We start from the raw sequence: 55,974 nt of genomic DNA, 5'->3' as shown, positions 1-55,974 counted from the left end.
GGAACTCGCCGAGCGGCTGGGAGTCACCACCAGGACGGTACGGCGCGATGTCGACAGGCTCCGTGAGCTGGGGTATTCGATCCACGCCTCGATGGGACCGGTCGGCGGTTACCGGCTTGGAGCCGGCGCCTCGCTGCCCCCGCTGTTGCTGGACGACGAGGAGGCGGTGGCGGTCACGGTCGGGCTGCACAGTGTGGCGGGGATCGAGGAGGCTTCGCTGCGCGCCCTGACCAAGGTCGAGCAGATGCTGCCCTCCCGGTTGCGGCACCGGGTCACCGCGCTGAGAAGCGCGGTGGTCGCGATGCCGTCCAAGGGCGGGCCCACCGTGCAGGCGGCGGTGCTCACCGAGATCTCGACCGCGATCCGAGCCGCCGAGGTGCTGCGTTTCGACTACGTCAGCCACCACGGGGCCGAGTCCCGCCGCGACGTCGAGCCACATCGTCTCGTCTGCTGGGGGCGGAAGTGGTACCTGGTCGGCTGGGACGTCGAACGGAAGGACTGGCGCACCTTCCGGGTCGACCGGATGTCCCTGCGAACGCCCAACGGTCCCCGGTTCGCCCACCGTGAACCGCCCGACGGTGACGTGGCGGCCTACCTGTGCAGAACGATGGGCTTCGAGATGTGGCCGCTCCGCGCCCGGTTGCGGGTGCACGCCCCCGCACCGGACATCGCCGGACGCGTCAGCGGAATCGTGACCCCTCTCGACGACCACACCTGCCTGCTGGAAATCGCCTCGGACTCGTTCGACCTCGTCGTGTTCACGGTGGGCATGCTCGACGTCGACTTCGAGGTCGAGTCACCCCCGGAACTCGCCCGGCACCTCCGCAAACTGTCCACCCGCCTCGCCAACGCGGCCGTGACACCACCACACCGCCGCGTGGACGACCGCTGAACGGACCGCGATGCTCCGTTCGGGTGCGCGGCCGGGGCGTCCCAATGATCTACAAGTCGTTCTCCAGTGTCGGCCTCTAGCCTCATCCACGGTGCTCCTGAGCCGCAGCGGCTCGGCGCGGTGCAGGCCCTCGAACGGGATGAGAAGGAGGCGGTGGACATGAGCATCGTGCCATTGTTTGGAATCGTGTTCGGAGCGGTGTTCGCCGGGATCGGCGTCCGTGTGCTCACTGTCGGGCAGCGGCTGCGGCGGCACGGGGTGCGGGTGCCGGGCATCGTCGTGGGACTGCGCTGGTCCAGCAGCAACGGCAACGACAGCGGCGTGTACTACCCCACGCTGCAGTTCCAGACGGTGCAGGGCTCCGTGGTGGAGACCGAGTCGGATCTGGGCTCCAACCCGCCGCCGGCCCGTCCGGGCCAGCAGGTCATGGTGGTCTACGACCCCGAGCGACCCCAGCGCGCCCGTCTGGACGGGGTGGGCGGCAAGGGCGTGCTCCACAGCGTGCTGTTCCTGACCGTCGGGGCGGTCATCCTGGTGGTCTCCCTGGTCGCCGCGGTCAGCTCCTGGTTGTGAGGACGGAGGGCGGACTCGCGCGGCTGCCAGGTCCCGTCCCCGCTCGTAAGCCGAAGGCCCGGCCGGGCCTTCGCCGTACGCAGGGGGTCAGCCGAGCTTGGCCCTGACGTAGATGGGCTTGTGGTCGGAGGAGGCGGCACTCTGCGCCACATGACACCGGGTCACGCTTCCCCTGGGAGCGAAGAGGTAGTCGAGCTTGCGCTTCGAGACGCCGCCGTCCTCGCGGACGTGCTTCTCGGTCCACCGTCCGTCGCGGTCGCCGTTCTGGTCACACTCGGCGTAGGCCGCGTAGACGGGCGCCAGGATGCGTCTCTTCACGGCGGTGCTCTGCCCGCTGTCCGGCGGGGCCAGGTTGAGGTCCCCGCCGAAGACGGCACGGTAGCCGGGCTTGGCCGCCACCGCCAGCAACTCCTCGACCTGCCTCTTCCGGAAGGGCGCGCCGGGCTCCCTGTCGTCGTAGGACAGGCCGGCGCTGAGGTGGGTGCCGCAGACGTTGACCCTCCTGGCCGGGATCGCGGCGCAGAGCGCCATGCGCTTGACGTACCACGGCGGGGAGGTCAGCCCGTGGTCCTGGAAGGTGGCCGCGTGGTCGGCGACCGCGACGGTGACGGCGATATCGCCCCGCGGGTGTCCCTGCCGGTCAGGGGCGCAGACCTTCGGCGAGCCGTCCTTCCAGGTGAGGATCGACGAGCGCACCGTCCAGGCGCGCCCGGTCTGCTGCTCCAGCAGGCTCTCCAGCGTGGCCGTCCCACCCGAGCAGAACTCCTGCAGGAAGATCACATCTGGCTTGATCGGCTGGGTGGTCGCGTACCAGCCGACCTTCGCGGCCACCTCCCGCATGCTCCTGCCGTAGAGGAAGCAACCGGCGTTGGTGCCCGCGCAGACGTTCCAGCTCATCACCGAGATCGCGGAGGACGATGTCCGGGCCTGGGCCTGTCCGCCGAGGAGAGGAACCGTCACGACCACCAGGGCGGCCGCCATCAGCTTCCTTGGGATCATGTCTGGTCATTGAAGCATGCCCGAACGGCTGGAGCCGGATTGATGGCCGAGACCGGTCTCGTCCTGTTCGACCCGCCACACCCTGAAATATGGCGAAAAATACATTCAAGGGCGCCGCAAGGCACCTGTAAGGCCCTCGGCTTATCACTGAAGGACACCGACGCCGAGGAGTCCCCCATGAGCAGCCTCCTACACCTCTCCCGCAAGCAGCCGCGACCCGATAACCCCGTGTCACGCCGCCGGCAGGCCGCCGTCGCCGTGACCGGCACCCTCCTGCTGAGCCTGACCGGCGCCGTTTCACTGGCACAGCCGGCAGCCGCCGCGTCCGCCCCGTTGAAAGGCGCCGGAGCCTGCGCGAACATCGACGTCGTCTACCGGCCCCAGTCCGCGTTCCCCGACACCAACCGGGGACGTTACGACTTCAGGGCGCAGGCGACCACCATCGAGACAGCGGTTCTGTGTCTCGTCAACGCCGAACGGACCGGCCTGAAGCCGCTGAAGAAATACCTCTCGCTGGGCAAGAACGGTGCCCCCACACTCGGCGCCGCCGCGGCCAGGCACGCCGCGGACGCCGTCAGACTGCGCTGGTGGGGAAAGGTGGAGCCGGGTAAGAACTGCCGCCCCGTGCAGGGCAACCCCGGCCAGTGCGACCCGCACATCAACCCGCAGACCGGCTCGACCCCGCTGAGCCGTGCCCAGGCGGTGGGCTACGGTCGCCGCTGCGCCTCGTTCTCCGTCGGCGAGAACACCTACGCGGGGTGGGGAACCTCTTCTGTCACGCCGCGGGCGGCTGTCACCTGGTGGATGAACAGCAAGCCACACCGCGACACCATCCTCAACCCGGCTTACACCGAGCTGTACACCAAAGCGGTCTGGGGAAGCGCGGATCCAGCCGCCGGGTCCATCACCCCGGCCGCGACCTACGTGCAGATGTTCGGACGCTGCGGCTGACGCCGCCGTCCTGCATGCCGAGCCACCCGGCGACTTCACCCCGCTGATGCCGGCGTGCTCGCGAGCATGCCGCTCATGATCAGTGGCAGACGTCCGGACAGGGCCACAGCTTCCCGGCTGTAATGCGGGCGATACTTTCCGCGATGTCGTGGCAGGGACACGCGAGAGACTCCAGCCGCAGGCCCCTCTGACGAGAGCAGCGCATGTCGAAATCAAAGAGGAAGAGTGCTGCTCGCCCGAATGTGCAACAAATCCGCCAGGATGCTCCGCCCGACGACCCGCCACCGAAAAGTCTGGGTGAAAAACTACTTTCCGGCCCTCGTTTCGGAGAGTACGGATCCGATGGTCTTTGGACGTTCACCCGGCATTCCATCTCACCTTTGGGCAACGCCTCACTCGCATACAAATACAACCATAAACCGGACTCGACGGAGTACCGAAGCAGTGAGGGGCAGGTGGTGTACACGATCTCGAACGGCTGGGGCCTGACCGCCGTCACCGACGAGGCATCCGGTGAGGCATTGAACTCGTTGCTGCCCCGGATACTGGCTCGCCTGGACGGAGCGGTTGGCACGAAGTTCCTGCGATGAGCCTGTCTCTTGGGGCGTCCGATGACGGCTCCGGTCGAAGAACAGGCCCTAGCTTGGGAGGTGTTCGAGGAGAGCGAACCGCTGGGCGAATGCGGACATCTCCTCGCGCTGCCGGTCGGATTCGGTGGCGGTGGCACTCACGACGATGCGGGTCACGCCTTGAGCGGCGAATTCCTCCACCTGATCGACGGTCATGTCGATCGGCCCCGATCGCGTGTACTCCAGCGTTTCCGGGTTGCGGCCGGCTTCGATGGCGGTCGATCGGGCGAGGTCCATCTGGATGGCGCGCTCGTTCGGATCGAGCGCGCCGCCAGGGAAGTAGCCGTCGCCGCGTCGTCCGGCGCGGCGTGCGGCCGCCCGGCTCGACCCGCCGATGTGGATCGGCAGGTGGGTGACCCCATAGGGCTTTGGGAACTGGCACAGGTCATCGAAGGTGAAGAACTCCCCGTCGAAGCTGACACCGTCCTGGCCGCCGGCCCAGAGCAGCCGCATCACGTCGATTGCCTCGTCGGCACGACGGCCGCGGGTGCTGAAGTCGACCCCCACCGCCCGAGCCTCACCGGGCAGGGCACCGAGCCCCGCGGTCAGCAACCGCATCCGCCCCTTGGACAGCACGTCGATGGTCGCCAGACGCTTGGCGAGGACCACCGGATGGTGGTACGGCAGCAGCAGCACACCCGTCCCGAGCAGGATCCGGTGGGTAGCCGCGGCGACGAAGCTCAAGCAATCGAGCGGATCGAAGTAAGGCAGCGACGGCGGGAGCTCGAAGCGGCCGACCATCGCACCGGGGTACAGCGCGATGTGCTCGGGAACATACAGCGACTCGAAGCCGCAGTCCTCGGCATGCTGGGCGTAGGCCACGATCTTGTCGGGGTCGATGCCGTGGTAGGGCGTGCTGTAGCTGATTCCGAACTTCATCATTACTCCTCCGGCCGGCCGACGCGATGAACGGCCGGTCGCCTGCCATGCCAGCTGGCGACCTCCGCCACCCGGTTGTCGCAGCCAAGCTAGAACCCTGTCACTGGCGTCAAGGCAACCCGCGCCCGGCCGCGACTGCGGAAAGCGGCCGATCCGGCCGTAGCGGACGACACCGCCCAGGAGCAGCCTGGGCTGTGGTGGTCGTGACCTCCGCTCGCGCCAGGATTGGCCCAATGGAACAGGCAAGAATTAGATCTTTGATGGGCCGCTGCGACTTCGTAGGATCATGCGGTCAGCCGCAAATGATCTACCGCTCGGGGTGAGCACACCGATGTCCTATCCGCCACCGCAGTACTTCGCCGATCATGGTGCCGCCAGCGCGGTCTACCGGCCTGCCGACACGCGGCCGGACCTCACGATCGGGGTCAAGTCCCAGGTCGGCTATCTCGCGACCGGAGCAACGACCGCGGGCCGGTTCGGTCTGTACCGCTGGGACATGGCGGCGATCCCGAACGGCCCCGGCACCCATTTCCACCGGACCATCTCCGAGTCGTTTTTCATCCTGGAGGGCACCGTCTCGCTGTACAACGGGGAACGGTGGCTGGACACCACACCAGGCGACTTCCTGTATGTGCCACCGGGCGGGGTGCACGCCTTCAGCAACAACTCGGGCGCACCCGCGTCGATGCTGGTGCTGTTCGCACCGGGAGCGCCCCGGGAGGCGTATTTCGAGGAACTCGCCGAGATCGTCGCCTCCGGCCGACAGCTCACGCAGCAGGAATGGACCGAGCTGTATGCCCGCCACGACCAGTACGACGCGCTGTGACGGGCCGCATGTGACCATCTGGCCGCCGAACGGGAGGATCCGCCTTTCCCGGGAGGTCTCGAAGCAGGGCTGACGCTGTTCACCAGGGTCTCGCCGTCGCGCAGGGCGGCGATCGATAGCGGGGCTCCGGGTCGAGGGGCTCGACGGCCGCCCGCCACACCTGGACGAACTCCTTCTCCGCAGGTTGGGAGAATGCCCGTCGCGCGTCTGCCCGCGTGCCCTCTGTCATCGTGGAGGCCTGTGCTCTTCAGGGAAGCCACTCCCGCAGTCCGGGGAGATGCCCGAGTTCCGACTCGATGCGCCGCCTGTCGTCGGTGCTGAGCTCCAGAGCGCGCAAGTCGGCGGCCCACGGATCGGTGGGCTCGCCGAGGATCACGGCCAGGTCGATGAGGTGGCACAGGGCGATGCCCCGCTCGACCACCGGAGCGTCCGCGCCGTGCCTGCGCAGCGCGGACTTGAGCGCACGGAAAGCCTGCAGATCATCGTTCTTGAACTCGCGCAGGATCCGGACGTTGTCGAGTGCCCTGGCCAGGCCCGTCAGCTCCTTCGAGCCGCCGTACTCCACTTCGACCGGCTCGTCGCGCTGGATGAATATGATCGAGTTCCCGGACGGATCCATCAGCGTGAACCGGGACGCGCCCGGCCGGTAGCGGGTGATCCGCGGAAGGCCGGAACTCAGCACCTTTCCGTAGACCCGGCGCATCGCCCCGACGAACGCCGCGTGGTACGGCGCCACGGCGTCGACCATGACCAGGCAACCTCCGGACTCCTCCCGGGCCGGATCCAGCCCCTTGGGCTCCGGGCCGAAGTGCAGTTGGAATCCGCTCAACCGCAGCGCCAGATAGACATAGGGCTTGCTCTGTTTGTAGGTGGCTTCGAACCCCAGCGCCTCATAGAACGCCAAGGTATTCTCCACCGACGCGCACGGCATCAACGGCACCGTCGTCTCGTTCGGCCGAAGCGCAGTCTCACTCACGTCATTTCGCCTTCCAGGTCGTCCGACGAGGCTTGCACCCTTCAGCGAAACCCGCATATGGATCGTTCCCGGCCGGTGTGCGCCAGTCCCGAAGCACGCCTGGGACACCACCTTCGAGGCTCATCGCGCGGCCCAGACCGGTGGAGCGCCGGGCCGGGTCACCGGCGGGAATCCCCAGCCTGGGAACGACCGGCAGGCCGGCGGCGCGGTCTCTATCGACGGCTCGTGATCGGGACGGGCGGGCACGTGGTCGGCATGCGGCGTCTCCTCTCAGCAGTCCGCCGCAGAGCAGCTCGCGGTCGTGCGGGGGGAGGTAAGGGCACCTGAAGCAAACCGTAAGCGCGGATTGGCAGAGTTCAGGCCGTAACCAGCGAGCACACGCCCCAGGAGGAAGTCATGCGCAAGGTCATCGCCTCGACCTACATCACCCTCGACGGTGTCATCGAGAACCCGGAGTGGACCACGCCGTTCTTCGACGAAGAGGCCACCGCGTACGCCGGCGAGCAGATGCGGGCCGCGGACGCTCTGCTGATGGGGCGCCGCACCTACGAGGGTTTCGCCACCGCGTGGCCGCAGGTGGAGGAGACCGAGGACAGCGGCGCCGCTGAGATGAACAGCATCCGCAAGTACGTCGCCTCGACCACCCTGACCGACCCGAAGTGGAACAACACCACGGTTCTGAAGGGCGATCTGGTCGAGGAGGTCACGAAGCTCAAGGCCCAGGACGGCAAGGACATCCTGATGTACGGGTACGGCCCGGTCGCGCACACCCTGCTCAAGGCCGGCCTGCTGGACGAGGCCCGGTTCTGGATCCACCCGGTGTTCGCCGGTGGGGACACGGTGACCACGCCGCTGGCCGACGTGAAGGCGACGCTGGCGCTGGCCGACACCAGGGTGCTGAAGAGCGGCGTGATCATCGCGTCATACCGCCGGGCGCAGTAGACCCCGATCAGACCAGAGCCCGGCCCTCGCCCGGACTCAGGTCGCGTCCGGCGGCGACCAGCGCGTCGAACCGCTCCCGGCCGAGCGCGGCGATCAGGCGGTCGGTGATCCGTTCCAGTTCGTCCCGCTCGGTGGGCGCGGCGGCGAACTCGGCGGCCCGCCGGGCGGCGGCCGCGGCGCCGAGCAATCGGGCGGCGACCTCCGGCACGGAGTAGGCGGCGGCCGATGCGATGCCTTCGAGCGCGCCGATCGCGTCCCGCGGGGCACCCATCGCCTGCGCCACGTCGAACGCCTCGACGTGCCGGGCCAGCCCGGTCGCCGGGTCGCCGCCCTGTTCTGCCGCGTACCCCAGCTCGACCAGCACCATCGGCAGGAAGAGCGCCGGCTGCGCGTCCCGGCGGGCCAGCTCCGCCAAGTGCTCGAGGTGAGTGGTGGCGACGTCCAGTCTGCCGTCACGGCGGGCGGCGAAGCCAAGGCTCAGCTCGGCGAACACCACGACGCCCACCGAGTCCTGCTCGCCCGCCAGCTTGTACGCCCGCTCCGCCAGCTCCCGGGCCTGCACGTAGTCGCGGGTCTGCACCGCGAGCCAGGCCAGCCAGGACAGTTTGCTGCTCACCTCGGGCCACAGCGACAACTCCTCGGCCCAGCCCAGGCCTTCGCGGTGCAGGGCGGCGGCCCGGTCGTACTCCCCGGTCAGCTCGGCCAGGCCACCCACCCAGTCGCTGGCCTGCAGCCTGCCCCAGCGGTCACCCAGCTCGGCGAAGATCTCCGCGCAGCGGGTGCCGTCCCGCCCGAGGGCGGCCAGGTCACCGTCGGCGTGCGCCAGTTTGGCCCGGCTGCTCAGCACGGCCGCCTCGGTCCACCGGTCGGCGGATTCTCCAGCGGCGGACAGCAGCTCGGCCGCCAGGGCCAGTTCGCTGCGGTCGATCAGCGCGGCGGCCACGAACCAGGTGCCGCGGCTGTCGTCGTACGCGGAGATGTCCGCGGTTTCCATCTGGTCGCCCTGCAGCAGCGCGAACCCTACCCGCCAGGCCGCGGCCCGGGCCTGTGCGGACATGTCGCCATCGAGCGTCAGAGCATGGCGGGCCTCGGTGAATCGGCCGCGCAGGAACCAGTACCAGGTCAGCGCGTTGGCAAGGCGCAGCCCGCCGCCGTGCGCGAGCGCCGACCGCAGGTTGGCGTTCTCGGTGTCCAGTCTGGACAACCACTCGGCCTGGGCGGGGCCGCGCAGCTCGGGGTCGGCGCGTTCGGCCAGGCCGGTGAAGTACGCGGCGTGCCGGGCGCGGACCACGGCCGCATCTCCTGGACGACCGGTCTCAAGACGGTCGAGGCAGAACGCGGCGACCGATTCGAGCAGCCGGTAGCGCGGGCCGGCCCCGGTGTCGTCCATGACCACCAGGGATCGGTCGACCAGCCGGGCCAGCACATCAAAATCGGCGTCGCAGACCGCCTCGGCCGCGTCCAGAGTGCAGCCGTCGCTGAACACCGCGAGCCGGGCCAGGATCTCGCGGTCCGCGTCGTCGAGCAGGTCCCAGCTCCAGCCGATCACCGCGGCCAGGGTGCGCTGCCGGGCCGGCATGTCCCGCTGCTGGGTGGCGAGCAGCTTGAACCGGTCGTCGAGGCGCTCCACCACGCCGGCGACGCCGAGCGCGCGGACCCGGGTCGCGGCCAGTTCCAGGGCCAGCGGCAGGCCGTCCAGGCGGCGGCAGAGCTGCGCGACGGCCGGCGCGGTGCGGTCGTCCAGCCGGAAGCCGCGCTGCTGGGCGGCGGCGCGGGCGGCGAACAGCCGGGCCGCGGCGGACCGGCGGACCGCGTCCGGGTCGCGGTCGTCATCCGGCACGGCCAGCGGCGGCACCTCCCACACCAGTTCGCCGGTGAGGCCGAGTGGTTCCCGGCTGGTCGCCAGCACGGTGACGCCGGGAGTGTCCCGCAGCAGCCGGGCCACCAGGCCGGCGGCCGGCTCGATGACATGTTCACAGTTGTCCAGCACGAGGAGCAGCCGCCGTTGCCGGACCGCGGCGAGCAGCCGGTCGGTGGCCGGGACGCTGGTGCCGGCCGTCTCGTGGATGTCCAGGGTGGCGAGGATCCGGTCGGCGACGCCGGGATCGCCGGGCGGGAGCGCGGCGAGTTCGACCAGGTGGACGCCGTCCGGGTACGCCTGTTCGCGGGCCGCCTCGGTGGCCAGCCGGGTCTTGCCGACGCCGCCGGGGCCGGTGAGCGTGACCAGTCGCCGCTCCGGGATCAGCGTGCGCAGTTCGGTGAGCGCCTCGGCCCGGCCGACCAGCTCGTCCAGGCGGGCCGGGATGCTGTTGCGGATCCGGGCCGCCCGGGGTGGTCCGGTCAGGCCGGCGTCCTGCGCCAGGATCCGCCGGCGCAGGGCGACCAGTTCCGGGCCGGGGTCAAGGCCGAGTTCGTCGGCGAGGCGGCCGCGCAGGTCGGCGTAACTCTCCAGGGCCTCGGTCTGGCGGCCGGCCGCGTACAGGGCGCGCAGGTGCAGGGCGCGCAGGCCCTCGCGGAGCGGGTGCCGGGCGACCAGGTCGGCCAGGTCGGCGGCGACCAGGTCGTGTTCGCCGCGGGCCAGGCGGGCGTCGGCGAGGCGTTCGAGCACGACGAGGCGCTGCTCGGCCAGCCGGATGGCCTCGGCGTGGACGTACTCCTCGTCGGCGAAGTCCGCGTACGGCTCGCCGCGCCACAGCCCGAGCGCCTCGGTCAGGTGGACCGGGTCCCCGGCCGCAGCCAGTTCGGCGAAGCGGTCCGCGTCGGCGGTCGCTCGCAGGAGGTAACCGGGCGGGCGGGACTCGACCAGGTCGCGGGCGCCGGATTCGGCGTCGTTGAGCGCCTTGCGGAGCTGGGAGACCCGGACCTGCAGGGCGCCGGCCGCGTTCGCCGGCGGGTCGTCACCCCAGAGGTCGTCGATCAGCCGGTCTGCCGAGACCACCCGGTTGCGATTGGCGAGCAGGTCGGCGAGGAGCGCGCGGACCTTGACGCCGGGCACGGTTACCGGCTCGCCGGTGTCGGTGGTGACGGCGAGCGGACCCAGGACGCCGAACCGCATGCGGGCCACCCTACAAGCCGTAAGCCGGCCGGAAGCCGACCGTAAGCGGGGCGGCGCACGGTGTGGGTGTCAGCGAGTTCGAGAAGGGATCATGGTCATGAGCTACGCACCCGTCAACGGCCTGGACATGTACTACGAGGAGCACGGCACCGGCGCCGGCCGGCCGGTCGTCCTGATCCACGGAGCGCTGTCCGGGATCGGCACGTCGTTCGGCACGATCCTGCCGTGCCTGGCGAAGACCCGCCGAGTGCTCGCGGTGGAACTGCAGGCGCACGGGCACACCGCGGACATCGACCGCGATCTGACCGTGGAGGACCTCGCCGCCGACGTGGTGGCGCTGCTCGACCACCTCGGTATCGAGCGGGCGGACGTGTTCGGCTGGAGTATGGGCGCGGCGGTCGGGCTGCGGCTCGGCACCGACCATGCCGACCGGGTCGGCCGGCTCGTCCTGGCGTCGGTGAGCTTCGACGAGGGCGGCCTGTACCCGGGCCTGCTGGACGGCATCCAGGACCTCCGGCCGGAGCACCTGCACGGCTCGGAGTTCCACGAGGAGTACGTGCGCACCGCCCCGGACCCGGCCGGTTTCGCCACCCTGGTGGCCAGGGTGAAACGGCTCGACGGCGACCTGCCGCAGTGGTCCGCCGACCGGATCCGGGCAGTCGCCGCGCCCGTGATGATCGTGCTGGGTGATTCGGACATCGTCCGGCCGGAGCACGCGGTGGAGATGTTCAAGCTGCTCGGCGGCGGGGTGCCGGGCGACCTGACCGGGCTGCCGCAGTGCCGGCTGGCGATCCTGCCGGGCACCACGCACACCTCGATCCCGCAGCGGGCCGAGTGGCTGGCCCCGATGATCGACGAGTTCCTGGACGCCTAGCGTTCCTTTAGAGGGCGGTTCGCGAGTTGACGTCCCTTTCGCCGCTGGGATTGGGTAAGACGAGCTGGTCGGAGACTCGTCGCCGGACTGCGGGGTTACGTTCGACGATCTCCACGTCGATTCCCAGACCGGCTCCATAGGCGACGACCATGTTCTTGAACCTCTGGTCGGCCGGCGCTTTCATCACCGTGCCGTCGGTCCGCGCGGCGACCCGGTCCAGCAGAGCCGTTCCCGCGGTGTTCTCGTGCGCTGATGCGGCGAGCACCACCGCCGCGACAACCAGTCCGAATATGTCCACGGCCAGACCGCGTTTGCGTCCCGGGACCTTCTTGGCCACGTCCTTGCCGGTCGTGGCGGCCGGGACGCCGGCCGCGGCATGGACGCTCTGGGTGTCCAGCACGACCAGGCTCGGATCGGCCTTTCGCCCTTTGCTCTCCCGGAGATACCAGCGCAGCAGGTCGTGGATCACCTGGTCGGTGCCGTCGTTGCGCCACTTGGCGAAGTAGTGGTACGTCGCGCTCTTGGGTGGCAGGTCATGCGGCAGGTACTTCCTTTTCACGGGCAGCAGTGGCGGCTTCTACCCATGACCGCGGTGGACGCAGAAGAGCTGGTCTTCGGTGCCGTAGGGTTCGCGGTAGGAGACGATGGCGGGGCCTTGGGCGCTCAGGTGGTCGGGCAGCCGGGTGTCGGGGCTCCAGTCGGCTGAGTTGAAGCTGGTCCACCACAGGCTCTGGTCGCCGGAGCCGCGGTGCACGCAGTACAGCCTGTTGTTGAAGACGGCCAGGGCAGGGCCCTCCGCACTCCGGTGGGCGGGCAGCCGGCGGGCGGTGCTCCAGCGCGTGCCGTCGAAACTGGTCCACCACAGGAAGTGGTCAGAGCCGCCGCCGCGGAACACGCAATACAGCACGCCGGCGTAGACGGCCAGAGCGGGGTTGGAGGCCGTGAAGTGGCTGCCGAACGGCTGGTCGTTGCTCCAGCTGGTGCCGTTGAAGCGGGTCCACCACATCTGATCGCTGTTGGCGTCCCGGTAAGCGCAGTACAGCATGCCGTTGAAGGTCGCCAGGGCCGGGCCTCGGCTGGACGCGCCGTTCATGCGGGTGTCGGGGCTCCAGCGGTTGCCGTCGAAGCGGGTCCACCACAGGCTCCTGTCGTTGCCGCCGCCGCGGTGCACGCAGTACAGGAAGTTGTTGTAAACGGCCAGGGCAGGGCCGTCGGCGCTGCGATGGGCGGGGAAGGCGACATTGTCGCTCCAGCCCTCATTGCTGCCGGGGTCGTAGGCGGTCCACCAGAGCGATTCGTCCCGGTCCCCGCGGTGCACGGCGTACAGCCGGCCGCGGAACTCCGCCAGCGCCGGATTGGACCTGGACAGGTGGCCGGGGAACCTCTCGTTCTCGCTCCAGTTGTGGGAGGTGTTCATGGCCGTCCACCACAGCGAGGTGTCCTGCCTGGGGGCCAGAGAGATGGGGAGGAGCATCCCCGGGGCGAACCAGGGCGACACCAGCCGACAACCGTGGTCCCTGCCGACGATCTGGATGATAAGAGAACGGATCTGGAAGGAGAGCTCGATCAACCGGCCGAGCGTCCTGGGACGGATGGCCCTGGCCACGATCTCCCCTACCATCTCCGAGATCTCGGCGGCGGCTTGGGCGGCTGCGGCGTTGAGGACGATCTCAAAGCCCCACCATCTCGCGTTGGCGTACACCGCCCTACCGTTGGCGTTCAGCTGCGTCTCTATCTGGCGAGCCCTGTCTTGGTCGGCTTGGGGGAGCCGGCTGGTCTGCTCCTCGGATTCCTTGCGGGCCTTGTCCAGATACTCCTGGGAGATCCGCTGCGCCTCCTCGTGGGAGACGGAGTACGGGATGGCCTGCCAAGCGGCGAGGGCGTCGGCCTCGGCTCTGGCTTGGTCCTGGCTGGTGCTTTCATCGGGCATGCGATCACGTCCCATTTCGTAGGAGGATCCGTCGCGAAGCTCGTCAGCGGCCTTGAGTATCCGGCCGTGCCCCACTACTGGCAAGGGCGTGCGGGTGGCCGCAAGCGGCCACGGGCACAACGGACCGTCTCGGGCCGGTTGGATACGTGGTCGCAGGCCACTGGGCCTCCGCCGTCCGGGCCGACGTCGGCAGCGGCTTCTAGACGCAGCGGCTTGCCTGTTCCGGGGTCGAGGAACAGCGGGACAGTCGTTGGCGGTGAGAAAGATCTTGTTTCTCGTTGTGGCGGTGAGCTGGTCGAATGCGAAAGGGCCAGGCGGTCAGAGCCCGCTGAAGTGAGGGCTCGGCTCCGGAAGACACCGCCCCGACGCCCTGTACGGCGTGGCCACCGTGCCCTCTAGGCGCTAGAGCACAGGTCAGGGCATGGATCGGCCTCTAGGGGTGCCTCTAGGTCTAGAGGGGCCGGCCTCTAGACCTAGAGGGTGTCTCAATCCCAGTCCGGCGGCTGCTTCATCGGGCCGTGCCCGTCAGCAGGGCCAGCCATGCCGGGTCGTGGCCGGTGGCGATGAAGTCGGCCAGCTTCTCGACGTCCAGGCCCTCGTCGTACAGGCCCGCGCTGATCTCCGGGTCGTCGCCGCAGACCTCGCAGCTCTCGACGTGCCCGACCATGGCGCGGATCTGGACGGCGGTGTAGCGGATGGTCACAGCGTCTCCCTCAGACGGCGGCGCGTTCGATGTCGTGCTCGGCCACCCCGAACTCCCGGCCGTCGTCGGTCAGGACCACGTACGGCAAGGGGGTCGGGTATTCGCGGACCTTCACGACCCGGCCGACCGCGCCGCGCGCGACGCTGAAGCGCACCGTGGCGTCCTCGCCCTCGTCGGCCAGGTCCTCGTCGGTGTAGGTCACCTGCTGTCCGACCGGGAGCCGCACGCGGTCGCCGGTCGCGAACGCGCGGGCCGGGCCGGGCCGGGCCGGAGAGCTTGGCCCACCGCTCGTGGGCGGACTGGCGGGTGATGCCGGCCGCGGTGCCGATGTCGGCCCAGGAGCGGCCGTCGCCGCGCGCCGCGCGCACCGCGGCGTTCAGGCGGGCCTCGGCGGCGGCGACCGCCTGGGCGGCCGCGCGGACCGCGGCCAGGGTCTCCGGGGTCAGGTGATCACGCCACACTGATGCACCCACGCGCCGGTGGCCGTGGTGCCGACCGAGAACCACCCGCCGGGGAACTCCGCGGCATCCCATCCCTCGTGCTCGCCGTCGTCGCTCTGGTAGCTCATCCGCTCCTCCGCGTGTCGGGGTTCCCTGACATCGGCAAGCGGAACACCGGAATCGGCGGGAAATCCCAACTCCCGGGAATCATTATTCCCGCAAATTACCAATCGGTAAGGCCGGGTTTTCCGGGGCGCGCATCGAGGTCTGGGCGGTAATGCCGGACCCGCCCGGCGCGGCCGCGCTGCGAAGCCGTTCGCCGTCGGCGAGCTGCTCGGCCCGGGCAGGCAGAAGGCGACGCAGAGGCCTCCAAGTCAGTCTCAAGCCTGATCTTCTACACCTACGGGTGTGACTACGCCCCCGCCGCGGCAGCGCCGATCGCTGTCTCGCCGCACCCTGCTCCTGGGCGGGCTCGGCGCCCTGGCAGCGGTCGGCGTACCGACCACGATCGCCCTCACCCGCACCCCCGCCCCCACACCGAGCGCCGCCAACCTCGCGCCGAGCGCCACCCTCACCGGCCACACCAGCTGGGTCTACTCGGTGGCCTTCAGCCCGGACGGCACAACCCTCGCCACCGGCGGCCGCTACAGCACGGTGCGGTTGTGGGACGTGGCCAGCCACAACACCGTCGCCACCCTCACCGGCCACACCGACGATGTCTCCTCGGTGGCCTTCAGCCCGGACGGCACAACCCTTGCCACCGGCAGCCTCGACGACACAGTGCGGTTGTGGGACGTGGCCAGCCGCAAAACCATCGCCACCCTCACCGGCCACACCGACGATGTCTCCTCGGTGGCCTTCAGCCCGGACGGCACAACCCTTGCCACCGGCAGCCTCGACGACACAGTGCGGTTGTGGGACGTGGCCAGCCGCAAAACCATCGCCACCCTCACCGGCCACACCGACAATGTCTCCCCGGTGGCCTTCAGCCCCGACGGCACAACCCTCGCCACCAGCAGCGCCGACATCAGCAGCTTCGAAGGCACGGTGCGGTTGTGGGACGTGGCCGGCCGCAACACCGTCGCCACCCTCACCGGCCACACCGGCTATGTCCACTCGGTGGCCTTCAGCCCGGACGGCACAACCCTCGCCACCGGCAGCCTCGACGACACGGTGCGGTTGTGGGACGTGGCCAGCCGCAACACCGTCGCCACCCTCACCGGCCACACCGGCTGGGTCTTCTCGGTGGCCTTCAGCCCGGACGGCAAAACCCTCGCCACCGGCAGCCTCGACGACACGGTGCGGTTGTGGGACGTGGCCGGCCACAACACCGTCGCCACCCTCACCGGCCACACCGACAGGGTCTACTCGGTGGCCTTCAGCCCGGACGGCAAAACCCTCGCCACCGGCAGCCTCGACAGCACGGTGCGGTTGTGGCCGACCCGCTGACCCAGTAGATCATCACCGCTTCAGCCCTACCGCCAAAATCCGATCCAATCCCCCCAGGAGGCCGGTCGGGGACCAGCTGATCCGCCGGAGGGTCACGGAACTGGACTTCTGTGTGTGACGCGCGGAGCTATCCGTCAGGGTTCCAGCGACGCTATTTGTCACGTCGCCATAGAGGATGACCGGTTCCGCGAGCTGGGTCTTGATGTTGGAGCCTGGTCACGGTGGTTGGCGCCACCGGCGCCGATCGGAACGAAAACGAGCCATCGACTCAGCTCGTCGGCTCGGGACGTGGCAGGCCTCCGGAGTCCGGCCGACGCGATCAAGGCCCCGGTCAAGAGCCGAGCTATGAACTCGTTTCGTGGCTGGCCATAGGCTGGCAATATGACCTCGCGGTTTCTCAGCCCCGGCGCCGCCTGCGCGTCGTAGTGGTGCCCCTGAGTCCGGCCACCGGCGGTACCACCGCCACGTCGATCCTCAACTGGCATCACCCGCGCGTCGCCGAGCTGGTAAGGAATAACCCCACAGTTGCCTGAGCTCTCCATCGTCGTAATAGCTCCAGGACCTGGGTGTTCTCCTTGTAGAGCACGTCGCTTTGGCGGTTGAAGGGGGCTCGGGATCGGTGAAGCCTCTTCCTCTTCGTTGAGGTTTTTGTGGTGGTGGTGAAGCCGAGGAGTCGTGTGCCGGCCCGGTCGGGGATGACTCGGTCCGGTGCTGGGCGCCGCCCTGGCAGAGGACGCCTGCTCACGCGGGGGTTGGCGCCGTACACCGGCTCAGGCGCCTCAACTGCTCGCCGGGCCGGGGCGGCCTCGCCTCGCCGGGCCCTGGGCGCCGCCCGGTGCCGCTCCGGGAACGGCTGACCGTAGACGGCCTTGGGTTCCGGCGAACCCAAGGGCGCACAACCTCCCAGACCACCCCAACAGCCTGGGCTCGAACCCTGGGTTCGCGGGAACTCTGGGGTTTCTCCTTATCGGACACGTCGATCTCAATTGCTTGGCGGTCGCCGCAGGTCCTGAGCTCGGGGCTGTACTTGTAGATGGTGGCGCGGCTGCGCCCAGCAGTCGGGCGCTCGAGGCGATGGTGGCGTCAGGTTGGGTGAGTTAACGGTGGCCGAGGCCGCTCGTCCCCCATTGGTCGTGATGGATGGCGGCGGCCAGCGGGCGCCGTCGCCGCCATCCGTGCCGTTCCAGATCAGGGGCCTCTTCGAGGTGGGTGACGGGACCGAGACACAGCCACGCGACCGGACGGATCTGAACGGGGATACCGAGCAGGTCCCGCACAAAAGGCTCACGGTAGAAAGACACCCAGCCGATGCCGAGCCGTTCGGCGGTCGCGGCCAGCCACAGGTTCTGGATGGCCAGGCACACCGAGTACAGGCCGGCGTCGGCGATGGCGTGGCGGCCGAGCACCGCGGGACCGCCCCTGTCCTGGTCATAGGTGACCACGACGGACAGCGTCGACTCGCGCACCCCGTCGATCTTGATCTGGGCGAACCGCCGGGCGGCCTCGCCATCGAGGGTGGCGGCGAAGGTCGCCCGCTCGTGCTGGACGTGGTCGTGGAAGGCGCCGCGGATCTCGGCGTCGCGCACCACGACGAAGTCCCACGGCTGGGACAGCCCGACGCTGGGGGCGGCGTGAGCCGCCGACAGCACGCGGTGCAGCACCTCGTCCGGCACGGGTCCGCCGGTGAACTGGCCTCGCACGTCGCGGCGGCGGTGAATGACATCGTAAAGCTGGCTGTTCATGGGCAGGCTCCCGCTGCGTCGTGCCCCTGGCGGGGCGATGGGCGCGAGGCCGGTCTTCGGACTCCCGGATCAACGCCTGACCGCCCGCCTTCCCAGCCCTTACGAGCCAGTGGCTGTGCTTCGCACGTGGACGGCGGCTTCCCGGTCACCGCGGCGGGCCCGTGCCGGAATCACACCGGCTTCCCGATTCTCCTCGCGACCGCAAGGCACCTCGCAACAGTTCGCCGAGAGTACGGTAGCTGATCACCTCACCGCTTGCGATTGTGGCCGGGTCCTTGAGGATCTTCCGCCACAGCGCCGAGGCGAAGGCGTCCACGTCGACCGACAGGACCACCGTGCCCGGCGTCCCGTCGGCCCCTTCGCGTTCCACCTCGATCCGCTCGGGGACGAACACCGCCCGGGCGTGGCGTTGGGCCTTCAGGTACTCCACCGCGTCCAGGACGGCGCGGTCGGCGTTGGTCGACTCCAGGTCGATCGATTCGACCAGCGTGAACAGCGCAGAGCGGTGCGAGCCGTAGTGCTGTTCCAGCAGCGGCAGGTAGTTGTTGCCGTGGTGGGCGGACACGGCCTGGTGCGCGGCGGCCAGGGCATCCAGGCCGCCGGCCTGTTCCAGCGCCTTCAGTACCAGCCGTCCCGCGCGCTCGGCCACGTCCTGCTCCCCGGCGGCGGGCTGCTGGTCCGCGGCTTCGGCGGCTGGCAGTCCGAAGGGCGCAGTCCCGCCAGGAACGAACGCCTCGCGGACGCCGTTCAGGACGTCGCCGAACACCCCCAGCAGCCGCTCGGACTCGGCGCGGTGGGTCTCCCGGAGCTTGTCGAGCTGGTCGCGGCCCTTGCGGTGAATCGCCGCGATCCGCTTGCAGAACATCGTCACCACGTCGTCCCGGACCCCGGTCCGCGCCGTGTGCAGCAGGCTCACGATCAGCACGAGCCGCTTGTCCTCGTCCAGCACCTTGCGCAGATCGGCGACATCGGTCACGCGCGCCTCGCCCGCGAAGTGCGCGATCTTTCCCGGCGGGACGCCCTCCAGCCACACCTCGGTAGGGCCGAGCGCGTCCAGGTCCCGCAGGAACGACAGGCGGCCCTTGAACTTGCCGAGCGACGCCGCCTGCGCGACGTCCTTCAACCCGTCGTACTCGCTGCGCCGCGTGACCGGGTCGACCACCAGCAGCCTGCCCAGCCGCGCCCGCGCCGCCGCGTCCACCCGACCGGACACCAGCGTGAAGAACCCGCGGTTGACCTCGGTGCGGATCTTCTTCACCAGCTCGTCCAGCGTGGTGTAGCCCGGCAGCTGTCCAGCGCACGGTCTCCATTCGCGGCACCATCATGGTCGTCGGCCAGAAGGTCCAGGTCGGCCGGGTGCACGCCCGCAAGATTTTGGACGTGACCGTCGATGACACCCACCTCACCATCCACGCCGACGGCGAGCCGATCCGCGTCGTCTCGCGAACCACCACCCAGGAGGTCACCCGGATCAAGTCCAAAGCGCATACTAAACAGCGAAAGACCAGCTAGGAGTGTCAAGCATCATCCGATGCCATTGCGTCAAGCATCAAGCGAGTCACGACACTCCAGGTCCGCGACAGGCTGCATGCCACCATTTACGCCTACGAGAGCGGCTTCATCTGGTCGCGTGAGCCCTAACGGGCGATCACCTGCACCTCGGGAAACCGTGAGGAACGCCTGTCGAGCAGGTCGCCTTTGCGCCGTAGATGCAGATCGAGGAAGGCCATGGTGTAGGCGCGGGTGACGGCCACGGAACGCGCCGCCGACAGTGTGCCGTTTACCGCTCGCAACTGCTCCTTTGACAGGCCGATCACCGGCGCCGCCTGCTCGTACAGCAGCGGCAGGTCGGTATAGGAATTGTGCTTGACGCCCTTGGTCTTCACGTGCAGCCGCCAGCCCTTCAGCCGGGACCAGAAGGCCTTCTGCCCGCGGATGGGCTTGTCGAAGATCTCGGCCTCCATGAGCATGTACGGCTTGGCCAATCCTTTGGCGGCCACCTTGCCGAGGGCGGGTCCGTCCAGGTTCAAAACCGCCTTGACCCGCCGATCCTCCAGCATCGTCGCGGCGGCCGTCGCTCCTCCCGCGGAATGGCCGAACATGCCGACCTTGCTCAGGTCGAACGCGCCACGCAGCCCCTCCGGCAGCTTCCGGCCTTCAACATCGGGGTTCTGCCCCTTGTTCAGCTCCTTGAGCCGGTCCAGCACGAATCGCGTGTCGGCCACCCGCACCTTGATCTCTTCGGCCTTCTCGTCCAGCCGGCTCACCGGGACCGGCTTCAGGACACGGCCGGTGACCGTGCCGTTGGGGAACTCCACCTCGCCGGCATCGCCCGGATGATCGATCGTGACCACCAGGTAGCCCCAGCTGGCCAGTTCTTCGACCGTGGCGGTGTTCATGGAACGGTCGGCGCCGTTGCCGGGTGAGAACAGTACGACGGGCAGCCCTCGGCCCGCCACAGGGGCCCCTTCGCGGCCATGGGTCAAAGGCAGGCTGACAGCCGCAGGCGAGAGGCTGCTGTTGCGATAGAAGGCCTCGGCGGCGCGAGGCGGCAGCCAAGGCGCAGCGGAGTGGCCGTCCGGACGACGGGCGGGGTACCACAGGCTGATCATCAGCTCACGCCGGTCATGTGCCTTGATTCACGGGTCGGCCCTGGAGCCGTCACGCAGGTGCAGCGCGACAGTACCGATCTCGCGTGGACCTGTCGGCTGGGGCAGGGCCACAGTGACGGGCTTTGACATGGCCTGTACGGCGGGCCCGGTGAGCAGAAGGCCGACCGCCACCGCAGAGGCCACGCCCCGTCTGAGCAATGCGCAATTCATAACGGCCACGCTAGGGAGGCTCGCTGTCCAGAAACTCCCCACCAGAGATGATTTTGGCACTCATACGAATGAAGGAAGCACCCCTCCGCCCGGAGGGGAGGTCAAGGCCCGCTTGAGCTTGGCATCACGGCATCCATCATGTCGCTGGAGCCGATGCGGTAAGCCGATACGAGCTGGGGCTGCTCATCGCCCGACGCGATGGACTCGACGCGGACCAACTGCCTTCAGGCCGGCTGAGCGGTGGGCGGGGTGTCGACGTTCCGGGCACCCGGACCTCTTTCTGCAGCAGAACCCTTGTGGCCTTACACGTGTAAGGGTAGAGTCGGCAACATCCTTACAGGTGTAAGAAAGGGCGGCTGGCCCGCGCCGACATATGGGAAAAGTGTTATGAATACAAGCAGGCAGGCAACCGCAATTGCGGGCGCGTTAGTCATCGTGGGCATGATCGCCGGCGTGCTGAGTGTTGTTCCCGCCCTCGAGGAACCACACTATCTCAATCTCATTTCTGCACATGAGAGCCAGGTCATCGTCGGCGCAGTTTCTCAGTTCATCATGATCCCCGCCTATGTCGGGTTTGCGCTGTTCCTGTATCCGGCATTGAGGATGGAGAATGAAGCGCTCAGTCTGGGTTTCCTTGGATTTAGACTGATCGCAGCGATGTTCCATTTCATAGGCATGATTTTCTTGCCTTTGTTTCTTGTGCTGGGTCAGGAGTTCGCCCAAGCCGGCGCTTCAGGCACATCCCACCTGGAGGCCTTGGGTGAGTTGCTGCGGACGGCGCGCGACTTGGTTAATCATGTCGCTTTGATCATCTCGCTGACCCTCGGAGATCTCCTATTTTTCGGTATTCTATATCGGTCGAGATTTGTCCCTCGCTGGTTGTCCGCGTGGGGACTCATCGGGGCCGGATTAGCTATGTTGGCGAGCTTCTTGGTGCTGTTCCGTATGGCTGATGTCGTCACGCCACTCTACCTAGCCATAAACGCGCCACTGGCCCTACAAAGCTTGGTCTTGGCCACGTTTTTGATCACAAGAGGCTTCGATACAAAGACATTGACTACGGGCCACCAGCACGACGGCCGGCGCGGCTGACGTGCACGCCGTCCCAACTTGTTGCGACGGCTGTGCGCGCCGAGAACTCGGTCATGTCATGCGACCTGCAGATACTCGTCTATGAGGCCGCCGAGTCGATCTCGTCTCAGCGGTCGCTGCGGAGGGCAGGGGAGTGCGGTCGAGCCTCGCGGCAACCTGACCTTCTGCTTTTCAGTCCTTGATGTGTCTGCGCGCACGCCCTGCGTGGCGCGAACGCCCGGGGTTCCTCGCTGGATATCGCTGAACACGCCGCCAGTCCCCGCTGCGAGCGTTTCCGGGGAGGGGCAAGGTGAGTCTCACGTAGCGGTGTCGGGGGCTCTACCTCCGGCGAGCTTCGAGCGCATCCAGAATCAGGTCCAGGCCGTAGCTGAACTCGCTCGTGTGGTCGTAGCCCGGCCGCAGGGCGTGGTCGACGATCATCTCTGTGAGGTACGGCAACTCGTCCGCCGGCAGGTGCTCGAGGATGCTGCCGGCCACTTCCTCGACATCGTCCGGCGTCGTCATCGGCAGGTTCGCCTCCTGGAGGACGAACCCGCTGATGTAGCTGTCGATGAGCGAGACAGCGTGCGCGGCCATCGGCAGCGTGAACCCCGCCTCGCGGAGGACACCGAGGACGGCGTCGTGGTGGCGTAGCGTCGCCGGCCCCGGGTTGCGACGGGAGTCCATGAGGCCGAGAGCCCAGCTGTGCTGCGACAGGACCGCACGCGCGGAGGAGGCGCGCGCACGGATCGCGTCGCGCCAATCGTCGTACTCGGCGCTGGGTAGCTTGATCGCCGCGAACACCATGTCGGCCACGCCGTCGAGGATCGCGTCCTTGTTCGGTACGTGGTGGTAGAGCGACATCGCCTCCACGCCCAGTTCCTGCGCCACCCGTCGCATCGTGATCGCCTCCACGCCGCCGCGATCCGCGACCCGGATCGCGGCTTCCAGCACTAGACCTCTGCTGAGCGGTTGCCGTGGCGGTAGCGGTGGTGGGGACACGACGGCTCCAGGGTGCGGGCGGGATTGACAACCTTACAATTGTAAGCCAGCCTTACGCCCGTAAGTTGCCTTACTAATGTAAGTCCTCCCGGGTGGGAATCAGCTGGGAACCCGGCGAACGTCTGACCCACGACGCGCCCCGCCGGGGCGAGGGAAGGAGATGCCGATGCCGATGCCGAGGTGGTGGGGGCACGTGAACAAGCGGGTATTCAATCCTCGCGCGATCGCGAGCGGGACGTGGCCGGTGCTGATTCACGTCGGTCGCATTTCTGGCGCGACGTACCGCACGCCGCTCGATGCGCATCCTGTCGACGGCGGCTACCTGTTCGTTCTGGTGTATGGATCGCGCTCGGACTGGGTGCAGAACGTCCTGGCAGCCGATGGTGCGTGGCTCCGGGTCGACGGGAGGGAGGTGGAACTCGCCGCCCCACGCCTCGTCGGGGAAGACGAGGCGTTCCAGGCCCTCTCCGATGAGGTGGCACGCCCACCGAGGCTGCTCCGTATCACCGAGTTCCTCCGTATGGACCTGGTCGCAGGCTGACGATCGACGTCCAGCGCGGAGCCTCGACCACCGTTACCAACTACTCGCTAAGGACAGCATCGACACCCGGCATCGATTTCCCGCTCACCGCGGCGGACATGCCCCGTACCTTCCCCCTCCCGGACGAGGAGTCCTTCATCCTCGTCGCGGCCTACCAGACGCCCGGTGAGAAAAAGGTCCAGGTGTGGCGGCGCTACCCAGAGCACACAGACCCGGACGCCTCGCTCGACGAGGAACTGCAGCAGTCCGCTTTCACGACGGTCAGGCCGCCGTCCGGGCGGCCGTACCCGGCGAACCAGGCGCCCGAACAGGGGCCGGGCGCCCGGCCGGACCGTGCCCGAACGCCCGGCCGGTGGGCGTCCGGACGCCTGATCGGTCAGACGTCCGGACGGCCGGTCCCGGTCAGGCGCCCGGACGGGCGGCCCTGGTCAGGTCAGGTCAGCGGACGGCCCGCAGGGCGTCCACGATGCCGTAGCCGTAGAAGCCGTTACGGAGCCTGTTTCCCTCGCACACGTGCGTCGTGACGACCGTGTTGCCGTTCGACAGGTGCCGCGTGTAGGTGTAGGCGGCGGGGGTGGGGCAGTCCTTCCTGGTGGCGGACGCCTTGAGCACCGTCTCCACGACGGCGGGGTTGAGCGTCTTGCCGCCGTGCGTCCGGTCGCGGTGGCCGAACTTGCTGACGATCAGCGCCGCCACTCCCGCGGCGCGCGGCGAGGCCATCGAGGTGCCCTGGAGGTACTGGTAGTAGGCGCAGACGCCGTTCTTGCAGTCACGGACGACGCGGGCGACGTTGGGCGTGCCGTCGGGGTTCAGCTCACCCCGCGCCTCGGCGAGCGACCGGGGGTAGGCCGACAGCGTCGTCCTGGTGACGTCGCTGGTGTTGGTGGGCGTGTCGTAGCTGTCCCCGCCGGGGGCGGCCAGGTCGACGGAGCCGTTGCCGTAGTTGGAACCGTAGGACTTGCGCTCGCTGATACCGGTCGCGGAGACCGTGATCACGTGGTTGCCCTCGACCGGCATGATGGAGCAGTCCGGCGAGATCGTACGCGAGTAGGGCAGCTCGCCCGGCACCCGGACGAAGTTGGGGCTTGAGGTGTCGGCGTACTCCCTGCTGAGGTCGCTGAACTGGTTGCCGACGGCCGTGACCAGGGTCACGCCCCTGGCGTGCGCGTAGTCGAGCGCCCGCTGCATGGCCTTGATGATCGTGGTCTGCTCCAGGCGGTCGGCGGGAGAGTCGGCCGGGTTGTTGACGCAGTTGGACAGCCACGGGTCGATGTAGTAGCTCATGTTGGCCACGTCGATACCGACGTCACCCGCGTAGGTCAGCGCGTCCACGCTCGGCTGGAGGAAGAAGTAGCCGATGTCCGAGCCGACCCGCAGGTTCACGATCGAGACCTTGGGCGCCACGCCCGCGATGCCCAGCCCGTTGATCGGCGAGGCCAGCGACGACGCCACGTGCGTGCCGTGACCGTCCTCGTCCACGTCCGCCGGGTCGTTGCAGGAACGGTCCGGCTCCTCCTCGCAAGGGCCGTCGACCTCGTCACCGTTGGCATCGACCGGGATGTCCACGGTGAAGTTGCGGCTCAGCTCGCGGTTGAAGTTCGGCGCGATGTCGGGGTGGGAGCCGTCCACGCCGGTGTCGAGGATGCCGACCAGCACGCCGGGGTCGCCCTGCTCGTGCTTGTACGAGCCGTCGACGGTGGCGTTGATCTGCTTCATGTCCCACTGGAGTTCCGACAGCGGCTCGGCCTCGGGGGCCGGCTTGCCCGGCCTGGTGGAGGGGGTGCCGTACTCCTCCTTGCCCGGCTTCTCCAACGCCTTGGCCGCGAGAGCCTCGCGCACCGCCGCGTCGCTCACCGGGGCGTTCTTGGGCACGCCGCCGACTGACCGGTTGCGGGCGACGCCCTCGATCAGGGCGTTGCCCCCCAACTGACTCGTGAAGCCGGTGTTGGTCGTGGCGACGGTGGCGAGACCGACGGCGCCGTTCTCCTTGAGAATCCTCCCGCCCGCGGCCTGGATGGCACTTCTGGCGTCGGCGGCGTTGACATCCTCCTTGTAGAGGACCACGTATTCGGTTTCCCGGCTGGGTTCCGCACCCACCTGCCGGGCCTGTGCCGGAGCCGCCAGCGTCGCCGCGGCGATAGCGGCGACGGCAATGACGACAGCGCGTTTCACACATACCTCCATGCGTCAAAAACTCCCTCGCCAATATCACCACACCGACAGCACCGCTCCGTACATAAAGAAGGTCGCGGAGAAGCGTAAGAACATGCCATTGACTACTTTCTCGGAATGTCGGATGTAGCGGTTCGCGACACCGGCCCCTCGAGGACGAGAGGGTCGCGCCCCGACAGCGGAACGATCTTCGGTCGGCGCGGAACCCGGCCGGACGGCGGCCACCCAGAAGGTCGCCCCCTCCCGCCGCGCGGCGGGCACGGACGTCCGCCGGGCGCCAGGACGGCGCGACGGGGGTTTCCCCGGCCGGAGGGTCGGCCCCGTACCGGACGGGCCGTCCGCGACCACCGCACACCGCGATCCCACCGGTTCACAAAATCAGCGCGAACCGCCGGAAACAATCCCTGACGCCCTCCATGGAGCCCCACGCCGAACAAATGCCGAGCAATTCATATGGTCATTACCGTAATGCCCGGAAGGAATAAATCCGGATATCGACATGACAGAATCCGGCTCACTCACGGGTGGCCCTCGCTGCCGTTTTCCGCACGCGGCCCCGGGCAGGCCCGGCCGAGGACCCGCCACCCGCCGCCCCGCGGCACCGGCCACCACCGCGCCCCCGAGGGGTGACGGCGGCGGCCCGCCCGACTCCCCTCGCGCGGTCAGTGCCGATACGTGTGACGTCCATGGCTTCCGGCTCGGCGCGGGCCTGCTCGACACTCCGACCATTGAAGGTGTCGATGATGCCGAATATCAGGGGAATTTCCCGTCTGACGGCCTCGACGATGTTCGCCTTCGTACGGGCATGACTGACGCGGCGGCCGGTAATCCGGCTGTGTTCACCGGCGTTGTCGGAATGGTAACCGGTCGTCAGGCTCACCCGGGGTGGCCGAACGGCTCCCACCACTCATCGCGTATGGCGACGAGGTTGGAATAGTTCTAGGTATTGAGGAAAACCCCGCCACAGCAAGTTCTATGGCCTCCAGTCTGGCCGCCTCCTAGTCTGTGCAGTTCCCTTGGTCCAGCGGTCGCGATGCTGTGCTACGTAGCCCAACCCAATACGGTGATCGTCATGTACACGAAGGGGGCCAGACACCTCTCCATTTAACCCGTTGATGACTTGCAAATCTTCCGAAAGATAAATAGCTCCAACGTCAAACCTTACGTGGTCATTCGGGCAGAGACAGAGAACGTTCTCCACTACATCCGGACCGTAGTGCGGCCTGCCCAGGGCCTGAATATGTGCTCCTTCACTGTAAAAGCCCCCATTAACCTCAATGGTTTTTCCACAGACTTGGCAGCAGTGGGCATACCAGTCCTTAACCTGTCTAACGACTGCACTGCTTCGCACAATACGTTGAATAACTGAGGTAGTAACTGGTGATGAGCCAATCTTATTATCTTCTGGCAACTCGACGACAGCATCTTGTTCCGCAAGAACTTCACTGTCAATCAGCTTCTCAAGCCGGAACTGCCATACCAGAAAACCATCAATGCCAATTTTGGCAGAATGAGATTCAACCCGATATAATCCGTCATACCGGTAACCGGTGTTCGGCGCGTACTGCGACCCCTTGTCGGCTCCACGAATAACGCGCACATAGAGTCCTTCAAGCTCGTTGCGCGCAAGTGCAGCGTTTCCTCGGTCGGCAAGATTTTGATCTCTCACCTGCCTCTTCGACTCAGAATCACGTCCGCCATGACCGGTATAGATGATAATGTCACCGTAATCCTCATCATCCGAGTAACCACCTGCTGAGAGCACGATCGCGTCTGCGCCCTCACCTGCAGTGCCCGAGATACCTGCCCGCAACTGGCTATGCAGGCCAGCCCCGTGAAGCCGAGCCCTGCTCACGTATGAAGTCCCAACAGGGTGACCATCGATATGTCCGAATTGTGGCGCCATGATCGGCATCATGCCATGCGCGAACGACAAAAACCGCATCACATCTCAATAGACCAAGTCCCAACCCAAATTCGGACGATTCATCAGTAGCCAGCACCCCGGCCGAAGAGCATGACATTGCAGGTCGGAGGCCGATGTGGAAACGAGTATGCCCACCGGCGATCATTGCGAGTCACATGGGCGAGCGGGGATCAGCCAGTGGCCACGGGTCACACGTAGTACCTGCGTACAAGGACGTGGTGTAAAACGTCTGGGAATACCAAGAGAGTCGCAGGGCACTCCCCCTGGGGCCAGCCAGCTTGGGCCTCGGCTCTGACACTTGCACACCACGTATGCAGGCCCGAGCGCTGAGTCTGTCAGAGAACCTGCATGCGTGCGCTGAGGCGGCGGATCCGCTCTCGGTAGCCGTAGCGCTCCAGGTCCAGCAGGGTTCGTACGGCCTGACGAGCCATGGGGTGGTTGCGAATGAGTAGGGGGGCCGCCTTCTCGGCGTGCTCCAGCTCGGCCATGGCCGCCTCGCGCTGGCCGCACCAGAGCAGCCCCCTGGCGTAGTCGAGATGGTGGCGTCCGACGCGGTTGGCCTGCAGGCCCTTCGGCAACCAGACCATCTCTCCCCTACGTACGGCCTGAGGCCCGTCCCCAAGTTCGACGGCGACCGCGACCCCGTAGATATCAACGTTGGTCTGGCTGGTACACAAATCGTAGTAGTTGGTGCGCTGACCAGCTCCAAGCCGGGTGACCGCCTCGGAAGCGAGGCGGTATCGCGTCCACGCCTCATCTACCTTGCTCTTACGAGCCGCGGCGATCGCGGCCCTCAGTTGGAGCCCGCCCCAGACGGCCAGCGCCTCCGGGCGGCCCGCGACATACTCGTCCTCGATGCCCGCGCAGGCCGAGTCGATCACGGTGAGTGTGTCGTGCCACGAAGCGCTGGACCACATGTTCCGCGTGCGTCGAGACCCGGCTATCGCCACGTGATACGGGTCTCCCGAGTGCTCAGCAGCCCAGCGGATCCGATCGACGGCAACGAGGGAGAGGTCGGCGTACCCCAGGCCGCAGACGACCGAGTCCGCAGCCCGGTAGACGAACGCGAGCAACCCGAAAGCGGCGCTCCGGTCAGGTTCTGAATACAGATGGGTTGCCGCCTGCAGCTCGGAGAGTAGCGTCGGCAACCCCTCGGCCAGCTCCGCGTAACGTGCTTCCACCCGCAACCAACAGGCGTGCTCGGTCGCGGCGCGTAGCTCCGGCAACGGCCGCACCACTCCAGCCCATTCAGAGTCGAGGTCGTAACGTTCCAGCTGACGACGAATCTCCGGGATCGCCGCATGCACCCGATCCTCATGCGGATTGTCGCTCCGGTGAGAACGTGCGGTCAGCTCGTTGGGATGCATACGCAGTGCCTTGGCAAGAATGCTGATCAGCGCGATGGAATCCAGGGGCAGGCTGTCGTTCTCGATCGCCGACACCCAGGACTGGGCGCGGTCAACGCGCCGCGCTAATTCTGTCTGGGTGATGCCCAGGCGCTTACGAGCACGTCGTACGCGCGTCCCCACACTCTCCGCCGCCGGGTCCAAGGAGGCCATGAGCTCAAGGTAACCCGCGAGAAAGCCCTTGGCTCCCCTCCCCGCCAAAGTATCAGCGACGCTGATATCCCCGCCGCCTCACAGCCGGGAATTCGCCCCCTACCTGGGGAAATAAGCGACAGACCTAATCGATCCCAAATCCCCCAGAGAACCGTCAGAAGACCTGCATCCGTGTGCCGAGGCGGCGGAGGCGTTCCCCGTAGCCGTAGCGTTCCGAGCCCAGCAACGTCCGTACGGCCTGCTGCGCCATCGGGTGGTTGCGGACAAGCATTGGGGCAACCTCCTCCGCGCGTTCGAGTTCAGCCAGGGCGTCGTCGTGCCTGCCGCACCAGAGCAGCCCTCGGGCGTAGTCGAGATGGTGGTAGCCGACCCGACTGGCCTGAATGCCTTTGGGAAGGTGGACTGACTGCGCTCGCCGTACGGCCTGTGGTCCGTCACCGAGTTCGACGGCGATGGCGACGCCGTGGATGTCGATGTTGGGCTGGTTGGTGGACAGTTCGTAGTAGTTGGTGCGCTGGCGATCTCCGAGCCGAGTGACCGCCTCAGCCGCCAGCCGGTGACGTGACCAGGCTTCATCGGCGTCGTTCTTACGGGCAGCCGTGATCGCGGCCCTCAACTGGAGTCCGCCCCAGACGGCCAGCGCCTCCGGGTGACCCGCGGTGTACTCGTCTTCGATACCCGCGCACGCCTTGGCGAGCACCGCGAGCGCGTCGTCCCATGAGGCGCTGGCCCACAGGTTCCTACTCCGCAGGTAAGCGAATATGGCTTCGTTGTAAATGTCGTCCGCGCGTTCTCCCGCCCAGCGAATCCGGCCGATGGCGAGCACGGAGAGGTCGGCGTAGCCGAGGTTGTAGGCGACCGAGTTGGCTGCACGGTAGGCGGTCGAGAGCAGGCCAAAGGCCGTGCGCCGGTCGGACGGGGGATAAAGATGGGTCGCCGCCTGAGTCTCGGCGATCAGGTCTGGAACACTTTCGGCCAACTCTCCGTAGCGCGCCCCTCTTCGTAGTTCATGCATCTGCTCGATCGCGGTGCGGAGTTCAAGCAGCGGCCGTACCGCTCCGGCCCATTCGGAGTCGAGATCGTAACGTTCCAGCTGGCGACGGATATCGACGATCCCCGCGTGCCCTTGGTCCTCGGCCAAGGTGTCACCTCGATAGGGACGCCCGGTGAGTTCGTTGGGGTGTACGTGCAGTGCCTTGGCGACGGTATTGATCAGTGCGATGGAGTCCAGGGGGAGGCTGTCGTCCTCGATCTCCGATACCCAGGACCGAGCGCGATCGACACGTCGGGCCAGTTCAGTCTGGGTGATGCCCACACGCTTACGAGCGCGCCGCACACGGGTTCCCACACTCTCCGCCGCCGGGTCTGAGTAGGCCATGGCCTCAAGGTAACCCGGAGCGACCGGCTTGACCTCCCCCTGCACCAAAGTATCAGCGGCACTGATGTCGGTGTCTCTCCGCATTCATAGCGTCACTTTTCGTGAGTGACGACAGGTGTGAGAGCGACAGGAGACACCCCTGCCCTCTACACACTCTGACCGCGACCAGATCGGCCTTCAAGCAGGAAACCTCCCACCCGCGCGGGGGAAGCTGCCTTGGCCGAGGACCGCGAAGACCCAGGAAACCAAGTCCCAGAACCTCGTGAAAACGGTTCTGCCAGGCGAATGGCGTCGTCTGGCAGAACCTCGCCCGCACGCTGGAGGTGCGAACTGTGCTCAACCCTAGTAGAGCCGTCAAGATCATCCGAGTCCGTTGGCATGCCGAACAACCGCCCTCGCCTCTCGGTTGTCGCTGGTGTGGCCACCCCCCGTACGCGCACGACGCCGCCAGCCTGCCGCATCGGCCCAATCACCTGTGGGAACAACCCACCCCGGCCCAGGTCCGTACCCGCATGATGGCCCGGCGTCGTCTCGGGCTCTGCGGCCGGCTGCCCGCGCCTCCCGTACCGGCCACCGTGGCCCCGCGCCCGCCGAGCCATCCCCACGTGGGTTCTCCCCTCAGCAGGGGACGCCACTCGCGATCGGCCGTGACGCCGTACGGGCGGGAGTCGCCGCCGGGTACACGGCCCGGCAGGCGCGAGTCGTACCGGAAGGGGGTGACGGCATGAACCCGCCATCTCCCGGAGCACCGTACGAGCCCGGCGAAGAAGGCAGCATCCCCCAGGCGCTGCGCACGCTGACGCTCCGCTTTCCCGCCTGGTGCCTCTGGTACGGCAAGGCCACCGAACAGTGGTGGGCCCTCTCCCCCGCCCGGTGTCGGCAGCGTATCGGCCTGATCGAGGCCGACACCCCCGCCGAACTGGCCGCACGGATGCAGCACATCGAGGACTTCCACCCCCACCCCGAACAGCACGACCAGCCGATCAGCACCGACCACCGAACGGCCGTCAGGGACATCAGGGTCGCCGGAGGCAGCCAGACGAGCAAGGGAGGTGACCGGGATGACCGCGCGACTGCTGTCCGTACTCGTCGGCGTGCTCGCTGACCGATTCCGGACGACAACCGGCGACACCACCGGACCGGCCGCCACGATGTGGTCGCCGTACCTGGGCCGGATACCCGGCTGGTCGACGACGCCGAACCACACTCCCGTCATCTCCCAGCGGTTCACGGCCGTCCCCGACCAGGTCAGGCCCGCGCGGAACTTCGTCGCCGAGATCCTCGGCGACGACCACCCGCTCCACGACGACGCCATGCTTCTCACCAGCGAGCTGGCCACCAACGCCGTCGAACACTCGACCAAGCCGATCGATACCAAACCGGCAGACGCCGAACCAACCGACGCCAGAGCGACCGACACCGGAACCTCAGGCGCCAGAACCGCGGACACCGCACCGGGCGACCGGCCACGGGAATTCGTCGTCACGGTGGCCTTCCTCCCGCACGGCGTCATCGTCACCGTCCAGGACCCCGGCTCCGCACAGATCCCCTGCACCAGAAACCCCCACCCGAACGCCACCGGCGGCCGAGGACTCCTCCTCGTCAACGAACTCGCCACCCGCTGGGGCTTCCACCGCGACCCCACCGGAACCGTCATCTGGTTCGAACTCACCTGACAACCCGACGTGGCCGCGCGAGCCTGAAGAAGCAGCGCCGCCACGTCCTCAACCAACAAAGCCACGCGTGGCCAGGACGGTTCCCTCTCGGCGGTCGGCGTACTCGGCGTCTCCTCCGGTGAGGTCACCAGGTGATCGTGAGGCGGACGCCGGGGCCGAGCTGGTCGTCGGGGGTTCCTGCCCGGTAGACGGTGATGATCGGCCGGGCGGGCCGGGTGTGGTTCCAGTCGTGAAGGAGTTCGACGAGCCGGGCGGTGAGGCGGCGGCTGCCAGGGTGTTGCGGAGGGCGACGGAGTCTGCGGTGTCCGCGTTCACCGCGCTGACATTAGCCGTCGCCGATGCGGAAGATACGGCCTCCCGGGCAGCCGTCGGGGTGGTGCCGTTGTCGAACACCAGACGGGCGGCGGTATGGATGAGCGCCCCTGGCGGATCGCCCGACGCTCCGGCTCATTCCCGCGCAGCGGGAGCCATGGAGATGTTCCAGAAGTCGGCGTAGCGGCCGCCGTGGTCGAGCAGTTCGTCGTGGTTGCCTTCCTCCGCGATCCGGCCGCCGTCCAGGAAGATGACGCGGTCGGCGCGTTGGACGGTGCGCATGCGATGGGCCACCATCACCACCGTCCGGCCGGCCATCAGGCGTTCGATGCCCTCGTGGACGGCCGCCTCGTTGACCGGGTCCAGCGCCGAGGTCACCTCGTCGAGCAGCACGATGGGGGCGTTCTTCAGCAGCGCCCGCGCGATCGAGACCCGCTGGCGCTCCCCACCGGACAGCAGCGCGCCGCCCTCGCCGACGTTCGTCGCCCATCCGCCGGGCAGGCGCTCGATCACCTCGTCCAGCTGTGCCGCAGCCGCTGCGGCCCGTACCTCGGCAACGCCTGCGGCGGGACAGCCCAGGCGCACGTTCTCCTCGATGGTGCCATCGAAGAGGTAGACGTCCTGGAAGACGATGGCGATCCGCGCCATCAACGCCTCGGTGCTGATCGCGCGCACGTCCACGCCTCCCACGCGCACCGCGCCGGCGTCCACGTCGTAGAAGCGCGCCAGCAGCTGCAGCAGCGTGCTCTTACCCGCTCCCGACGGCCCGACGACCGCAAGCCGCTGTCCCTCGGGGACGGTGAGCGACACCTCGTCGAACACCGTGCGCTCGCCGTGCCGGAAGGTGACGGCGTCGAACTCCAGACCATGGTGCGCAGGCTGGATCGGCTCGCGAGGTTCCCGCAGCGGCTCGGTGCGCAGCACCGTCTCGAGTCTGGCCAGCTCCGAACGCGCGCCGCGGAGTTTGCCGCCGATGTCCGACAGCGACAGCAGCGGGTCGGCGCAGCGGGCGGCCAGCACCAGGATCGCCAGGATCTCCGCCGCGCCGATGTTCCCGCCGAGCGCGAGGTGGGCGCCCAGGACCAGTAGCCCGGTGAAGGTCGCCTGCACGGTGAGCGTCAGCCCCACGGCGCTGGGCAGCGTCGCCAGCACGGTACGGCGGGAGGCGCGCTGGACATCCAGCAGCGAGTCATCGAGCAGCTGGAAGCGTTCGCCGGTCCGGCCGCCGGCCCGCAGCACCGGCTGGGCCTGGAGGAATTCGATGACGCGCCCGCCGGCCTCCTGGTCGCGTTCGTGACGCTCGGCGTCGGCGGCGGCCGTCGCGCGTGCCGTCCAGGCCTGGATCGCCGCCACGACGGGTGCGGCGAGCAACGCGGCCAGCCCCATCCGCCAGTTGAAGGCGGTCATCACGGCCACGATGGTCAGGGGCGTGACCAGGGCGGAGATGAACGGTGCCAGCAGATGCGCGGCCACGCCCATGGCTTGCAGGAGGCCGCGGCCGGCCAGGACGGACACCTCGCCGATGCGACCGGCGTTGTACCAGCCGAGGGGGAGGCGGGCCAGGTGCTCGCCGAGCCGGTGATACATGCCGCGCAACATGGTGGTCCCGACCCGCATGCCGGACAAGTCGCTGATGTAGCGCAGCACGGCGTAGAGGGCGACCGCGGCCCCGAACGCGACCAGCCAGGGCACGGCGTCCGCGGGCGTACTGCCGAGCAGCGCCCGCAGCACCGGGACCAGCAGCGCGTAGGACAAACCTTCGACCACCGCGGTGATCGTCATCAGGATCACGGTGCGGCGCATCGCCCGGGCGTACTCGTCTCCGAGCACGCGCAGCAGCATTCGGATCATCGGGGCTCGTCTCCTCGCAGTACGCCACCGTGGGTTTCGATCTCGGCGGATCGGTGGGATCGCCAGAACGCGGCGAACCTTCCGCCTCGTGTCAGCAGGTCGGCGGGCCTGCCGCGTTCGACGATCGCTCCGTTCTCCAGCACCACGACGGTGTCGGCGTCGGCGACCGTCTCCAACCGGTGGGCGATGACGACGATCGTGCGGTCACCGCTCAGCGTCGCCAGGGCCCGGCGGACCGCCTGTTCGGTCTGCGGGTCGGCGAAGGAGGTCGCCTCGTCCAGCACCAGAACGGGCGCGTCGGCCAGCAGCGCGCGGGCGATCGAGATCCGCTGCGCCTCGCCTCCGGACAGCTTGGCCTCTTCACCGAGCACCGTGTCGTATCCGCGCGGCAGCTGGAGGATGCGGTCGTGGATGCCGGCCAGCTGGGCGGCGCGGACCACGTCGTCGCGGCCGGCCCGCGGCACCGCCAGCGCGATGTTGTCGGCGACCGAGACACGCAGCAGATGGACGTCCTGGAAGACGAAGGACACCTGCCGATACAGCTCCCGGCTGCCGATCTCGCGCAGATCGACGCCGCCAAGAAGAACCGAGCCGTGGGTGGGGTCGAAGAACCGCGGCAGCAGCTGGACCAGCGTGGACTTGCCGCTTCCCGACGGCCCGACGACCGCGGTGACCGTCCCCGGCTCCAGCACCAGGTCGATGCCGCGCAGCACCTCGTGGTCGGCGTCGTAGGCGAAGCGGACGTCACGCAGTTCCACCCGGTGCCCCTGCGGCGGACGCGGGTGGGCGGGCTCGGGCAGTGGCCGGACCGCGAGCACGTCTTTGATCCGGCCGACCGCGCGGCCGGCGCTCTGCAGATCGTCGAAGCCGTGGCCGAGCGCCGCCACCGGAGCGGTCAGTCCCAGCCCGAGCAGCAGGAACGGCAGCAGATCCGCCGGGGCCAGGCCACCGGACGTGATCAGCGCCGCGCCACCGATCAGCACGATGAGCAGCACGAACGGCGGCGACAGCGCCAGCTGCATCCCGGCGGCGATCACGGACATGCCGCGCACCCAGCGGGAGAAGATGCTGACGAAGTCGTCGGCGGCCGTCAGGAACGTGCGGTGGGCGCGCTCGCCTCCGCCGAACGCCTTGACCACCGAGATGCCTTGCACGAACTCGACGACGGAACTGGCGATCCGTCCCATGGCCGCGTCGTAGGCCTCCTGCTCGCGCGTCCTGGCGGGCAGCATCAGCAGCGGGACCAGCGCTATCGCCAGCACCACCGGGATCAGCGTGATCAGCGTGAGCCGCCAGTCGACGGTGAACAAGTAGATCAGCGACACCAGCGGCACCACGAACGCGGCGACGAGCTCGCCGGGGGCGTGGGCGATGAACGGGTGCACGGCGCTCACGTCCTCGCCCACCACCTTGGCCAGCTCGCCGGTGTGGCGCCGGGAGAACCAGCCGATCGGGACGCGTCCCAGCGACGCGGCCAGCCGCCGGCGGAACGTCAGTTGCACCCGGCTGTCGAGAACATGTCCGATTCCCGACGACGCGGCGGTGAACAGCAGCCGGACGAGCAGGCCGGCCGCACCCGCGATCACCACGGTCCAGACGTGAGCGTGGTCGATCGGGCCGGGCGACAGCAGGGTACGGCCCAGTTCGACGACCGCCAGCAGCGGGGCCAGACCCGCGAGCGCGCCGATGACCTGGAGGATCACCACAGCCGCGAAACTCCGCAGATGAGGGCGGAGCAGCGGTGTCATGCTCTGTCTCGCCGCGGAATCGGCATCCGGTTGCTCGATCGTCTGAGCGAGGTCGGTGGTGGTGGTCATCGTTCTGTCGAAGAGGCGGTGTGGATCTCGGCGAAGGCCAGCAGGGGTGTGGCGGTCCGCTGCGGATCCTCCAGGATGGGTGAGTGTCCGAGACCGGGCAGCAGCTCGACCCTCGCGCCGGAAACGGCGCGGTAATCGGCGGCGGACGAGGAGCGCCACCTCCGGTCGTCCTCGCCGAAGATCACCAGCAGCGGCTTGCCGAGGACCGCCAGCCGCTCCGGGAGCGCCTGCTGCTTCAGGTAGCCGCTTGTGGCCTGCATCGTCATGGTGAGCGTGTGGTAGGTCATGGCGCGCACCTCGTCCAGGAGCTGCTGCGGGATCTGGTAGCCGGCGCGGCTGAAACCGGTGCTCGCGAACTGGCGGATCTGCTCGTCGGTCGGCGGCCACTGCGTGGGGTCGATGGCGGCGGACCCCGCCACGATGAAGGCGTCCAGGCTGGGTCCGGTGTTGATGAGCACGAGCGCGGTCACCAGATCGGGTCGTTGCTCGGCGAGGGCGGTGGCGACCACGCCGCCGCTGGAATGGCCGACGAATATGGCGTGCTTGACGCCGAGCCGGTCCAGTGCCTGTCCGACCCGGCGTGCCTGGTCCGGGGTCGCGTAGCTGTGGCCGTCCGGTTTGGCCGATCGGCCGTGCCCGAGCAGGTCGATCCGGATGACGCGATGGGATCCGGTCAGCATCGGAACCAGCGCGTCCCACGAGCGTGCCGAGGAGGCGGACCCGTGGATGAGGACGAGTGCGGGGGCATCGTGGGGGCCGTCCTGGCACACGTAGACGTCGCCGTCGTCCAGGGCCAGGGTCGAACTTTCCGTAGTGCCGTCCGGAATGGTCATGAGCCCACTGTCGCCGCCGGTGCGCGCCGGTGTATTGGACAAATGTTCCCCTCGCTCGGCTCCCCTAGCATGGGAGCATGCGGTCCACTGTGCGCGGACGTGACGATGCCGTTATGTGGGACGTTGCATCCTCAGTGCGGCGCAGCCGGGTGGCGGGTGTCACCATGGCCGGCTTCCGCGACCAGGGCATGGCTCCGGAGGGTCACCGGATGATTCCGCACCCGGCCGTGACGCTGGTTCTGGACTTGGGGGCCGGCCCGCCCGTCGTTGAGGACGTCGCCGGGCGGCAGCACCGGGGAAGTCTTGTCGCCGGGCTCGGACTCGGCGGCGCGGTGTGGGTGCGAGGCCAGAACATCGCGTGTGTTCAGATGCGCCTGTCCCCTGTGGTCGCCCGCGCGATTCTGGGCGTCGCCCCGGCCGAGCTGAACGGCTACGTGGTGACGCTGGACGACCTGTGGGGCAGGCAGGCGTCACGGATCAGCGAGCAACTGGGCGAGGTCTCCTCCTGGCAGGATCGCTTCGCGTTGATCGAGGCGTTGCTCGCCCGTCGGCGTGAGGTGGGGTCGCCGGTCGAGCCGGAGGTGGCCTGGGCCTGGCACCGGATCGTGGTCAGCCGCGGCCTGGTTCGGGTGGAGCGGCTGGCGGCCGAGCTCGGATGGAGCCGTAAGCGCCTGTGGTCGCGATTCCACGCGCAGATCGGCCTGCCGCCTAAGCGCGCCGCGAAGCTGGTCCGCTTCGACCATGCCGCCCACCGCCTGGCCGCGGGGCACGACGCGGCCGGGGTCGCGGCGGACGGCGGCTACGCCGACCAGTCCCACCTGCATCGGGACATCATGGAGTTCGCCGGGGTGACCCCCGCGGCCGTGGCCCACGAGCCATTTCTGGCGGTTGACGACGTCGCCTGGCCCAGCCACGGAACACCCGACCAGCCCGGCCCTGCCGATCGAGCGCACGTGACGTGACCGCCCTGCGCGAGGGGACGGACGTCGGCCGCGGATCTACAGCGGCGGGGTGGATCGGCGGCGGCACATGATGGGGTGCCACTCTGGCGACCTCGCGTAATCAACCGTCGCCTATTCGGTCGTGGTTGGGGTGCTACGAGGGTTCCGGACAGAGGGAGATCGGCCGGCGTGGGCGCGTTCAGCCGATAGAGATCACCCCCGGCCTGGAAACGCTAGAAACGGTCTGCGTGCTCGTCCACCCACTGCATGAACGTACGTGCCGGACGGCCGGTCACCCTTGCGACCGTGTCGTCCACGGTCTTGGAGGAATCATTGGACGCGGCATACCAGCCAACGACATACTCGGCGTCCGCCCGGGACACTCCGGTGGCCATCAGCCTGTCGATCGCCTGTTCGTGCGTTATCGGCTCGAAGGCGATGTCGCGACGGAGCGTCCGCGACAGGATCGCGACCCGCTCACTTGGGGTCAGCGGTTCGGGTCCGGTGAGGTTGTAGGACTGCCCCGCGTGGCCGTCATCGAGCAGTGCGACGGCTGCCACGGCCGCGATGTCGGCCTCGTGCACCAGCGCGCTGGGAAAGTCGTACGGTTCTCGGACCACTCCTTCGGCTCGGATCGATTCGGCCCAGCTCAACGTGTTGGACATGAACTCTTGTGCTTCCAGACGTGTCCATTCCACGCCTGAGTCCGCCACCGCCTGCTCGACCGGGCCCACCCAGCCGCCCCACAGCACGGTGAAGCGCTGAACGCCCGCGGCGACCGCCCGCTGGACCAGCTCGGGCCCGACCTCGGCAAGTCCAGCGGTCACCGTGATATGCAGCCGGCTGACGCCGTGGAGTGCGGCGTCCAACTTCTCTGGTGTGTTGTGCGTGCCGGCCACCAGCTCCACCTCGGCCGGAAATCTTCCCGCGTTCGCAGCCGGGTCTCGCGTCAGGGCCCGAACCCGCTCTCCTCGGCGGACCAGCTCTGCCACAACGTGCCGGCCGGTGTTCCCGGTGGCGCCTGTCACCAAGGTCGTCACAGTCGAGTTCCTTTGGTCGTCTTGTCTGGATGAGTCGCTGACGAACCTAGGAACTCAACCGCACTTGAGGTCAAACAGTCCGCCCGACCATGCCTGTCGTTATGGGGCGTGTCACCAGGTACGCGCGAAGCGACACCCCGATTGCCGCACTCAGCCTCCTCGAAGGCCCACAGGCCAACGGCCTCGCGTTCTCGCCACGGAGACCTCCGCTGGTCCTAGGTCCAAGGTCCCGGGCCATGCTGACCGGGCGTCCGATGTCGTGGCCCGCGGCGAGCGGCATATTCGTACCGAAGACAGCGCAGAGCACGCAGGGAGGGGAGGGGCGATGACCGGACCGGACGGACCGAGCCCGGGCGCCGCCCACCCCAGTGCCCTCAAGGGGTGTGCCAACAAATGTCCGCCGGTCCCGGTGCAGCCATGACAGGCCACCGAACCACACACGGACGAAAGGCACACCCATGTCCACAACTCAGTCCCCGGCCCGCAGCCGACGGCCGGGATGGAGCCTCGCGCTGCTCGCGCTCGGGCATCTGATCATCAGCCTCGACTTCACCATCATCTATGTCGCCCTGCCCGACATCGCCGCCGATGTCGGCTTCACACCGCACACCCTGCAATGGGTGGTCACCGCGTACGCCGTCCTCTACGGAGGCTTCCTGCTGTTCGGCGGTCGGCTGTCCGACCTGATGGGACGTCGGCGGATGTTCGTGCTCGGCATGGCGCTGTACGGCGCGGCCTCCGTGCTGGGCGGCCTGGCCACGGCGCCGGCGGTGCTGCTCGCCGCGCGCGCCTTGCAGGGCCTCGCCGGTGCGGTGCTGTTCCCCGCGGTGCTGGCCCTGGTCAACACCGCCTTCGCCGAGGGCAGGGAGCGCAACCGTGCGCTGACGGTCTGGGCCATGGCGGGCGCCGGCGGGCTCACCGCGGGCGCACTGGCCGGCGGGGTGCTCACCCAGGCCCTGGGCTGGCAGGCCGTGTTCTACGTCAACGTCCCGCTGGCCGTCGCGGGTGCCGTCGCCGCCTTCGCCCTGCTGCCCCCCGACGGCCGCGTCAGCAGAGGAAGCGTCGACGTGCTCGGAACCCTGACCGGTACCGCGGGCATCACGCTGTTGATCTTCGCGGTCGCGCACGGCTCCGAGGTCGGCTGGGCACGGGCCGAGGTGATAGCCGCGGCCGTTCTCGCGGCGGTCCTGCTGGCCACGTTCCTGCGCGTCCAGGCCTGGGGTCGGACACCGCTGATGCCGCTGCGACTGTTCCGCAACCGCGCGCTCAGCGGAGCGGTCGTGGTCATTCTCGTCTTCGGGCTGACGATGCAGGCCGTGCCGTACTTCCTGACCCTGTACTTCCAGGACGTCCTTGGCTTCAGCGCCCTGGAGACCGGGCTGGCGTTCCTTGGCCCGACCCTGTCGATCACGGCAGGAAACTTCCTCAGCGAGAGGCTGATCCACCGCTTCGGCACCCGGAGCGCGCTGATCACCGGCATCGTCGTCAACGCCGTGGGCGCTGCGTTCCTCGCCCCCGGCATGCACGCGGACGGATCCGTCCTCACCGTCCTGGCCGGGGTCGTCGTCATCGGTCTGGGCATGGGCATCACCTACGAGGCCATGTGGATCGCCGCCGGCACCGGCGTCTCGGCGGACGAACAGGGCCTGGCCTCCGGGGTGGCCTCCACCGCGCTGCAAGTGGGAACCGCCGCGGGTCTGGCGGTTCTTGTGGCTGTCGCCAACCACGACATTGAAGGGCTGTCCGGGCAGGCCCTGCGCGCCGCCTCCGCCGAGGGAATGCGCGCCGCCGTCTACGTCCTGGGCGCCGTCATGCTGACGGCCGTCCTGGCCGCCCTCAGGCTCCCCGGTCCGCGTGCCCGGGTCGCCGCGGCCGCGTCCCAGCCCGTCCCCGACCCGGACGCCGCCGACCTGCGCCCCACCGGCTGACAGCGTCCGCGGCTCCGGTGTCCGGTCGCCGCCGCCCTACCTCACCTCTCAGCGACCGGTCCGGTTCGGACCCGTCACCGCCTCCCGGTCACGCGTCCCAGGTGACCGGGAGGCGGCGTCGGATATGTCCGTGTTCGGACAGTGGCCGCACCACCCCGCCCACTCCGGCGCCCGAAGTCGAGTTACGGGGCGTTGTAGGTGCGAGAATGCGGCGTGATCAAACCCGGTGAACGTATCCGGTCCTGGTCACCGCACTAGACAAAGGCCGTGACGCCCTCGTATTCCGCTACCGGGGCAGCACCGACAGTCTCGTACTGGAGCAGCAGCAGGCCGTTCGCCGTCACCTCGTGGCGGACGAGTTGAAGGCCGACGGGTCCGCTCGGGTGGTCGAGCAGCCGCCGCCCGGAACCGGTCACGACCGGGGCGACGACAAGCCGGAGCGTGTCGACGAGGCCCGCCGCCAACAGGGCGTTGCCGAGTCGCGCACTCCCGTGGATCTGGAGTTCCCGTCCTGGCTGCGCCTTGAGTTCCCCGACGGTCTGGATCGGGTCACCACGGAGCACGGTCGTCGGATGCCAACTCCCTTCGGTGCGGGTGTTGGTCACCACGTACTTCGGTAGTGAGTTCATCCGCTCGGTGTACGGGTCGTCCGGGTCGGTGATCTGCGGCCAGTCCCGGGCGAACGCTTCGTAGGTTCGCCGCCCGAACAGCAGACCGTCGGCGAGGTCCAGCCAGTCGGAGGTACGCCGGACGAAGAGTTCGTCCAGGTGGGGCACGAGCCAGCCGCCCCGGGTGAAGCCGTCGCTCGTATCCTCGGTCGGCGAGCCGGGGCCCTGGCTGACCCCGTCGAGGGTGACGAACTCCGTGAGAGCGATTTTCACCGCGCGGCCTGGCTCTCCGCGACCACGGCGAGTTGCTTGGTGACCGAGCCATAGCCTTCGAAGAAGCCGAGTTCCTCGTGGCGGGCGCGGGCGGCCGGATCGCCGTGCCGGACGATGATCCGGTAGTCCGTACCGTCCGGATGATCGCTCAGCGTGATCTCGGCTGTCATGGGCACCGGCGCGGGATTCGCGGGGCGCCAGGCGCTGTCGATCGCGTTCGTGAACACAATCCGCTCGAGCTCGTCGACGACGAGGAAGCTCGCGTTGATGTGCGGGACGAAGTCCACCCCGTCGTCGCTCAGTCGCGTCACGAGCGCGCCGCCGGGCCGGACGTCGAGGCGGTCGACGCGGCACACGGTCGGCGCCGGGACCCACCACTTCTCAAAGCGGGAGGGATCGATCCACGCGCTCCACACGGCGGCGCGGGGGGCGCGGATGACCCGCTGCAGGGTCAGGTCAAGATCGGGGTTCATGGTTGTTCCTCCATCGGATCGGTGACGAGGCGTTCGAGCCGGTCGGTGCGCTCTTCCCAGATCTGGCGCTGCTCCGCGAGCCAGCCGTCGACGAGGGCGAGACGGTCACGGTTGAGCACGCAGGTGCGCACCCGGCCGAGCTTGACCGTGCGGATCAGGCCGTTCTCCTCGAGCGTCCGCACGTGCTTCATAAAGGAGGGAAGGGTCATCGGGAACTCGCGGGCGAGATCGCCCACACTCGTCGGACCGCGGCCAAGGCGTCGGATGACGCCGCGCCGCGTCGGGTCGGCGAGGGCGACGAACACGCCGTCGAGCTCGGCCGAATACTGTGCCATGCGGCTAAGTATTGCCCGCCGAAACACTTAGCGCAAAGGCAAAGTATTCAGCTCGTCCCAGGTGCCCGGCCATGGCGGTGGCAGGCCAAGACCTTGATCGGTTTCGACGGCAGATCGGGCCCCTCCAGGCCGGTGATCCCCGCAGCGTCCCGGATCTTGATGCGGAACGGCGGCAGGTCGGCCGCCCATCCGAATCCTCCACGACAGAGCGACACGTGCCGGAATCACCGCGCCCCTGATCGATGAGCGGGTGCGAGTACTCAAACACCCACCGGAAACACGGTGCACGCCGACGAACACCGCACTAGCGGGCCACGTACGTGATCATCGCCGGGTGGTCGACCTGGACGGCGCCGTTGTAGCAGGTGACGTACCGGATGCTCACGTACGCCGGGTACGACTCCCAGGGGGCGAGCAGGTTGCAGAACTCCGAGCCGTAGCCGAACGCGGTGACCTGGACGTTGTCCCGGTATCCGGTGTTGCCGAAGATCACCTGCTTCCTGGCGACCGCGGACCTGCTGAGCTGCACGCCCCCGGACTGCGAGTTGTAGCTGACCGGGTACGGCGTCGGCCGGTAGGCGCCCAGGGTGTCGGGGGCGTTGTCGAAGGTGTAGGCGAAGCGGTACGGCTGGGGTGTCCAGGTGATGGCCCGCTCGCGGTGGTAGGTCAGGCTCCATCCGGTGTTCAGCGATGTGCCGGTGGCGTCGTAGCAGCGCACCACGATGCTCTGCGCGGCCGTCGTCGCGGTCCATCCGCCCAGCTTGCAGCGTGCCGGTACGGCCGAGTCGACCGCGGTGACCTGGATGTTCCCGGCGTGGCCCGCCGAGCCGAGCCCCGGCAGGGTGACCCGCCACGTTCCCGGGGCCGTCAACGGCTCGGCGGTGTTCACCGCGGTCGGCGCCGAGGAGTTGAACCGCGCGGCCACGGCGGAGCCGTCCCAGTGCACGTACCCGAACGCCTGGGGCGCGGGCAGGTACTGGGCGCTGTACCCGAAGGTGACGGAGAACCACGAGGTGATCGGGCCCACACCGTACCGGTGGCACTGCACCGCCACGATCTCGTCGGCGCCCGACTGCCACCAGCCCTGGACCTGGCACCAGTCGGCGGACTGGGAGATCGCCGTGACGTGGGCGACTCCCCCGGCGGCCATGCCGATCTGCGGGAACTTCACGAACACCTGGCCGGGGCCGCCCGGGGTGGCCTCGACCTTGAGCCCGTCCGGCCACGAGCCCGCCTGGCGCATGGAGTCCACGACGGCGCCGCTCCTGACGACGGCGAACCCCCAGCGGGGAGGCTCGGCCGCCGCGGCGTCCGTGGCGGCCGCGGCGAGCCCGGTCGCGGCCAGGGCCGCGATGCAGAGCGTTCGTACGATCACTGCCCATAGCCGGCGCATGTCATCCTTCGTCCACATCGGAGTGGTGGTCGTGAGCGGGGCTCAGGCTCTTGATAACCCGCCAACCGGGCGGCTGAGAAGGCCCAATTTGACCGATTGACTTGACTCCTGTTCGACAGATACGGCCATGCCGTGAATGTCGATGCCGGGCTGGTCGGTGCGCCGGCGCACCCCAAGCCGGGTGACCACCTCGGCCTTCGCCGGCCGAGGTATCGCCTTGGCGATGCGGTGAGATTCGGGCCAAGCACCTGGCCACCAGTTTTCACACCGTAGCCGTAGAAGATCTCCCATCTTCGGCCCGACCCGCCTACCTCTGGGTACGAATCCTCTGACTGCGTGGGGGATACACGCCGCAGCGTCCGCGATGCTCTCCGCCAGGCGCACACTGACGCCTACAGCGCCCAATATCAGTGTGGCCGAGTGCGCTGGAGGGCGCGTATGCGCGGGTGCTGGACGGGCTCGGCGCCAACACCGCGGTGCAGTTCGTCAGCGGCCGCCTGCAGCTAGAGAAGCTGGGCCCGATCGACGAGCCGCCGCTGATGAAGGAACTGCGGTCGCTGGTCGACGACATGCTGCCGCGGGTCGACTTCCCCGAGCTGCCGGAGGTGTTCGACCGCACCAGGCGTGAGATCGGACGCTCATCCCACGAACCTAGCCCCTGAGCGCCGCCTTGCACCGGGGCCGGGGTCCGGCTACCGAGGTCCCAAGCCGCACGAGAACCCTCGGTAACATCTGTCTTGCGAGCCGGCGACATTCCTTCTGGTCATGAGGGGGCTAACGGATGAACAGCGAAATTGATCCTGAAGCCGATATCCGGGCTCGGCTCCAACAGCACTGGGAGGCCTCCGAACGGGGGGACGTCGACGCTGAGCACGCGATCTACGCTGCAGACGCGATCCTGGACTACCCGCAGTCGGGCGAGCGCTTCAGAGGCCGGTCAAGGATCCAAGCGCAACGCGGCGGGCACCCGACCGAACGCCACTTCACCATCCGCCGGATCCTGGGCGGCGGCGACCTTTGGGTGAGCGAGTGCGTGATCACCTATGACGGCGTACCCACATACTCGCTCAGTGTCATGGAGATCACCGATGGCCTTGTCACGCACGAGACCCAGTATTTCGCCGACCCCTTCCCCGCACCTCCCGGGCGCGCTGCGCTAGCTGAGCCGATTCCGGTCCACGACCGATAGGCCGATCGAGCTATCGGGTCGATGGACGACATCGACCGGTTGGGATCAAGAGCACCTGAGCGAGGTCGGCGACATCCTCGACCCCGCCCACCGCACCCACCAGCCGACACACCACCCCAAGGTCAGGCCCTTTTGGCAGAAGCGGTCGCCCGGACTCGGGCAACGGTCCATGATGCTCACGTGCTGTTCAACCCGGGTGCGACCCCCTACCGCTGAGGAGCCGGCGATGACGCGGCGCGAGCGACGGCCTCGGTATCGATATTGAACACCTGGAGCCTCTCCCCGAAGACCAGGAAAGAGTCGCACCGGTTGCGGAGCTGCTGGGGATCGCACCGGACTGGCTGGGCGGTCAGAGCGTCGACGACTACATCCGGGAGGCGAGGCGTGCCTAGCCTCCCCCGCGTGTATCCCGACGCCAACGTGTATCTCGACTTGATCACCCGTAATGAGGACATCAACAAGAGCATGGGCGAGGAGCGGTGGCGCAGCGCCGCCGCGGTGTTCGATGGAATCTTCGCCCGAGAGGCCGAGATGGTTGCCTCTCCCCTGGTCGAAGCCGAGGTCCTGTGCAACGGCAATGCACGCCTACGCCGGGAACGTTCCGAGAAGGAACACGGTATGTCAGCTGGTGCGGTACTTCGTCCAGGCGAGTGCGGCTTGGCCGGCCCGTCGCTGGTAGGCCCGCAGGTGGGGCACCCCCGGAGGATCGGGCCGGCGGGCCATGCGGGTCCAGTACCCGGCGTAGGCCGCCGCGTAGCCGGTGATCACATCGGGCGGGACGGCCTCCCACGCCGGGACACCGGTCAGGGTCGTCTCCGCGGCTTGGGGGGTGTGGCCCGCCATGATGAGATGGGGGATGAGGTCGGTGATGTCCTGCCAGGCCGCTCCGTTGCCGGGTTGTGCCCAGTCGACGACCATCACGATCCCCGCTGAGGTGATGAGCAGGTTGTCAGGGCGGATGTCGCCGTGCACCAGCGTGCTGCCGTCCGCGCCGCCCAACCATCGGGACTCCAGGTCGGCCAGTACGGGGAGATGACGACGCTCCCAGTCTCCGAGGTCATCGGGAGGCGACTGGGACAGCTCCGCCCAGCCGCGCAACCACCGCCCGCGGGTGGCGGAGGTCGATGGCAGATCACCCGCAGGAGTGGGAGTGAGGATCTCGGTCATCGCCGACAGCGCGGCGACCGTGATACCGATGTCGGGCGAGCCGGGGGAAAGATCAGGGTGGGTCCCCGCGACATCGTCGAAGATCAGGACTACCCAGCCTGCCTGGTCACCGTGCCAGCGCAGCCCCGGCGCCGGCGCCTGTCGCGGAAGCCGCACGGCGGTCGCCGCCTCGGTCCGGTACGTGTCGGCCAGCGGGTGCCCGACGGGGATGGCCTTGACGAACACCCACTCCCCGCCGAGGTCGAGACGCACCGCGATGCCAGGGGTGAAACCGCCCCCCTGAACCTGAGCGGCGACAACGGGCGCGCCGAGGTGCGCGGCCAGGAAAGAGCGCAACCGGGTGGGGGTCCGATCCCAGGACAGACGTACGGCTGTACGTCCCAGCGGGAACGGGTCATGGGAAGTGTCTGGTGACAAGGAGAGGCCCTGGGCGTGAGATGGGTGATCGGCGGGGCGAAGCCGAGCACGGTGAGGCGGTGTCGCCTCTTCTATCGCGGCTCGGCGCCGGTAGCTCGCCGTCCCATCTCCTGCCGGGTCACACCTGTCATCGTAGCTTCCCGGTGCCGAACGGCAGGTCGCCCTCTGGTCGAGCCGGAGCCCGGTTCCAAGTACGCCATCCTGGTCGGACGTACGGAAGGGATCGCGGGATGAGCAAGATGACCACCGGCATGCTGCACCATGTCGAGCTCTGGGTGCCGGACCTGCCACGGGCCGTCGCCGGCTGGGGGTGGCTGCTGGGCGAGCTGGGCTACACCCTCTTCCAGAACTGGGCCGACGGGCGTAGCTGGCGGCTCGGCTCCACCTATCTGGTCCTTGAGCAGTCGCCCGCTCTCAGCGCGGACGAACACGACCGGCGCCGCCCTGGCCTGAACCATCTCGCCTTCCACATCGAGAGCCGGGCCATGGTCGACGCCCTGGCCGAGCGGGCACCGCGGCACGGCTGGACCCTGCTGTTCCCGGAACGTCATCCCCATGCCGGTGGCGAGCGGCACTATGCCGCCTACCTGGAGGACGCCGACGGATTCGAGGTCGAACTCGTCGCCCCCGAAACATCACCTCGGACCTGACACGGCACGCAGCAGATCTTCCTGGTCGGCGCCTTCGCCGCCGCCGTGTTCATCAAGGAGGTACCGCTGCGCGGCAAGCCCGGCGCCGCCTCGGCCGAACCCGCGGCATCTGCCGCGAAATGAGCCAAGATCCTGCACGACCACGGCCGACGGCACCCGGCCGTCCTGTCGAACCCGTCCGTTACGAGCGGAAGGCCGTCCCGCATCCCCTCCCTTCACCCCTGGGATGACTTCGAAACGGTGCTGCTGCGAGTACGCACCGCGCTGGGGCGCCTGGGGGAAGGTGCGTGATCAGCGTTGGTGTCGCGGAGGCCATAAGCCGCCGGTCGCGCGCGCTGACGGAGCAAGGGCCGCGGCTCCGTTCAGCCAGGCGGCGAGTTGCTCGCGGTCGATCAGAAGCAGATCCGTTCCCACCGCACACTGTTTGGCCGGGGCGGTGAAGCGCGTCGTGGCGACGAGAACACCTCGGTGCCCGGGATAGGCATGGAGGGCGCCGAGGAGGTTTCGGACCTCGGGTGAGCCGACAGACTTGGCCCAGCGCTTGCACTGAACGACGAAGAGGTCGCCGGTGGGAGCGGTCCCGATGACGTCGACACCGCCGTCACCGCTGCCGCCGACCCTGCGGACCTTGTGGAACCCATCCCGCCGAAGCAGTGCCTCGACGAGTGACTCGAACTGAACGCCGGTCATCTGGTCGACGCGTTCGAGATGGGCGTTGTCTCTCAGCCATTCCCGCTGCCGGGCGTCGATCGTTCGCTGCCGGAGCACGAGCAGGCCGACCAGCCCCGCCACCAGCGCGACCGTGAGGCCGATGATCAGTGGCCAGTTGGCGACGACCAGGTCGATGAGCCAGCCTGCGACCGCCAGGAGGAAGACGACGGCGACCAGCCAGAGCAGCCAGTCCGCGTTGTCCTTGCGGCGGCGGGGTCTTCGTCCGGCCGGTGTACGTCGTCGGGTCATCAGCAGCCTCCGGGGGTGAGGTTGGGGAGCCTCCGTCGATGGTGACGACAGGGACCGACAGTTTTCGAGGACGTCCCGAGGTTCGGCGCCTGCACGAAACTCCACGCCTTCCTGGAAGAGACGTGCTGCGCACCCGCGCCGCCTTCACCCTCGGCTGCGGCACCTGCCTGACCTGTGAGCAGACCGTGGCTAAGCACCTGAACCCACCCCTCGCGGCGGGGAGTGTTGTGAGCCCGGCGGTTCTCCCCGTGGTCAGGGGCCATCCGGACACCGTCGGCGCACCACCGCCGGCAAGACGATCCTCACGCGATGCCCCCGTGGTCCGGCGGTTCGGCCGGTCGGCGCAGGCGGTCGGCGTGCCGGACCTGGTTGTGCAGCGCCTGGCGCAGGAACGTCTCGATGGTGTCGAGTTCGGCGGTGCTGAGCCGGAGAAGTTCGGTCTGCGCCTCGGTCACGATCGGCCCCCAGACCTCCTGCACGGCTCTCTGCCCCTGTTCGGTCAGGTTCACCAGGACCCGGCGCCGGTCCGCCGTGTCGCGGATCCGCGTGGCCAGGCCGGCCTGCTCCAGCCGGTCGATCGCGGTGGTGGCGGCACCTCCGGTGAGACCGGCGGCGGCCGCCAGCTCGCTCGCGGTGAGCGGGCCGCGGGCGGTCAACCGGCTCAGGCACCTCAGGTCGGTGCGGTTGACGCCGAGGCGCCGGGCCGCCAGCTCGTCAATGAGATCGGTGGCGTCCTGGAGCTCCTGAACGGCCCTGGTCACGGCATGGACCCTATTTTGCTTTGACAATCTAACCCTTAGAAAGTTGAATTAATTGGGTCGCGTGAAGTCTAACCTCCGGGAGCCCCCGATGCCACGTCCTTCCGTCCAGCCGCGGTCGGCGACGACCGACGACGTTCCGGCCCTGCTGTCCCTGATGGACTCCGTCCACGCATGGCTCATCGCCCAGGACCGCCCGGAGCAATGGGGAACGGTACCGTTCTCCCGAATCCCGGGCTTTCCCGACCGGGTCTCCGACTGGACGCGCCAGGGCGTCATCACCCTGGTCGAACGGGACGGCCGGTGCGTCGGGATGCTGGCCGCCGCGCCCATGATTCCGCCACGGATCCCCGCCGCCGTGGTGCCCGACGGATCGGTGTTCATCCACACCGTGATGACCGACCGCGGCCCCGACGGCCGCGGCGTCGGTTCGGCCCTGCTGGAGGAAGCCGCGCGTCTCGCCAGGGCGCACAGCGCTCCCGCACTGGCTCTGGACCACTGGGCGGGCAGCCCCGAGCTGGGACGCATCTACGACGACCACGGCTACGTCAAGGTCGCCGAGTACACCGACGAGCAGGACGGAAAGGCCGTCCGCAACACCGTACGCGTCCGCTACCTGAGCGCCGCCGGCTGAACGCGTCAGAACGAGGCCCGAAGCCGGCCCGACGAGGATGGTGGAGGGAGTCGGCCACCACCATCCGGGGACGCCAGCAGCCCGGCACTGCCGCCTCCCGCCCTTCCACGTCCGCTTTCACCGCAACCTCCCGAGGATGCTCCGGCCTTCAGGCCGGGGAGGAATCGGGAGCGGGAGGGCCGCCAAGGCCCGAGCGTGCCCTGACCGGTCAGTCATTTCGATCGGCTTCTTTCTGAGTCGTGTAGCCGTAGCCGTCCGCGCGCTGAAGATGACGGACGTGCCGGTGGTTGATCCCCGCGACGCGACCGTGCCGGGTGGTGATGTCGAACGAGCCGGAGGAACGGACCAGGACTCGCCCGGCGTGAACCCCGGCCTTCTTGCCCGCCGGGACGTTCGCGCGGACCAGGTCGCCGGTTTGGAAGCCGTGGTGCAGTTTGCTCCGTGGCCGGACAAGGCGGGGGAACCCGTATCGGTCGGGGGTGGTGCGGGCGTAGGTGCCGCGACCGGTCGCCGTGGCCACGAGCACGGTGGACGGCCAGGTGGTCACGGTGTCGAGCGAGCCGACATGCAGCGCGTCCAATGTGTGCGACTTCGGCGCGCCGGTGCGAGAGCGGTTCCACTTCGTACGGCCACCGGACGCGGTGTGAACGGGCAGGCCGGTCGCCTCCAGTGCCCGCCACAGCGCCCACCGGGTGGCGTTGACGGCGGCGGCGTCCCGCAGTGGAGCCTTCGCCTGCCGGAGGATCCTCGCCAGCAGGGCGGGCCTGCCTTTGAGGAATTCCTCGATCGGGGTGGCGTTCTTGGCCTGGTTGCACCGGACGCAGGCCAGGGTGAGGTTGCTGATCCGGTCCGAGCCGCCCCGGGAACGCGGGTGGATGTGATCGATGTTCAACGGCACATCCTGCTTGCCGCAGTACGCGCACGCCCGGCCCCACTTCGCCAGCAGGTATTCGCGGACCTCGTACCCGGCGAGGGTGCCCTGCTGGTACTCCACTCCTTCGAGCGGCCGCCCGGCCGACAGGGCGTGCGTGTCGAACGCGACCCGCTCCACGTGCACGGCGGTCACGGGCGCCCACCGGGTCAGCCGCACCACCCACGACACGGTGGTCTCGACGCGGTGTCGCAGCGACGGCGCGAGCCACCCCTTCGGCTTGGTGCGGTTGAGAAACCGGGGGGCGCGGTAGCGCAGGTTCCGCGACCGCCTACCTCGCCGGTACGCGGCTCGCGAGGTGAGCCTGTCGCGGATCAGCGCGCCCCGGTGGTCGAGCCGGATCGCATACCGTCCGGTCCGGCTCCCGTCGTGGCCGGTGAACACGGCCAGGCCGGTGTGCTTGGAGCCGGGGTCGATACCGACCTGCACGCCTGCCACAACGGAATCGGCGGCCGACCGGTCCTTGAGACGGATGACGAACGGAGTGTGACGCACCACCACCGCCCGCCCGGCCGCCAGCAGGCGGCGGGCACGGGCAGGATGGCAGGGGTCGAGCGGGTGGCCGTGCCTGTCGAGGACGAACACGACGGGGTGAACCTCACGGTTCGCTCCCTCGGACACCGAAGCGCCCTCGGGGTGACGCCGAGCAGACCGGGTGCCGGTCCGCTCGATCTCCCCTCGCCCAGGTCGAACACCAGGTACCGCCGCGAGGCGGTGTCCGTGAGCCGTTTCGTGCCCACCCTCGGGCGTGTCTGCTCCCACGGATTCCAGAGCGGCAGGCTGAGGAAGCACCTGCCGGTGGGTCTGCGATCTCGTGTTCAACGTGGCCATCAAAACGCACCTCCCTGAGCTGACGGCCAGGGCTGGTCAACGCGGGGCTTCAAAGCGCATCACCGCGCCTCAAGCCCTCTCCCTCAGGAGGGGGTCGTTGACTCGACCACCGCGCCTACGGACGCTGGGGCCGGCAGCCGAGCTGCCAGACCTCCCATCCGGCGGCGAGCCACGGGCCCGGCTCGACCGCGTTGCGCACGTCCACCAGCACCCGGTGACGTACCAGGTCGGCGGTGTCCGCGGGGAGCTTGGGATCGGCGGTGAACTCCGGCCACTCGGTGGCGAGCACGACGAGATCGGCGTCCGTGATGGCCTGCTCGGCGGTGTCGGCGTAGCTGAATTCGGGGTGCAGCTCGCGAGTGGCGGCGATGGCCGCGGGGTCGTAGATGACCGGTGTCGCGCCGCGTTCGGCCAGCCTCTCGGCCAGGCGCAGGGCGGGCGAGTCGCGTACGTCGCTGGTTCCGGCCTTGAACGCCGTGCCGAGGAACGCGATGGTAAGGCCGTCGATCGGACCGCCGTGCGCCCTCTTGATCAGCCTGACCGCCGCCGGGACCCGGTCGGCGTTGATCGATTCGACGGCCGTCAGGAATCCGTGCGCGTTCCGCGCGCCCAGCTCGCCGACGCGGTGCGTGAAGGCCGCCACGTCCTTGGGCAGGCACCCGCCGCCGTAGCCGATGCCCGGCCGCATCCCGTCGTGCCCGATCCGCTTGTCGACGCCGATCGCGTGGGCGACCGTGTTCACGTCCGCTCCGACGAACTCGCACACCTCGGCTATCGCGTTGATGAACGAGATCTTGGTGGTCAGGAACGCGTTCGCGGCCGACTTGATCACCTCTGCCGTGGGCGGGTCCGTGAGGATCAACCCCACCCCGTGGTCGAGGATCGGCGCGTACACCTCCTCGACCGCCTCGCGGGCCTGCCGGGAGGTCAGGCCGACCACGACCCGGTCGGGGAACAGGGAGTCCCGCACGGCATGACCCTCGCGCAGGAACTCCGGATTCCAGACCAGTTCCACACCGGAGACCCGCGCGTCAGCATCGATGATCTTCTGGAGCCGTTCGACGGTGCCGACCATCACCGTGCTCTTGCCGACGATCGTGGCCGGCCTGCTCAGCAGCGGGACCAGCGACCGCATCGCGTCGATCACCTGGGTCATGTCGTAGCCATGGCCGTCTTCGCGCAGCGGGGTGCCGACCGTGATGAAGTGCAGGTCGGCGAAGTCCGCGGCCTCCCCCAGGTCGGTGGTGAAGCGGAGCCGGCCGGAGGAGGTGTGCCGGACCAGGAGATCCTCGAAGCCCTCCTCGAAAAAGGGGGCGATGCCGTTGCCCAGGGCTCCGCACCTGTCGGGATCCGACTCGACGCCGATCACCTCGTGGCCGATCTCGGCCATCGCGACGGCGTGCGGAGCACCGAGGTGACCGCATCCGATCACGGAAACGCGCATCTTGGGTCCTGTCCGTTGGCTTCCTCGGGCGCATGCGGGATGCGTTCCAAGAAGTTATCGCGTGCCGGGGTACCGAGGTGTCGGCTCGGCGGCATTCACCCCTCAAGTCCAGGGGTCGACACGGCTCTTTGCCGCTTGATGTGTGCGGGCCGGCCGTACGGTCCCGTCGGCGGCGGCGCACCGAGAAACACGAACTGGTAACGACTCACACCCATACGGTCACCACCGCTTGACAGGAGGACTCATTTGCCATTTTATGCACTTAACCGACTTATTAAGTAGGAATTAAGGAGTAGTCAATGAGGGTTCGCAGGCTCCGGGGGATGGCAGTGGCACTGGCCGCGGTCACGGTGACAGCCCTCGCGGCGGCCTGCGGAGGAGGCGGGGGGTCCTCCGGCGGCGACACGGCGAAGACGACGACCGAGGTCCGTCTCGGTTTCTTCCCGAACATCACGCACTCCACGGCCCTGGTCGGGGTGCAGAAGGGCTTCTTCGCCAAGGCGCTCGGCAGCGACGCGACGCTGAAGGTCTCCACCTTCAACGCCGGACCGGCCGCGACCGAGGCGATCTTCTCCGACGCCATCGACGCGACCTACATCGGGCCGAACCCGGCCATCAACGCCTGGTCGAAGTCCAAGGGCGAAGCCATCAAGATCGTCGCAGGCGCGGCGTCCGGCGGCGTGTTCCTCGTGGTCAAGCCCGAGATCAACGGCGTCGAGGACCTCAAGGGCAAGAAGATCGCCACGCCTCAGCTCGGCAACACCCAGGATGTCGCGCTGCGCTACTGGCTCAAGGAGAAGGGAATCGAGACCGACACCAAGGGCGGCGGCGAGGTGTCGATCCTCCCCCAGGAGAACGCCCAGACCCTGCAGACCTTCGCCACCGGTGACATCGACGGCGCCTGGGTGCCCGAGCCCTTCGCGAGCCGCCTGGTCCAGGAGAGCAAGGGCAAGATCCTGCTCACCGAGGCCGACCTCTGGCCGAACAAGCAGTTCGTGATCACGCACCTGATCGTGCGGCAGCAGTTCCTCAAGGACCACCCCGACCTGGTGAAGAAGCTGATCGAGGCGCACGTCGAGTCCAACGCCTTCATCCAGTCGGACCCGACGGGCGCCAAGGAGGCGGTCAACGCGGAGCTGAAGGAGCTGACCGGCAAGCCCGTCGCGCCGGCGGTCCTGGACAGCGCCTTCGGCAACATCACCTTCACCAACGACCCGATCGCGTCCTCCCTCGTCGGCAGCGCCGACCACGCCCAGAAGGTCGGCCTGCTCGACCCAGTGGACCTGAACGGCATCTACGACCTCACCATCCTCAACGAGGTCCTGGCGGCCAAGAGCCAGCCCGCGGTGAGCGACAAGTGATCGACCCGAGCAGGCGGCACAGAACAGCAGAGTCGAAGCGGCGCGTCCGGTCACGGGCCGGCGAGCCGCTGGTCAGGGAGGCGAAGTGACAGCTCCGATACAGGAGCTGCGCCCCGGCCGGACCGACGGGCACGAGCCCGCGGTCCGGCTGGACGCGGTTTCCAAGGTGTACGGCAGGGAGCTCCTGGCCCTGGACCAGGTCACGCTCTCGGTGGACAGGGGCGAGTTCGTCTGCCTGCTGGGCGCGTCCGGCTGCGGCAAGAGCACGTTGCTCAACCTCGTCGCCGGCCTGGACCGCCCCACCGCCGGAGAGATCGACACCAGGGACGCCCGCATCGCGATGATGTTCCAGGAGCCGGCCCTGTTCCCCTGGCTCACCGTCTCGGGGAACATCGAGCTGGCGCTCCGGGTGACGAGCTCGGGTAAGAACACCACGAAGAAGGAGCGCCGCGCGCGGGCGATGGAGTTCCTGGAGATCGTCCACCTCGGTGGCTTCGGCGACAAGCGCCCGCACGAGCTGTCCGGTGGCATGCGCCAGCGGGTCGCGCTCGCCAGGGCCCTCGCCCAGGACGCCGACGTGCTCCTCATGGACGAGCCCTTCGGCGCCCTCGACGCGATGACCCGTGACCTGCTCCACGACGAGCTGGAGCGGATCTGGCGGGAGCGGGAGCTGTCCGTCCTGTTCGTCACCCACAACGTGCGCGAGGCCGTACGGCTCGGCGACCGGGTCGTCCTGCTGAGCAGCAGGCCCGGCAAGGTGATCGAGGACTTCCCGGTGACACTGTCGCGACCGCGCCGTACCGACTCCGGTGAAGTGGCCGAACTGGCCTCCACCATCACCGACAGGCTGCGCCAGGAGGTGCTGCGCCACGCCAAGCCGGCGGCGCAGCCGCCCGTCGGCGCCGGGATCGAGAAGTAGCGGGTGCCCAATGACTGCTGATCTTTCCCAGCACATCGCCGGTCTGGACGCGCTGGAGCTGTCCAACCGGGAACGGCAGAGCCTGGCCTCAAGGGTCTGGGCCAGAAGCTGGCCGATGATCTCGGCGATCGTCCTCGTCCTCGCCGTCTGGGAGCTGGTCGTGCTCAGCGGGTGGCGCCCGGAGTACGTCCTTCCCGGCCCGGTGACCGTCCTTGAGGATCTGTGGAACCGCCTCGGTGAGGCCGAGTTCTACGAGGCCCTGGGCGTGACGATGCGCCGCGCGATCACCGGGTTCGCGATCGCGGTGCTGGTCGGGCTCGTGGTCGGCGCGGCCGTGTCGCGGGTCCGGCCCCTGCGGGCGGCGCTCGGCTCCCTGATCACGGGCCTGCAGACCATGCCCTCCATCGCGTGGTTCCCGCTGGCGATCCTGTTCTTCAAACTCAGCGAGAGCGCGATCATGTTCGTGGTCGTCCTCGGGGCGGCGCCGTCGATCGCCAACGGGCTGATCGCCGGCGTGGACTACACCCCGCCGATCCTGCTCCGTGCCGGGCACATCCTCGGCCTGCGACGCCTGGCGCTCTACCGGCACGTCATCCTGCCCGCGTCGCTGCCGTCGTTCCTGTCGGGGCTCAAGCAGGGCTGGGCGTTCGCGTGGCGGTCCCTGATGGCGGGCGAGCTTCTCGTGATCATCGCCCACCAGGCGTCGATCGGCGAACAGCTCGACAACGCCCGGGAGCTCTCCGACGCGCCCGGCCTCCTCGCGACGATGATCGTGATTTTGATCATCGGCATCGTCGTGGACATGTGTTTCGGCGCGGCCGACAACGCCCTCCGGCGCCGCTGGGGGCTCGACCAGCGCGTCGGCTGATGCGAGCCGCCGCTCCGCGGGCCCCGTGCCCGC

At 68.5% G+C, this 55,974-nt stretch carries 53 protein-coding genes and 1 riboswitch (1 of these 54 only partly in view); of the genes, 24 read left to right on the top strand and 29 right to left on the bottom strand.

Annotated elements, in window-relative coordinates; all coding sequences use genetic code 11:
- Nucleotides 1–892, top strand: partial view of a YafY family protein gene (locus ABZU75_RS07240; protein WP_355550448.1) — the 3' portion only. 71 nt of this gene lie to the left of the window's left edge; 892 of the gene's 963 nt are visible here — the last part of the coding sequence; the start codon falls outside the window, past its left edge; the stop codon is at nt 890–892.
- A gap of 159 nt (nt 893–1,051) precedes the next feature.
- Nucleotides 1,052–1,465, top strand: coding sequence for a DUF3592 domain-containing protein (locus tag ABZU75_RS07235; protein WP_355550446.1), 414 nt, complete (start codon nt 1,052–1,054; stop codon nt 1,463–1,465).
- An 87-nt stretch (nt 1,466–1,552) separates the two neighbouring features.
- Here ABZU75_RS07235 and ABZU75_RS07230 read toward each other — a convergent pair whose 3' ends face one another.
- On the bottom strand, nt 1,553–2,464 hold the full coding sequence (locus ABZU75_RS07230; protein ID WP_355550444.1) for an endonuclease/exonuclease/phosphatase family protein: 912 nt from the start codon (nt 2,462–2,464) through the stop codon (nt 1,553–1,555).
- Nucleotides 2,465–2,641: 177 nt separating this feature from the next.
- On the opposite strand from ABZU75_RS07230, the gene ABZU75_RS07225 reads away from it, so the two are divergent.
- Nucleotides 2,642–3,415 (top strand): hypothetical protein, encoded by a 774-nt coding sequence (locus tag ABZU75_RS07225; protein ID WP_355550442.1) that lies wholly within the window; start codon nt 2,642–2,644, stop codon nt 3,413–3,415.
- 203 nt (nt 3,416–3,618) lie between these two features.
- The gene (locus ABZU75_RS07220) at nt 3,619–4,005 is read left to right on the top strand and encodes a hypothetical protein (protein WP_355550440.1); all 387 of its coding nucleotides are present in this window, start codon (nt 3,619–3,621) and stop codon (nt 4,003–4,005) included.
- 48 nt (nt 4,006–4,053) lie between these two features.
- On the opposite strand, the gene ABZU75_RS07215 is transcribed toward ABZU75_RS07220, so the two are convergent.
- Nucleotides 4,054–4,926 carry a TIGR03619 family F420-dependent LLM class oxidoreductase gene (locus ABZU75_RS07215; RefSeq protein ID WP_350955727.1) on the bottom strand — a complete coding sequence of 291 codons (873 nt, stop codon included), beginning with the start codon at nt 4,924–4,926 and terminating at the stop codon, nt 4,054–4,056.
- 316 nt (nt 4,927–5,242) lie between these two features.
- On the opposite strand from ABZU75_RS07215, the gene ABZU75_RS07210 reads away from it, so the two are divergent.
- Complete coding sequence (locus tag ABZU75_RS07210; RefSeq protein ID WP_355550437.1) at nt 5,243–5,749, top strand: cupin domain-containing protein; 507 nt, start codon at nt 5,243–5,245, stop codon at nt 5,747–5,749.
- 247 nt (nt 5,750–5,996) lie between these two features.
- Here the strand turns inward: ABZU75_RS07210 and ABZU75_RS07205 are convergent, their stop codons facing one another.
- The gene (locus tag ABZU75_RS07205; RefSeq protein ID WP_355550435.1) at nt 5,997–6,725 is read right to left on the bottom strand and encodes a glyoxalase; all 729 of its coding nucleotides are present in this window, start codon (nt 6,723–6,725) and stop codon (nt 5,997–5,999) included.
- A 396-nt stretch (nt 6,726–7,121) separates the two neighbouring features.
- Here ABZU75_RS07205 and ABZU75_RS07200 point away from each other — a divergent pair, with 396 nt between their 5' ends.
- Nucleotides 7,122–7,667 (top strand): dihydrofolate reductase family protein, encoded by a 546-nt coding sequence (locus tag ABZU75_RS07200; RefSeq protein WP_355550433.1) that lies wholly within the window; start codon nt 7,122–7,124, stop codon nt 7,665–7,667.
- A 7-nt stretch (nt 7,668–7,674) separates the two neighbouring features.
- Here the strand turns inward: ABZU75_RS07200 and ABZU75_RS07195 are convergent, their stop codons facing one another.
- A complete protein-coding gene (locus ABZU75_RS07195) occupies nt 7,675–10,722 on the bottom strand; it encodes a BTAD domain-containing putative transcriptional regulator (protein WP_355550431.1) in 3,048 nt (1,015 codons plus the stop codon).
- Between the two features lie 97 nt (nt 10,723–10,819).
- Here ABZU75_RS07195 and ABZU75_RS07190 point away from each other — a divergent pair, with 97 nt between their 5' ends.
- Nucleotides 10,820–11,596 carry an alpha/beta fold hydrolase gene (locus ABZU75_RS07190; RefSeq protein WP_355550429.1) on the top strand — a complete coding sequence of 259 codons (777 nt, stop codon included), beginning with the start codon at nt 10,820–10,822 and terminating at the stop codon, nt 11,594–11,596.
- A 7-nt stretch (nt 11,597–11,603) separates the two neighbouring features.
- On the opposite strand, the gene ABZU75_RS07185 is transcribed toward ABZU75_RS07190, so the two are convergent.
- The 4 genes from ABZU75_RS07185 to ABZU75_RS07170 all read right to left on the bottom strand — a co-directional run bounded on the left by ABZU75_RS07185 (nt 11,604) and on the right by ABZU75_RS07170 (nt 14,455).
- On the bottom strand, nt 11,604–12,155 hold the full coding sequence (locus ABZU75_RS07185; protein WP_355550427.1) for a transposase: 552 nt from the start codon (nt 12,153–12,155) through the stop codon (nt 11,604–11,606).
- Between the two features lie 18 nt (nt 12,156–12,173).
- The gene (locus ABZU75_RS07180; protein WP_355550425.1) at nt 12,174–13,526 is read right to left on the bottom strand and encodes a hypothetical protein; all 1,353 of its coding nucleotides are present in this window, start codon (nt 13,524–13,526) and stop codon (nt 12,174–12,176) included.
- Nucleotides 13,527–14,034: 508 nt separating this feature from the next.
- Nucleotides 14,035–14,229, bottom strand: coding sequence for a hypothetical protein (locus tag ABZU75_RS07175; RefSeq protein WP_355550423.1), 195 nt, complete (start codon nt 14,227–14,229; stop codon nt 14,035–14,037).
- Between the two features lie 10 nt (nt 14,230–14,239).
- On the bottom strand, nt 14,240–14,455 hold the full coding sequence (locus ABZU75_RS07170; protein ID WP_355550421.1) for a hypothetical protein: 216 nt from the start codon (nt 14,453–14,455) through the stop codon (nt 14,240–14,242).
- A gap of 50 nt (nt 14,456–14,505) precedes the next feature.
- Between ABZU75_RS07170 and ABZU75_RS07165 the strand changes: the two genes are divergently transcribed.
- Complete coding sequence (locus tag ABZU75_RS07165; RefSeq protein WP_355550419.1) at nt 14,506–14,679, top strand: hypothetical protein; 174 nt, start codon at nt 14,506–14,508, stop codon at nt 14,677–14,679.
- On the opposite strand, the gene ABZU75_RS07160 is transcribed toward ABZU75_RS07165, so the two are convergent.
- On the bottom strand, nt 14,672–14,797 hold the full coding sequence (locus tag ABZU75_RS07160) for a hypothetical protein (RefSeq protein ID WP_355550417.1): 126 nt from the start codon (nt 14,795–14,797) through the stop codon (nt 14,672–14,674). The genes ABZU75_RS07165 and ABZU75_RS07160 overlap by 8 nt on opposite strands.
- Before the next feature lie 280 nt (nt 14,798–15,077).
- Between ABZU75_RS07160 and ABZU75_RS07155 the strand changes: the two genes are divergently transcribed.
- Complete coding sequence (locus ABZU75_RS07155; protein ID WP_355550415.1) at nt 15,078–16,118, top strand: WD40 repeat domain-containing protein; 1,041 nt, start codon at nt 15,078–15,080, stop codon at nt 16,116–16,118.
- Between the two features lie 1,097 nt (nt 16,119–17,215).
- Here the strand turns inward: ABZU75_RS07155 and bluB are convergent.
- On the bottom strand, nt 17,216–17,860 hold the full coding sequence (gene bluB / locus ABZU75_RS07150) for a 5,6-dimethylbenzimidazole synthase (RefSeq protein WP_355550412.1): 645 nt from the start codon (nt 17,858–17,860) through the stop codon (nt 17,216–17,218).
- Between the two features lie 29 nt (nt 17,861–17,889).
- Nucleotides 17,890–18,089, bottom strand: a riboswitch (cobalamin riboswitch).
- Between the two features lie 174 nt (nt 18,090–18,263).
- Here bluB and ABZU75_RS07145 point away from each other — a divergent pair.
- Nucleotides 18,264–19,244: a hypothetical protein gene (locus ABZU75_RS07145; protein WP_355550410.1), complete on the top strand. Its 981-nt coding sequence runs from the start codon at nt 18,264–18,266 to the stop codon at nt 19,242–19,244.
- Entirely contained in the window at nt 19,241–19,372 is a 132-nt protein-coding gene (locus ABZU75_RS07140) for a hypothetical protein (RefSeq protein ID WP_355550408.1), read from the top strand. Before ABZU75_RS07145 ends, ABZU75_RS07140 begins: the two co-directional genes overlap by 4 nt.
- Nucleotides 19,373–19,497: 125 nt before the next feature.
- On the opposite strand, the gene ABZU75_RS07135 is transcribed toward ABZU75_RS07140, so the two are convergent.
- Nucleotides 19,498–20,472, bottom strand: a complete 975-nt coding sequence (locus ABZU75_RS07135; protein WP_355550406.1) for a lipase — start codon at nt 20,470–20,472, stop codon at nt 19,498–19,500.
- A gap of 597 nt (nt 20,473–21,069) precedes the next feature.
- On the opposite strand from ABZU75_RS07135, the gene ABZU75_RS07130 reads away from it, so the two are divergent.
- Nucleotides 21,070–21,774, top strand: a complete 705-nt coding sequence (locus ABZU75_RS07130) for a DUF4386 domain-containing protein (RefSeq protein ID WP_355550404.1) — start codon at nt 21,070–21,072, stop codon at nt 21,772–21,774.
- A gap of 318 nt (nt 21,775–22,092) precedes the next feature.
- On the opposite strand, the gene ABZU75_RS07125 is transcribed toward ABZU75_RS07130, so the two are convergent.
- Nucleotides 22,093–22,707 carry a TetR/AcrR family transcriptional regulator gene (locus tag ABZU75_RS07125; RefSeq protein ID WP_355550402.1) on the bottom strand — a complete coding sequence of 205 codons (615 nt, stop codon included), beginning with the start codon at nt 22,705–22,707 and terminating at the stop codon, nt 22,093–22,095.
- A 241-nt stretch (nt 22,708–22,948) separates the two neighbouring features.
- On the opposite strand from ABZU75_RS07125, the gene ABZU75_RS07120 reads away from it, so the two are divergent.
- On the top strand, nt 22,949–23,296 hold the full coding sequence (locus ABZU75_RS07120; protein ID WP_355550400.1) for a nitroreductase family deazaflavin-dependent oxidoreductase: 348 nt from the start codon (nt 22,949–22,951) through the stop codon (nt 23,294–23,296).
- A gap of 438 nt (nt 23,297–23,734) precedes the next feature.
- On the opposite strand, the gene ABZU75_RS07115 is transcribed toward ABZU75_RS07120, so the two are convergent.
- The 4 genes from ABZU75_RS07115 to ABZU75_RS07100 form a co-directional block, all read right to left on the bottom strand.
- On the bottom strand, nt 23,735–25,468 hold the full coding sequence (locus ABZU75_RS07115) for a S8 family serine peptidase (protein WP_355550398.1): 1,734 nt from the start codon (nt 25,466–25,468) through the stop codon (nt 23,735–23,737).
- Nucleotides 25,469–26,441: 973 nt separating this feature from the next.
- Nucleotides 26,442–27,413, bottom strand: coding sequence for a YDG/SRA domain-containing protein (locus tag ABZU75_RS07110; protein ID WP_355550395.1), 972 nt, complete (start codon nt 27,411–27,413; stop codon nt 26,442–26,444).
- Between the two features lie 317 nt (nt 27,414–27,730).
- Nucleotides 27,731–28,954 (bottom strand): helix-turn-helix transcriptional regulator, encoded by a 1,224-nt coding sequence (locus ABZU75_RS07105; RefSeq protein ID WP_355550393.1) that lies wholly within the window; start codon nt 28,952–28,954, stop codon nt 27,731–27,733.
- A gap of 154 nt (nt 28,955–29,108) precedes the next feature.
- Nucleotides 29,109–30,332 carry a helix-turn-helix transcriptional regulator gene (locus ABZU75_RS07100; protein ID WP_355550391.1) on the bottom strand — a complete coding sequence of 408 codons (1,224 nt, stop codon included), beginning with the start codon at nt 30,330–30,332 and terminating at the stop codon, nt 29,109–29,111.
- Between the two features lie 724 nt (nt 30,333–31,056).
- Between ABZU75_RS07100 and ABZU75_RS07095 the strand changes: the two genes are divergently transcribed.
- Nucleotides 31,057–31,437 (top strand): hypothetical protein, encoded by a 381-nt coding sequence (locus ABZU75_RS07095; protein ID WP_355550389.1) that lies wholly within the window; start codon nt 31,057–31,059, stop codon nt 31,435–31,437.
- Nucleotides 31,394–32,008 carry an ATP-binding protein gene (locus ABZU75_RS07090; protein WP_355550387.1) on the top strand — a complete coding sequence of 205 codons (615 nt, stop codon included), beginning with the start codon at nt 31,394–31,396 and terminating at the stop codon, nt 32,006–32,008. The genes ABZU75_RS07095 and ABZU75_RS07090 overlap by 44 nt, the downstream gene beginning before the upstream one ends.
- A 447-nt stretch (nt 32,009–32,455) precedes the next feature.
- On the opposite strand, the gene ABZU75_RS07085 is transcribed toward ABZU75_RS07090, so the two are convergent.
- Genes ABZU75_RS07085 through ABZU75_RS07075 form a run of 3 tightly spaced genes read right to left on the bottom strand, consistent with a single transcriptional unit; the run spans nt 32,456 to nt 36,821 of the window.
- The gene (locus tag ABZU75_RS07085; RefSeq protein WP_355550385.1) at nt 32,456–34,171 is read right to left on the bottom strand and encodes an ABC transporter ATP-binding protein; all 1,716 of its coding nucleotides are present in this window, start codon (nt 34,169–34,171) and stop codon (nt 32,456–32,458) included.
- On the bottom strand, nt 34,168–35,988 hold the full coding sequence (locus ABZU75_RS07080) for an ABC transporter ATP-binding protein (protein ID WP_355550383.1): 1,821 nt from the start codon (nt 35,986–35,988) through the stop codon (nt 34,168–34,170). Before ABZU75_RS07080 ends, ABZU75_RS07085 begins: the two co-directional genes overlap by 4 nt.
- A complete protein-coding gene (locus ABZU75_RS07075; protein WP_355550381.1) occupies nt 35,985–36,821 on the bottom strand; it encodes an alpha/beta hydrolase in 837 nt (278 codons plus the stop codon). The genes ABZU75_RS07080 and ABZU75_RS07075 overlap by 4 nt, the downstream gene beginning before the upstream one ends.
- A gap of 113 nt (nt 36,822–36,934) precedes the next feature.
- Between ABZU75_RS07075 and ABZU75_RS07070 the strand changes: the two genes are divergently transcribed.
- Entirely contained in the window at nt 36,935–37,783 is an 849-nt protein-coding gene (locus ABZU75_RS07070; protein WP_355550379.1) for a helix-turn-helix domain-containing protein, read from the top strand.
- Nucleotides 37,784–37,995: 212 nt separating this feature from the next.
- On the opposite strand, the gene ABZU75_RS07065 is transcribed toward ABZU75_RS07070, so the two are convergent.
- Nucleotides 37,996–38,802: an NmrA family NAD(P)-binding protein gene (locus ABZU75_RS07065; protein ID WP_350915889.1), complete on the bottom strand. Its 807-nt coding sequence runs from the start codon at nt 38,800–38,802 to the stop codon at nt 37,996–37,998.
- 458 nt (nt 38,803–39,260) lie between these two features.
- Here ABZU75_RS07065 and ABZU75_RS07060 point away from each other — a divergent pair, with 458 nt between their 5' ends.
- Entirely contained in the window at nt 39,261–40,730 is a 1,470-nt protein-coding gene (locus ABZU75_RS07060; RefSeq protein ID WP_355550376.1) for an MFS transporter, read from the top strand.
- Between the two features lie 254 nt (nt 40,731–40,984).
- Here ABZU75_RS07060 and ABZU75_RS07055 read toward each other — a convergent pair whose 3' ends face one another.
- The 4 genes from ABZU75_RS07055 to ABZU75_RS07040 all read right to left on the bottom strand — a co-directional run bounded on the left by ABZU75_RS07055 (nt 40,985) and on the right by ABZU75_RS07040 (nt 43,794).
- Nucleotides 40,985–41,611 (bottom strand): dihydrofolate reductase family protein, encoded by a 627-nt coding sequence (locus ABZU75_RS07055; RefSeq protein WP_355550374.1) that lies wholly within the window; start codon nt 41,609–41,611, stop codon nt 40,985–40,987.
- Nucleotides 41,608–42,084, bottom strand: a complete 477-nt coding sequence (locus tag ABZU75_RS07050; RefSeq protein ID WP_355550372.1) for an SRPBCC domain-containing protein — start codon at nt 42,082–42,084, stop codon at nt 41,608–41,610. The genes ABZU75_RS07055 and ABZU75_RS07050 overlap by 4 nt, the downstream gene beginning before the upstream one ends.
- Nucleotides 42,081–42,419 carry a metalloregulator ArsR/SmtB family transcription factor gene (locus ABZU75_RS07045; protein ID WP_355550370.1) on the bottom strand — a complete coding sequence of 113 codons (339 nt, stop codon included), beginning with the start codon at nt 42,417–42,419 and terminating at the stop codon, nt 42,081–42,083. Before ABZU75_RS07045 ends, ABZU75_RS07050 begins: the two co-directional genes overlap by 4 nt.
- 304 nt (nt 42,420–42,723) lie before the next feature.
- Nucleotides 42,724–43,794, bottom strand: coding sequence for a hypothetical protein (locus ABZU75_RS07040; protein ID WP_355550368.1), 1,071 nt, complete (start codon nt 43,792–43,794; stop codon nt 42,724–42,726).
- 428 nt (nt 43,795–44,222) lie between these two features.
- Between ABZU75_RS07040 and ABZU75_RS07035 the strand changes: the two genes are divergently transcribed.
- On the top strand, nt 44,223–44,474 hold the full coding sequence (locus ABZU75_RS07035) for a hypothetical protein (protein ID WP_355550366.1): 252 nt from the start codon (nt 44,223–44,225) through the stop codon (nt 44,472–44,474).
- 119 nt (nt 44,475–44,593) lie between these two features.
- Nucleotides 44,594–45,001: a nuclear transport factor 2 family protein gene (locus tag ABZU75_RS07030; protein WP_355550364.1), complete on the top strand. Its 408-nt coding sequence runs from the start codon at nt 44,594–44,596 to the stop codon at nt 44,999–45,001.
- 621 nt (nt 45,002–45,622) lie between these two features.
- Here ABZU75_RS07030 and ABZU75_RS07025 read toward each other — a convergent pair.
- A complete protein-coding gene (locus ABZU75_RS07025) occupies nt 45,623–46,504 on the bottom strand; it encodes a phosphotransferase (RefSeq protein ID WP_355550362.1) in 882 nt (293 codons plus the stop codon).
- A 311-nt stretch (nt 46,505–46,815) separates the two neighbouring features.
- On the opposite strand from ABZU75_RS07025, the gene ABZU75_RS07020 reads away from it, so the two are divergent.
- Nucleotides 46,816–47,235: a VOC family protein gene (locus ABZU75_RS07020; RefSeq protein WP_355550360.1), complete on the top strand. Its 420-nt coding sequence runs from the start codon at nt 46,816–46,818 to the stop codon at nt 47,233–47,235.
- A 291-nt stretch (nt 47,236–47,526) separates the two neighbouring features.
- Here ABZU75_RS07020 and ABZU75_RS07015 read toward each other — a convergent pair whose 3' ends face one another.
- Together ABZU75_RS07015 and ABZU75_RS07010 are read right to left on the bottom strand one after the other, a co-directional pair.
- Nucleotides 47,527–48,195: a restriction endonuclease gene (locus tag ABZU75_RS07015; protein WP_355550357.1), complete on the bottom strand. Its 669-nt coding sequence runs from the start codon at nt 48,193–48,195 to the stop codon at nt 47,527–47,529.
- A 302-nt stretch (nt 48,196–48,497) separates the two neighbouring features.
- Nucleotides 48,498–48,956 (bottom strand): MarR family transcriptional regulator, encoded by a 459-nt coding sequence (locus tag ABZU75_RS07010; protein WP_355550355.1) that lies wholly within the window; start codon nt 48,954–48,956, stop codon nt 48,498–48,500.
- A gap of 88 nt (nt 48,957–49,044) precedes the next feature.
- Between ABZU75_RS07010 and ABZU75_RS07005 the strand changes: the two genes are divergently transcribed.
- Nucleotides 49,045–49,587, top strand: a complete 543-nt coding sequence (locus tag ABZU75_RS07005) for a GNAT family N-acetyltransferase (protein ID WP_355550353.1) — start codon at nt 49,045–49,047, stop codon at nt 49,585–49,587.
- A gap of 208 nt (nt 49,588–49,795) precedes the next feature.
- Here ABZU75_RS07005 and iscB read toward each other — a convergent pair whose 3' ends face one another.
- Nucleotides 49,796–51,139: an RNA-guided endonuclease IscB gene (gene iscB, locus ABZU75_RS07000; protein ID WP_355550351.1), complete on the bottom strand. Its 1,344-nt coding sequence runs from the start codon at nt 51,137–51,139 to the stop codon at nt 49,796–49,798.
- A gap of 325 nt (nt 51,140–51,464) precedes the next feature.
- A complete protein-coding gene (locus ABZU75_RS06995; protein WP_355550349.1) occupies nt 51,465–52,793 on the bottom strand; it encodes a UDP-glucose/GDP-mannose dehydrogenase family protein in 1,329 nt (442 codons plus the stop codon).
- Between the two features lie 299 nt (nt 52,794–53,092).
- On the opposite strand from ABZU75_RS06995, the gene ABZU75_RS06990 reads away from it, so the two are divergent.
- The 3 genes from ABZU75_RS06990 to ABZU75_RS06980 all read left to right on the top strand — a co-directional run bounded on the left by ABZU75_RS06990 (nt 53,093) and on the right by ABZU75_RS06980 (nt 55,941).
- The gene (locus ABZU75_RS06990; RefSeq protein WP_350915843.1) at nt 53,093–54,154 is read left to right on the top strand and encodes an ABC transporter substrate-binding protein; all 1,062 of its coding nucleotides are present in this window, start codon (nt 53,093–53,095) and stop codon (nt 54,152–54,154) included.
- Nucleotides 54,155–54,239: 85 nt separating this feature from the next.
- Complete coding sequence (locus ABZU75_RS06985) at nt 54,240–55,073, top strand: ABC transporter ATP-binding protein (protein ID WP_350915841.1); 834 nt, start codon at nt 54,240–54,242, stop codon at nt 55,071–55,073.
- 10 nt (nt 55,074–55,083) lie between these two features.
- Nucleotides 55,084–55,941: an ABC transporter permease gene (locus ABZU75_RS06980; protein ID WP_355550346.1), complete on the top strand. Its 858-nt coding sequence runs from the start codon at nt 55,084–55,086 to the stop codon at nt 55,939–55,941.
- The last annotated feature ends 33 nt before the right edge of the window (nt 55,942–55,974 follow it).

The sequence above is a fragment of the Streptosporangium sp. NPDC005286 genome (assembly GCF_040607515.1).
In the GTDB taxonomy this organism is placed as follows: Bacteria; Actinomycetota; Actinomycetes; order Streptosporangiales; family Streptosporangiaceae; genus Streptosporangium.
This window is presented reverse-complemented; position numbering and strand designations above follow the sequence as displayed.

Excerpts from the sequence above, each read along its gene's own strand:
- ABZU75_RS07060 (WP_355550376.1), top strand. The coding sequence starts at position 39,261 with ATGTCCACAACTCAGTCCCCGGCCCGCAGCCGACGGCCGGGATGGAGC.
- ABZU75_RS07105 (WP_355550393.1), bottom strand. The coding sequence starts at position 28,954 with ATGGCCTCCTTGGACCCGGCGGCGGAGAGTGTGGGGACGCGCGTACGA.
- ABZU75_RS07190 (WP_355550429.1), top strand. The coding sequence starts at position 10,820 with ATGAGCTACGCACCCGTCAACGGCCTGGACATGTACTACGAGGAGCAC.
- ABZU75_RS07180 (WP_355550425.1), bottom strand. The coding sequence starts at position 13,526 with ATGCCCGATGAAAGCACCAGCCAGGACCAAGCCAGAGCCGAGGCCGAC.
- ABZU75_RS07095 (WP_355550389.1), top strand. The coding sequence starts at position 31,057 with ATGAACCCGCCATCTCCCGGAGCACCGTACGAGCCCGGCGAAGAAGGC.
- ABZU75_RS07045 (WP_355550370.1), bottom strand. The coding sequence starts at position 42,419 with ATGGCACAGTATTCGGCCGAGCTCGACGGCGTGTTCGTCGCCCTCGCC.
- ABZU75_RS07130 (WP_355550404.1), top strand. The coding sequence starts at position 21,070 with ATGAATACAAGCAGGCAGGCAACCGCAATTGCGGGCGCGTTAGTCATC.
- bluB (WP_355550412.1), bottom strand. The coding sequence starts at position 17,860 with ATGAACAGCCAGCTTTACGATGTCATTCACCGCCGCCGCGACGTGCGA.
- ABZU75_RS06980 (WP_355550346.1), top strand. The coding sequence starts at position 55,084 with ATGACTGCTGATCTTTCCCAGCACATCGCCGGTCTGGACGCGCTGGAG.
- ABZU75_RS07220 (WP_355550440.1), top strand. The coding sequence starts at position 3,619 with ATGTCGAAATCAAAGAGGAAGAGTGCTGCTCGCCCGAATGTGCAACAA.
- ABZU75_RS07080 (WP_355550383.1), bottom strand. The coding sequence starts at position 35,988 with ATGACCACCACCACCGACCTCGCTCAGACGATCGAGCAACCGGATGCC.
- ABZU75_RS07235 (WP_355550446.1), top strand. The coding sequence starts at position 1,052 with ATGAGCATCGTGCCATTGTTTGGAATCGTGTTCGGAGCGGTGTTCGCC.
- ABZU75_RS07200 (WP_355550433.1), top strand. The coding sequence starts at position 7,122 with ATGCGCAAGGTCATCGCCTCGACCTACATCACCCTCGACGGTGTCATC.
- ABZU75_RS07005 (WP_355550353.1), top strand. The coding sequence starts at position 49,045 with ATGCCACGTCCTTCCGTCCAGCCGCGGTCGGCGACGACCGACGACGTT.
- ABZU75_RS07160 (WP_355550417.1), bottom strand. The coding sequence starts at position 14,797 with ATGAGCTACCAGAGCGACGACGGCGAGCACGAGGGATGGGATGCCGCG.
- ABZU75_RS07030 (WP_355550364.1), top strand. The coding sequence starts at position 44,594 with ATGAACAGCGAAATTGATCCTGAAGCCGATATCCGGGCTCGGCTCCAA.
- ABZU75_RS07085 (WP_355550385.1), bottom strand. The coding sequence starts at position 34,171 with ATGATCCGAATGCTGCTGCGCGTGCTCGGAGACGAGTACGCCCGGGCG.
- ABZU75_RS07100 (WP_355550391.1), bottom strand. The coding sequence starts at position 30,332 with ATGGCCTACTCAGACCCGGCGGCGGAGAGTGTGGGAACCCGTGTGCGG.
- ABZU75_RS06990 (WP_350915843.1), top strand. The coding sequence starts at position 53,093 with ATGAGGGTTCGCAGGCTCCGGGGGATGGCAGTGGCACTGGCCGCGGTC.
- ABZU75_RS07090 (WP_355550387.1), top strand. The coding sequence starts at position 31,394 with ATGACCGCGCGACTGCTGTCCGTACTCGTCGGCGTGCTCGCTGACCGA.
- ABZU75_RS07215 (WP_350955727.1), bottom strand. The coding sequence starts at position 4,926 with ATGATGAAGTTCGGAATCAGCTACAGCACGCCCTACCACGGCATCGAC.
- ABZU75_RS07225 (WP_355550442.1), top strand. The coding sequence starts at position 2,642 with ATGAGCAGCCTCCTACACCTCTCCCGCAAGCAGCCGCGACCCGATAAC.
- ABZU75_RS07050 (WP_355550372.1), bottom strand. The coding sequence starts at position 42,084 with ATGAACCCCGATCTTGACCTGACCCTGCAGCGGGTCATCCGCGCCCCC.
- ABZU75_RS07195 (WP_355550431.1), bottom strand. The coding sequence starts at position 10,722 with ATGCGGTTCGGCGTCCTGGGTCCGCTCGCCGTCACCACCGACACCGGC.
- ABZU75_RS07135 (WP_355550406.1), bottom strand. The coding sequence starts at position 20,472 with ATGATCAGCCTGTGGTACCCCGCCCGTCGTCCGGACGGCCACTCCGCT.
- ABZU75_RS07015 (WP_355550357.1), bottom strand. The coding sequence starts at position 48,195 with ATGACCCGACGACGTACACCGGCCGGACGAAGACCCCGCCGCCGCAAG.
- ABZU75_RS07110 (WP_355550395.1), bottom strand. The coding sequence starts at position 27,413 with ATGCGGTTTTTGTCGTTCGCGCATGGCATGATGCCGATCATGGCGCCA.
- ABZU75_RS07020 (WP_355550360.1), top strand. The coding sequence starts at position 46,816 with ATGAGCAAGATGACCACCGGCATGCTGCACCATGTCGAGCTCTGGGTG.
- ABZU75_RS07075 (WP_355550381.1), bottom strand. The coding sequence starts at position 36,821 with ATGACCATTCCGGACGGCACTACGGAAAGTTCGACCCTGGCCCTGGAC.
- ABZU75_RS07230 (WP_355550444.1), bottom strand. The coding sequence starts at position 2,464 with ATGATCCCAAGGAAGCTGATGGCGGCCGCCCTGGTGGTCGTGACGGTT.
- ABZU75_RS06995 (WP_355550349.1), bottom strand. The coding sequence starts at position 52,793 with ATGCGCGTTTCCGTGATCGGATGCGGTCACCTCGGTGCTCCGCACGCC.
- ABZU75_RS07070 (WP_355550379.1), top strand. The coding sequence starts at position 36,935 with ATGTGGGACGTTGCATCCTCAGTGCGGCGCAGCCGGGTGGCGGGTGTC.